This window comes from Dactylosporangium sp. NPDC000244, assembly GCF_040300725.1.
Taxonomy (GTDB): Bacteria; Actinomycetota; Actinomycetes; order Mycobacteriales; family Micromonosporaceae; genus Dactylosporangium.
This window is the reverse complement of the sequence record NZ_JBEPEH010000017.1, coordinates 1-57671: the sequence shown is the minus strand read 5'-3', so window position 1 is coordinate 57671 and position 57671 is coordinate 1. Positions and strand designations below refer to the sequence as shown.

Here is a 57671-nt window from a genome sequence, read left to right as displayed (position 1 = left end):
GCCGCCGCCGCGGGCGATCGACTTGGAGATGATGCTCGAGGAGGTGTGCGGGGCGGCGTGCACCATCTTCGCGCCGGCGTCCTGGTGCTGGCCCTCGCCGGCCATCGCGACGCTGAGGACCTCGCCCTTCGCGTGCTCGCCGGTCATGAACACGGCCGGGTACTTCATCGTGACCTTGGAGCCGAGGTTGCCGTCGATCCACTCCATGGTGGCGCCCTCGTGGCAGACCGCCCGCTTGGTGACCAGGTTGTAGACGTTGGTCGACCAGTTCTGGATGGTGGTGTACCGGCAGCGCGCGTTCTTCTTCACGACGATCTCGACGACCGCGGAGTGCAGCGAGTCCGACGAGTAGATCGGCGCGGTGCAGCCCTCGACGTAGTGCACGTAGGCACCCTCGTCGACGATGATCAGGGTCCGCTCGAACTGGCCCATGTTCTCGGTGTTGATCCGGAAGTACGCCTGCAGCGGGATCTCCACGTGCACGCCCTTCGGCACGTAGATGAAGCTGCCGCCGGACCAGACCGACGTGTTGAGCGCGGCGAACTTGTTGTCCCCGACGGGGATGACGGTGCCGAAGTACTCCTTGAAGAGATCCTCGTGCTCGCGCAGCGCCGTGTCGGTGTCGAGGAAGACGACGCCCTGCTCCTCGAGGTCCTCGCGGATCTTGTGGTAAACGACCTCGGACTCGTACTGCGCCGCGACGCCCGCGATCAGCCGCTGCTTCTCGGCCTCGGGGATGCCCAGCTTGTCGTACGTGTTCTTGATGTCCTCGGGCAGCTCGTCCCAGCTCGCCGCCTGCTTCTCGGTCGAGCGGACGAAGTACTTGATGTTGTCGAAGTCGATGTGCGACAGGTCCGCGCCCCACGCCGGCATCGGCTTGCGGTCGAACAGGCGCAGGCCCTTGAGGCGAAGGTCGAGCATCCACTGGGGCTCGTGCTTCTTCGCCGAGATGTCGCGCACGACGTCCTCGTTGAGACCGCGGCGCGCCGAGGCACCCGCGGTGTCGGAGTCGGCCCAGCCGTACTCGTACCGGCCGAGACCGGCCAGCTGATCGGCAGTCGTCATCTCACGATCCTTTGCCTATCGGGACGGGCTCCGGGTTGGACCGGGGCCGGTATGTGGGTGGTGCAGACGCCGTCGCCGTTGGCGATGGTGGCGAGCCGCTGGACGTGCGTGCCGACGAGACGCGAGATCACCTGGGTCTCGGCCTCGCACAGCTGGGAGAATTCCGCGGCGACATGGGCCACCGGGCAGTGGTGCTGACACAGCTGCCCGCCGGTGGCGATGGTCGTCGCGCCCGCAGCGTAACCCTCCGCGGTCAGGGCGCGCGCGAGGGCCTCGGCCCGTGCGAGCGGGTCCTCGCCGGCCTCGGCCATGGCCGCCCGGCAGCGCTCCTCGAGCCCCTCGACCTGGGCGGCGGCGAACGCGGAGACCTCGCCCGGCCCGCCGTGATCGGCGATCCAGCGCAGCGCGGCGGCGGCGAGCCCGTCGTAGGTGTGCGGCAGCGTCTCCCGCGCGGCCGCGGTCAGCGTGAACACGCGCGCCGGCCGGCCCCGCCCGCGCGGCCCGCGCTCGGGCCGCTCGCGGCACTCGACGAGCCCCTCGGCGTGCATGGCGTCGAGATGACGGCGCACGCCGGCGGGGCTCAGCCCGAGGGCGAGCCCGAGTTCCGTCGCGGTCGCCGAGCCCTCCTGCAGCAGCAGCTCCGTGACGCGGTCACGGGTGCGCCCGTCGAGCGCAGCGACCACTTCCGCGTTTTTCACAACACCAACGTTACGTAAATCGTGGGAGCCGGGCAAACCACCGCCCGGGTGATCCACCGCACGGAAGGTAACCCTAACCAAACCTGGCCGCTCCCCACGCGCAACCTGCCAGCGGGTGCGATATGTAGCCTGGCGTAGTATCGCCGCGTGAGTTGGCTCGGAGAGTGGCTGGACCGGCCCGAGACGCTGCGCCGGGCGGCGCTGGCGCTGCTCGCGGCCAACATCGGCATCGTGTGCACGGGCGGGCTCGTGCGCCTCACCGGCTCCGGGCTCGGGTGCCCCACGTGGCCCCGGTGCACCGACGACTCCTACGTGACGACCGCCGAGATGGGGTACCACGGGGTCATCGAGTTCGGGAACCGGACGCTCACGGGCGTACTCAGCGTGTTCGCGCTCGTCGCCATCGCGGCCGCCTGGCGGCAGCGGCGTCACTCGAAAGCGGCCCTGCGCGCCACCGTCTGGGTGCTCGCGGGCATCGCGTTCCAGGGCGTCCTCGGCGGCATCACGGTGCGCCTGGCGCTCAACCCGTGGTCGGTGGCGGTGCACTTCCTGGCCTCGATCGCGCTCATCGCGCTCGTCTTCGTGCTGTGGGACCGCACCCGCGGGGAGCCGCCGCGCTGGACGGCGCCGCGGGCCATGCGCACCGCCGGCATCTTCGTGACGGTCGTCTCCGCGGTCGTCCTCGTCCTGGGCACGATCGTCACCGGCAGCGGCCCGCACTCGGGCGACACCAAGGCCACCCGCACCGGCTTCGACCCCGAGGCCATGTCCCAGCTGCACACCGACGCCGTGATGGTGCTCGTGGGGCTCTCCGTGGCCATGTGGTTCGGCCTGCGCGCGCTCGGGGCGCCGCTGCGGGTCACCCGGGCCGCGGCGATCCTGGTCGCCGTCGAGCTGGCGCAGGGCGTGGTCGGCTTCGTGCAGTACTTCACCGGCCTGCCCTGGCCCGTGGTCATCCTGCACATGCTGGGCGCCTGCCTGGTGTGGACGGCGACGCTCAACCTCCTGGCCCGGGTGACGGCGCGACCGGCTCAGGCGGAGCCGGGCGACGCGGACCGCGACCACTCGCCGGCCGGCACGGCCGTAGCGCGGGTGACGGCGCGACCGGCTCAGGCGGAGCCGGGCGACGCGGACCGCGACCACTCGCCGGCCAGCACGGCGTAGCGCAGGTCGTCGGTCCACTCCCCCTTCCACCACTGGCTCTGCACCTCCAGCCCCTCGCGGCGGAACCCGAGCCGCTCCAGCAGCCGCGCGGAGCGCTCGTTGCGCGCGTCGACCGAGGCGTGCACCCGGTGCAGCCCCTCCTCGGCGAGCAGGTGGTGCACGACGCGGCCGGCGGCCTCGGCGGCGTAGCCGTGCCCCTGGTAGGGCGGGGCGAGGGTGAAGCCGATCTCCGCCTGCCGGCCCTCGTCGTGCCGGTTGGCCCCGACGTCGCCGATCAGCGCGCCGGTCTCGCGCAGCTGCACGGCGTACTGAAACCAGCCCTCGGCCCGCGGGTCGCGCCCGTCCAGCCCGGCGACGAACGCGAGCGCGGACTCGATCGGGAAGGGCGCGTCCCAGCCCTGGTACCGCGCCACCCGCGGATCGGAGCGGTAGGCGGACAGCCCGGGGGCGTCAGCGACGCGAAACGGCCGCAGCAAGAGGCGCTCGGTCAGCAGCACGCTCCGACTGTACGGCCCGGGCCCCGGCCAGCAGCGCCAGCGCCCCCGCGACCATCAGCCGCACCAGGAACACGTGCACGTTGCCGGCGTAGTAGTGCGGATCGCCCAGCGCGCACGTGAGCGCCACCCCCGCGGCCAGCACCGCGGCCGTCACGCCCCAGAAGCGGGTCATCCGGACCGGCACGGCGGGCGGCTCCCCGTGCCACTCGCGCAGCTTGCGGCGCATCCCGACGTACACGACGAAGGCCGGCAGCAGGAACACCCCCGCGGCGTCGCTGGCCTCGCGGATCGGCCACCAGGCGGCGACCGGTCCCGGGTGCGTCACCAGGTCCCACAGCAGGTGGCTGATCGCGCCGAGCAGGGCCGAGTACGCGGTGATCCACCATCGGGGCCGGACGGTCCCCAGCACGCCGAAGTCGCGCACGTGGAACCAGGGCGGCAGGTGCGCGGCGACGGCCGGGGCGCCCCAGCGGCACAGCTGGGCGACCGCGACCGCCGTGGGCAGGCTCCACCACAGCAGCGCCGGGATCGTGTGGCTCGGGATGAGGATGCCGGGGCCGTCGAGGGCGTACGCGAAGTCGGGCGCGCACGCGCCGGTCGCGAGCGCCACCCCGTCGAACCAGCGTGGCCGCCACAGCTTCAGCGGCAGGACGGCGAGCGGATGGGTCGGCAGCGTTGAAGGCACGGGCCGATGCTGCCCCGAACCGGCGGCTCCAGTGGCCGCCTCCACGGGATCACCACGAATCCCTCACCTGGTCGCGCGGTTCACGCAGAACTCGTTGCCCTCAGGGTCGCCGAGCACCGCCCAGCCCGCGTCCGGGCCGTCGCGGTGGTCGGCGAGAAAGGATCACCGGCATCGAGACACGTTGCGGATGAACGAGACCATCAGGCCTACCCATCATTGCCAAGTTGTAAATTCATCTGCACTTTCTATGGTGCCGGATGAGGGGTGTGCAACTCTTCTGCAATGGGGCACACGGAACCGCTCATCATGCAGATCTACTGCCGCCTGGAGGTTGCGGTCACCGATCCGGAGGCCGTTGCGAAGCTGGCCGGTCAGCAGCTGCGAGAGGCAGACATCGACTGGTCACGGCGGGAGGAGGACCTCGACGAGGCGGTCCACCAGCTCGAGTCCGATCTCACACAGTCATTGGCGTGTGTGATTGAACACGATCGAATGATCGAACACCTGCCAGGGGTCGAACCGCGGGGCGGTCTGGCGTTCACGGCATTCGGCAAGCCCGATGACCGTTTCCGGCCGGGATTCACCGACTTCCTGTAACCCGGGTCACGGCGCCGGCGGCGACGACGCCCCGGCGCCGTGCCGTCGACCCACTCCGTGCCCCCACCTGCCCCCGCAATGTTCACGCAACGTGGCCGGACGAGCACGTACGGCTCGATACCATGGTGTGCCGTCGTACACACAGCGGGGAACCCATGGGACCGACTTCGAGCCTCTTCGGCGAGGTGCTGGCCCGCGGCGAGGTCGCCGCGGCGGTCGGCGACGACGCCTGGCTGACCGCGATGCTGCAGGTCGAGGCCGCGCTGGCCGAGGTGCAGGCGTTCAGCGGCCTGCTGGAGCAGGCCGCCGCGGACGCGATCGGGGCCGCGTGCGCCCGCCCCGAGGCGTTCGACGCGGCGGCGATCGGCCGGGCCGCGGCCGGGAGCGGCGATCCGGTCGAACCGCTGGTGGAGGCCCTGCGCCGCGCGGTGCCTGAGCACGCCGCGGCCGTGCACCGGGGCGCGACGAGCCAGGACGTCATCGACACCGCGGGCATGCTGGTCGCCGCCCGCGCGCTGCGGCCACTGCTGGCCGACCTCGGCGCCTGCGCCGAGCTCACCGCGCGGCTGGCCCGGGAGCACCGGGACACGGCCATGGCGGGCCGCACGCTCCTGCGCCCGGCCGCCCCGACCACCTTCGGCCTCAAGGCGGCCGGCTGGCTCGGCGGCCTCGACGCCGCCCGCCGCCGCCTGGACCAGGTGCGGGGCGACCGCCTGGCCGTGCAGTTCGGCGGCGCCGCGGGCACCCTGGCGCCCTTCGGCGACGCGGGCCCGGACGTGCTGGAGGGCCTGGCCACGGTGCTGGGCCTGCGCGAGCCCGCCCTGCCCTGGCACACCGAGCGGACCCGCATCGCCGACCTGGCCGGCGCCCTCGGCTCCGCGGCGGGCGCGGTGGCCAAGATCGCCCGTGACCTGACGCTGCTCGCCCAGCACGAGGTCGACGAGGTCTCCGCCTCCCCACCGGGCGGCTCCCCGGCCGGGCCGCACCGGCGCGACCCGATCGCCGCGGTATGCGCCCTGGGCTGCGCCGCGTCCGCGCCGGGCCTGGTCGCGAACCTGCTGGCCGCGATGGCCCACGAGCACGAGGGGGCGGCCGGCGCCTGGCACGCGGAGTGGCGCCCGCTGCGCGAGCTCCTCGTGGCGACCGGCTCGGCCGCGTCGTGGCTGCGGGCGGCCCTGGAGCGGCTGCTGGTCCACCCCGACGTCATGCGCGACAACCTGGCCCGCAGCGGCGTCACCGGGGACCTGCACGCGGTGGGGCCGCTCATCGACCGGGCGCTGGACGCCTTCGGCACGAAGCGGTGACCGGCGCCCGCCGCCGGCCCATCGTCACGACAGCAGCTTGACGAGCAGCGGGGCGAGGGCGGCCGGCTCGACGCCGTGGGTCTGGCCGTCGAGCACCTCGAACCGCGCGCCCGGGATCGCGGCCGCGGTCGAGCGCGCCGCCTCCCGCAGGAACCCGGGGCTGGCGCCGCCCGCGATCAGGGTCACCGGGACCGTGATCGCGGCGGCGACCTCGGGCCGCAGGTGCCCGGGCCGCAGCACGGCGTCGTCGTACGCGAGCGTCGGGGCGATGCCCTCCAGCACGGCGAACCCGGGCGAGGCGCGGAAGGCGGCGATGGCCTCGGGCGGCATCCCGACCCGCGACTGGAACAGCGCGACGGCGTCGCCGCGGCGGCCCTCGGCCAGCAGGCCGGTCAGCGCCTCGGTGTAGGCGGGGTCGGTGCCGGCGAACGGCGGCTCGTACACCGCCAGCGCGGCGATGCCCGAGCCCTGCGCGGCGGCCGCGAGCCCGATCGCCCCGCCCGAGGACATGGTGTAGACGCTCGCCGTGCCGCCCGCGGCCGCCACGACCGCCTGGAGGTCCTCGATCTCGCGCTGCACCGCGTAGGGCTGGGTGTCGCCGCTCTCGCCGCGGCCGCGGCGGTCGTAGCAGTACACCGTGCAATGGTCCTGGAGGGCGGCGGCGAGGGGGCGCATCGGACCGGCGGCGCGGAAGCAGCAGGCGCCGTCGACCAGCACCAGGGCCGGGCCGGAGCCGGTGGACTCGTAGCCGATCGGCGTGCCGTCGGCGGAGGTGACGGTGGGCATCGGGGCTCCTAGAGAGTGGCCAGGTAGGCGTCGAAACGGTCGAGGCTCGTGGCGAAGCCGGCCCGCGCCCGGGCGCTCAAGTAGGCCTCGGGGACGTTGGTCTGCCGCGTCGTCACCTCGGTGCGCCCGTCGCCGAGATCGACGAAGGTGACCTCGGTGCGCATCCCGCCCTCGACCTCCGGCTCGATCCAGACGAGCCGGTGCGGGCGGTCGATCTCGGCGTAGACGGCCCGCATGGTGTACGCCGAGCCGTCCGCGCCCACCATCGTCGTCTCGAACCGGCCGCCGGGCCGCAGCTCGACCACGATCCCGTCGAGCGGGGTCGTGGTGCCGGCCGGGCCCCAGAAGTGCGTGAGGTGCCCGGGCCGGGTCATGCAGTCGAACAGCAGCTCCGGCGAGGCGCGGTGGACGCGGCTGAAGGTCAGCTCGCTCACAGCCGCTCCAGGTATTCGCCGAGCCGGTCGTGGCGGCCCGCCCAGAGGGCCCGGTGCCGCTCGATCCAGCCGCCCGCCTCGGCCAGCCGCTCGCCCTCCAGCGCGCAGTGCCGGGCCTGGGCGCTGCGGGTGCGCGAGATGAGCCGGGCCTTCTCCAGCACCTTGAGATGCTTCGAGACCGCCTGCTGGGTCATCGCGAAGGGCTCGGCGAGCTGCTGGACCGTCGCCTCGCCCTCGGCGAGCCGCTCCAGGATGGCCCGGCGCGTCGGATCGGCCAGGGCCGCGAAGACGAGGCTCAGCTCGTCGGTGACCACCATGCCTCGACGGTACCGACAACTCGGCGGTTTAACAACCGAATGGTTGTCATTGCAGGCTGTGCGTCGTCCGCTCGGACGCGGCCAGGGCGGCGAACGCCTCCGGGCCCGCGTTGGCGGCGATGACCACGGACGCGCCGGCCGACAGCGGGGCGAGCAGCCACTTGAGCGGGTGCTCCTGGGTGGCCGCGTTCACCAGCAGCCGGTCGCCGGCCCGCAGCCCGATCCGCTCGGCCAGCTCGGCGGCGATCGCGCCGAACGAGCCGTAGGTGGTGCCGTCGGGCGTGACGGCGTCGCTCGCCCGCGTGCGCCCGGGCGCGGGCATGTGGGGGGAGAACTCGTCGATGGCGGCCTCGAGGTCGCGGTAGCCCTCGGGCGCCTCCTCGGCGAACAGGGAGAACCGGTGCTTGGCGTCGGGGATGCGCTCCAGCCAGGAGCCGATCCGGTCGGCGGCGACGAAGAGCACGTCGTACGGCAGGTCCGCGCCGGGCTCGAGCACGTCGAGCCCGGCGGTCGCGGTGTCCTGCAGCGACAGCCGCAGCCCGGCCGACCAGGCGCCCATGAGCACCGCGGCGGTGAGCCAGTGCGGCGGGAGCAGCACCGCGGCCCGGCCGCCCTCGTCGATCCCGCAGCCCTCGCGCAGCAGGCCGGCGACCTGGGCCGCGCAGCCGCCGAGCTCGGACGCGCTGAGCTCGACGTGCTCGCCGGTGGCGGCGTCGTGGAAGGTGAGGAGGGTCGGCTCGGTCAGCTCCGGCGCGCGGTGGGTGCCCATGCCCTACAGCATGACGGTCGCGCTGCTGCGGGCCACCTCCGGCTCGACCGGGGGCAGCGTCTCGTACTTCTTGAGCACGGCGTGGATGACGAAGACGTAGGGCACCTTCGAGCTCAACCCGGTGACGGTCGCGCTGACCCGGCTGCAGCCCTTGCCCGCGGGCACCGTCTGCCAGGTCCAGGTCGGCTGCGGCCCCATGTAGAGGTCCTGGGACACGGCGGCGAGGCGGTACTCGACCAGCGCCGGGTCGCCGATGTTCCACCAGCTCACGACGGCCGAGGTGGTGCCGGGGGCCACGTCGGCGCCGTTGACCACGCCCTGGCGGTAGGCGCCGGTGCACTCGGTGGGGCTGTAGCTCGGGGCGGCGGTGAGCGGCGTGCGCGACGGGAACGGGGACATGGACGCGATCGGGCCCCGCACCGGGGCGCCCGTGGTGAGGCCGGCGGACGGGTCGACCGTGTCGCCGCGCAGGTACACCGTCTTCTCCGGCAGGTTCACGACCTTCCCCGAGCCCTTGCTGCCGCCGGTCGAGCCGTCGGTGCCGGCGCCGCCGAGGCCGGGCGGCATGCTGCACCCCGCCACCCCGGTGACCAGGGTCGCGAAGAGGGCCAGGCCCGCGCCGATGCGCCGCTTCACCCCGGTCACATCGGCACGGGCGGCACCTACCTGAGCGCCAACCGGCGCTCGACGGCCGCGGCGAAGCGCTCCGCCGAGCCCTCCGCGTGGCTGAAGAACAGCGACGGCTCCGCCAGCTCGACCTCGATGACCACCGGGCCGTCCGGGGACGGCAGCAGATCCACGCGGGCGTACAGCAGCTCGCCGGCCGGCACCGGCAGCGCGGCGAGCACGCGGGCGGCGAGCGCGCGCTCCTCGTCCGACGGGGTGCGCGGGGAGATGTTCTCGTTCTGGTACAGCAGGTCGCCCTCGACGTACGGGCCGGTGAGGATCGCGCCCTTGCGGATCGCGTGGCTGAACGCACCGTCGAAGTGCAGCAGCGCCGTCTCCCCCGCGGTGTCCACGGCGTCGAGGTACGGCTGGATCATCACGAGCCGCCCGGCCTCCTGCAGCCGGCGCACCTGCTCGGCGGCGAGCGCGGCCTGGGAGCCGAGGTCGTACCGCCCGGTGTCGATGCTCCCGGCGCTCACCGCGGGCTTGATCACGATCTCGCCGGTGCCCTCCGGCACGAAGGCGTCGCCGGGCTCGACCCAGGTGGTCGGGACGATCGGGATGCCGGCCTCGGCGAGCTCGCGCAGGTACCGCTTGTCGGTGTTCCACTCGATCACCGACGCCGGGTTGGCCAGCCGCGGCACCGAGCGGGCCCAGGCGACGAACTCGGCCCGGCGCTTGGCGTAGTCCCACGTGTTGCGCACGACCGCGAGGTCGTAGGCGGCCCAGTCGGCCCCGGCGGCGTCCCACGGCACCGGCTCCGCCGCGATGCCCCGCGCGGCGAGGGCCGGGATCAGCGCCCGGTCGTCCTCGTCGAGGTCCGGCAGGTCGGTGCAGGTAACGAGAGCGACCCGGGCGGCGGCCCGGGTCGCGTTGACAAGGGAACGATCATGATTCACGCAGCGAAGATACCCGCGGCGGGCGGGTTCGGGGTGTCCTAGCGCGACAGCGTGCGACGCCCCATCGAGCGCCAGAGGTCGTTGCTCGGCCGCATGTGCTCGAGGAGCTCGCGCTCCCAGGCGTTCTCGATCGTGACGCCGGCCTGGGCGCAGGCGGAACGCGCGATGTCCGTGCCCTCGGCCATCTGGTCGCCCCAGACGCCGTCCTCCCCGACGAGCACGATGCGGGCACCGCGCCGGCCGACGTACTCGATGACCGCCTTCGCGCCGCCATGGTCGTCCGCGAAGGACTTGAGGCCCGCGATCAGCCCGCCCGGAACCGGACGGTTGAGGGTCATCGTCGTATCGGAACCATCTGCCATGACGGCCACACTAGAGGGACGGCGGGCCACGTGCGGATGAAGTCGGCGCCGGTTGTGATCGTTCTTACCAACAGGTTTAAGCCACACGTCAGGCGTTTAGCGCGGCAATGTCCGTAAATATCGGGATTTTCTTCAAGTGTTTCCGGCGCGTAAAGCGAGACATGTGTCACGTGCGGTGCGCGCCTGAGAGGACGTGCCAAAAAATCGGGCGTTTCCGGCTTAACTTTCGCTTAGGCGCCCAAATGGCCGGGGGTTCCGGCCATTTGTGTTTGCCTTCCTGCTGGCTCGCTCCGCTGCTGGCTCGCGCCGCTACTGGATCAGCGCGTCGACGGCGACGGCGACGAACAGCAGCGTCAGGTAGGTCACGGACCAGTGGAACAGCCGCATCGGCTTCAGCGGCTCCTCGCGCCGGGCGCGGCCGTGCAGGCGGTGCGCCTCGACGAGCAGCAGCGCGCCGGTGACGACCGCGACGACGCCGTAGAGCGGCGTCATCCCCATCGGCCAGAGCGCGACGGAGGCGCCGACGGTCAGCCAGCTGTAGATCACCGTCTCCAGCCCCACGCGGCGCAGGCTGCGCACGACGGGGAGCATCGGGATGCCGGCCCGGGCGTAGTCGTCCTTGAACTTGATCGCCAGCGCGTAGAAGTGCGGCGGCTGCCACAGGAACACGACCGCGAAGAGCACCCACGCCGTCCAGGACAGCCCGCCGGTGACCGCCGCCCAGCCGATGAGCACCGGCGCCGCGCCGCAGGCGCCGCCCCAGACGGTGTTCTGCGGCGTGGTCCGCTTGAGCCACATCGTGTAGACGAGGTCGTAGTAGGCGATCGCGCCGACGGTCAGCAGCGTGGCGAGCAGGTTGGTGAAGGTGGCCATGAGCACCGTCGACACCACGGCGAGCGTGAGTCCGAAGATCAGCGCGCTGCGCGGGGAGACGGTGTGCGTGGCCAGCGGGCGCCGCGACGTGCGCTTCATGAGCTGGTCGATGTCGCGGTCGATGTAGCAGTTCAGCGCGTTGGCGGCGCCGGCCGCGAGCGAGCCGCCGACGAGCACGACGAGGACGAGCCACAGCGAGGGCAGGCCCTTGTCTGCGAGGAACATCACCGGGACGGTCGTGATGAGCAGCAGCTCGATGATGCGCGGCTTGGTCAGCGAGACGTAGGCCTTGACGATCGCACCGAGACCCGCGCGTCGCCGGGTCTCCTCCTGGCGCTGGGCCAGGGCGAGGGCACCCGCCGTGGTCGGACGGACCGGGGCGGACGTGAGCTGGTCAGCGACACCGTGGTCGACGAGTTGCGTCACGTCTGGTTTGCCACCTTCCCGGGGCGAGGCCATGCGGCGGAGCGGGGAATCCCGCCGAGATCAGCGGGCTCCCGCATCGTAGAACAGGATCGTGGCTGCTCGGACGGCGACCCCGGGGGACCGTGACCGGCGCGCGTGAGAGGAGAGTCAGGACGTGTCCGATTTCGCTGAGAGCTGAACCGATCCAGGTTTGGACCATCGCGGCTCATCGGCGCCCTGAACGCTGATGCGGCCATCGACTACCGTTGCCGCAGGCAGTGTCGCCGATGTCCGAAACATGGTCGACTGCGCGTGGGGGTACCCGATCGTGGGTAGGGTCGACTTGATTACCCCTTCAAAGCCTTTCGAGGAAATACGCAAACCTCGCCGTTCGACAGGAGCAGCACCGCCGTGAGCGTTGAAGAGGTCAAGGGTCCCGAGCTGTCCTGGTCCGACGTCGACCGGCGCGCCGTCGACACGGTCCGGGTGCTGGCGATGGACGCCGTCGAGAAGGCCGGCAACGGCCACCCCGGCACCGCGATGAGCCTGGCCCCGGCCGCCTACCTTCTGTTCCAGAAGGTGATGAAGCACGACCCCACCGACCCGAACTGGCTCGGGCGCGACCGTTTCGTGCTCTCCTGCGGCCACTCGAGCCTGACGCTGTACATCCAGCTGTACCTGGCCGGCTACGGGCTGAGCATCGACGACCTGAAGTCGCTGCGCCAGTGGGGCTCGCTGACCCCGGGCCACCCCGAGCACGGCCACACCGCCGGCGTCGAGACCACCACCGGCCCGCTGGGCCAGGGCATCGGCAACGCGGTCGGCTTCGCCATGGCCGCCCGCCGCGAGCGCGGCCTGTTCGACCCGGAGCCGGCCACCGGGGAGAGCCTGTTCGACCACGATGTCTACGTGCTGTGCTCCGACGGCGACATCGAGGAGGGCATCAGCCACGAGGTCAGCGCGCTCGCCGCGCACCAGAAGCTGGGCAACCTGACGGTCATCTACGACGACAACGAGATCTCGATCGAGGACGACACCCGGGTCGCCAAGAGCGAGGACGTGGCCAAGCGCTACGAGGCTTACGGCTTCGACGTGCACGTCGTGGACTGGCGCAAGGGCCACGACGCCGGCGACGGGGTCTACAAGGAGGACGTCCACGCGCTGTGGAACGCGATCCAGGCCGGCAAGGCGGTGACCGACAAGCCGACGTTCATCGCGCTGCGCACCATCATCGGCTGGCCGGCCCCGAAGAAGCAGAACACCGGCAAGATCCACGGCTCGGCCCTGGGCGCCGACGAGGTCAAGGCCACCAAGGAGGTCCTCGGCTTCGACGCGACGCTGTCGTTCGAGGTCGCCGACGAGGTCCTCGCGCACACCCGCGGCGCGATCGAGCGGGGCAAGGCGCTGCACACGAAGTGGGACGACGCCTTCGCCCAGTGGCGCGACGGCGCCGGCGAGCGCGCCGCGCTGCTGGACCGGCTGCTGTCCGGCGCGCTGCCGGTCGGCTGGGAGAAGTCGCTGCCGGAGTTCCCGGCCAGCGAGAAGGGCGTGGCCACGCGCAAGGCGTCCGGCGACACCCTCGGCGCGCTGGCCGCGGTGCTGCCGGAGCTGTGGGGCGGCTCGGCCGACCTGGCGGAGAGCAACAACACGACGATGGAGGGCGAGCCCTCGTTCCTGCCGTCGGAATACGCCACGAAGGCGTTCCCCGGCGACGAGTACGGCCGGACCCTGCACTTCGGCATCCGCGAGCACGGCATGGGCGCGATCCTCAACGGCATCAAGCTGCACGGCCCGACCCGCCCCTACGGCGGCACGTTCCTCGTCTTCTCCGACTACATGCGCCCCGCGGTGCGCTTGGCCGCGCTGATGCACCAGCCGGTCATCTACGTGTGGACGCACGACTCGATCGGCCTCGGCGAGGACGGCCCGACGCACCAGCCGATCGAGCACCTGTCGGCGCTGCGCGCGATCCCCAACCTCGCGGTGGTCCGCCCCGGCGACGCCAACGAGACCGCGCAGGCCTGGAAGGTGGCGCTGGAGCGCAAGGACCAGCCGGTGGCGCTCGCGCTCACCCGGCAGAACCTGCCCACCCTGGACCGCACGGTCTACGCCCCGGCGGAGAACGTGGCCAAGGGCGGCTACATCCTGAAGGACGCCTCCGACGGCCAGCCCCAGGTGATCATCATCGCCACCGGCTCCGAGGTGCAGCTCGCGGTCCAGGCCCAGGAGCGCCTGGAGGCCGAGGGCACCCCGACCCGGGTCGTGTCGATGCCGTGCCAGGAGTGGTTCGAGGAGCAGGACGCGGCCTACCGCCAGCAGGTCATCCCGACCGGCGTGAAGGCCCGCGTGACGGTCGAGGCCGGCATCGCGATGTCGTGGCGGGGAATCCTCGGCGACTGCGGCGTCCCGGTGAGCATCGAGCACTACGGCGCCAGCGCGCCCTACACCGTGCTGTTCGAGCAGTTCGGCTTCACCGCCGACAAGGTCGTGGCGGCCGCGCACGCCTCCCTCGCCAAGGTCGGCGAGATCACCGGCAGCACCACCGGCAACTGAAGCACCTAAGGAGAACGCGATGAGTTCCGATCGGCTGGCCGAGCTCGCCGCCGCTGGTGTGGCGATCTGGCTCGACGACCTCTCCCGTCAGCGGCTGACCAGCGGCGGGCTGGACAAGCTCCGCCGCGAGCAGCACGTCGTCGGCGTGACCACCAACCCGACGATCTTCGCCAAGGCCGTCACCTCCGCCGAGGACTACGCCGAGCAGGTCAAGGACCTGGCCCTGCGCGAGACCTCGGTGCCCGAGGCGATGCGCTCGATCATGGCGCACGACGTGCGCTGGGCCTGTGACGTGCTCAAGCCGGCGGCCGACGCCAGCCGGGGCGTCGACGGCCGCGTCTCGATCGAGGTCGACCCGGCGCTCGCCGCCGAGACCGCCCGCACCCTCGCCGAGGCGAAGGAGCTGTGGTGGCTGGTCGACCGCGGCAACCTGTTCATCAAGATTCCGGCGACCAGGGAGGGCCTGCCGGCGATCACCGCCACGCTGGCCCAGGGCATCAGCGTGAACGTGACGCTGATCTTCTCGCTGGAGCGGTACGAGGCCGTGATCAACGCCTTCTTCGCGGGTCTGGAGCAGGCCAGGGAGAACGGCCACGACCTGTCCAAGATCGGCTCGGTGGCGTCGTTCTTCGTGTCGCGGGTCGACACCGAATACGACAAGCGCCTCGACAAGATCGGCACCGACGAGGCCAAGGCGCTCAAGGGCAAGGCGGCCATCGCCAACGCCAAGCTCGCCTACCAGCTCTACGAGCAGCAGTTCTCCTCGGAGCGCTGGCAGGCCCTGGCCAACGCGGGCGCGCAGCCCCAGCGGCCGCTGTGGGCCTCGACCTCGACCAAGAACCCGGAGTACCGCGACGTCATCTACGTCGAGGAGCTCGTCGCCCCGGGCACGGTCAACACCATGCCGGAGTCGGTGATCCACGCCTTCGCCGACCACGGTGAGGTGCGCCTCGACGCCGTGACCGGTGGCTACGCCGAGGCGCAGCAGGTCATGGACTCGCTGGCCGCGCTGGGCATCGACTACAACGACGTCGTCGACGTCCTCGAGCGCGAGGGCGTCGAGAAGTTCGGCGTCAGCGGCAAGGAAATGATCGAGACGGTGCAGAAGGCGCTGGACTCCGCGTCCTGACGTTCGCGCGTTCTGTCGTTCGCTCATTCGGTACTCGCCCGTCGTGCACGGGCGCCAAGATGAGGGCATGCAGGGGGTGGCGGGTGTCTGATCTGCTCGACGACGTCGTGGCGGCGGCCGGACTCACGGTGTTCGGCGTCGCCGCGACCGCGCGGCCGGTCGGCGCACCCGCCCCCTTCCCTTTTCTCCCCGGTCCCGAGCTGACCGACCGGATCGCCGCCGTCCGCGCGCGGGGGCTGGACCGGGTCGTGCTCTGCGGGCCGGGCGCCGGGGCCGCGGCGATCGCCGCCACCCTCGGCCTGGACCTCACCGTGCTCGACACCGCCGATCCGCACCGGGTGCGAGCGGCCCTGGCCGACCGGCTGGAGCGGACGGTGGTCGTGCTGGCGGTGCCGGAGCCGACCGTCGTCGCGGATGCCCATCGGCGGGCCTTCCTGCAAGCGTTCGAGGACGCCGGCCTGCACGACGTGGGCCGGCGTTTCGTCGTCGTGACCGCGCCCGGCTCCGGGTTCGAGACCGTGGCGCGCGAGATGGGCGCGCCGCTCTTCCTCGCCGCGCCGACCGCCTCCGCGCTGAGCGCCTACACCCTCGTCCCCGCCGGCCTGGCCGGGGCGGACACGGCGGCGCTGCTGGCCGAGGCCGCGGCGTTCCAGACTCCTCCCCCGCCCCGCGCCGCGGCGGGCTTCGCCGCGCCGGCCCCCCGCCAGGCCGAGCCGGCCGCGGAGCCCGTGCTGCCGGGCGTCGCGCTCGGCGAGACGATCGCCGCGGCGGTGCGCGACGGGCGGGACAAGCTCGCCGTCGCCCCCGACGGCACCGGCATCGACGGCCTCGGCCCGTGGATCGAGCGCCTCTTCGGCGACGCCCTGGTCACCGTCGCGCTGGAGAACCCCTCCTCCTGGGGCCACGAGGGCCCCGACGTGCTCGGCGTGACCGTCGGCGGCGTCCTGGGCCGCGCCATCATGCCCGGCGGCGGCATCAACCCCGACCTGTCCGTCAACGGCCCGCTCGGCGCGCACCTGTTCGCCTGGGAGCAGGCCGCGATCGTGGCCGGGGCGGCCCCGCGGCCCACCGGCGACGGCGACGCGCTGCTGCACCGGCTCGACAGCGGCGTGCCCGCCGAGACGCCCGCCCTCGTCGAGGGGGCGATCGAGGTGTACGGCGAGACGACGGCCACGACGCTCATCGCCGCGATCGACGGGCTGACCCACACCGTCCCGCCCGGCGGCCGGGTGGCGATCGAGGCCCACCTCGACCCCGGCGGCGACGCGGCGGCGGCCGGGGTGCGTGACGCCCTCGGCGGGCGGGTGGCACGAGCGGTGACCTTCGGCTGGGGACCGCGCAACGCCTCCGGCACCGGCGCCACGCTGCTCATCACCGGCGCGGTGACCAACGACGTGCGGGTGCCCGGCCGGCCGTACACGTTCGGTGAGCTCCAGGCCGCCTCCGCCGCCGCCCCCGGCGACGGGCCGTGGCTGCGTTTGCATCTGACCGACCGGGCAACCGGTATCGAACAACTGTTGGCCGCCCTCGGAGGGTGAACTGATGACCAATCCGCTGCGGGACCCGCAGGACCGGCGACTGCCTCGCATCCCCGAGCCGTGTGCGCTGGTCATCTTCGGCGTCACCGGTGACCTGGCCCGCAAGAAGCTCATCCCGGCCGTCTACGACCTGGCCAACCGGGGACTGCTGCCGCCCAGCTTCGCCGTGCTGGGCTTCGCCCGGCGCGACTGGGGCGACGGCGACTTCGAGGACCTGGCCCGCAAGGCGGCGCAGAACGGCGCCCGCACCACGTGGCGGGAGGAGGTGTGGTCCCGCCTCGCCGGCAACATCAAGTTCGTGCCCGGCTCGTTCGAGGACGACCAGGCCTTCGACCACCTCGCGCAGACGCTGAGCGACCTGCACGACGAGTCCGGCATCCCCGGCAACGCGGCGTTCTACCTGTCGATCCCGCCCTCGGCGTTCCCGGTCGTGCTCAAGCAGCTCGAGCGCACCGGCATGTCGGACAACGCGAAGTCCGGCGGCTGGCGCCGGGTCGTGGTGGAGAAGCCGTTCGGCTACGACCTCACCTCGGCCAAGCAGCTCAACGACCTCGTCGACGACGCCTTCACCGCCCAGGACGTGTTCCGCATCGACCATTACCTGGGCAAGGAGACCGTCCAGAACATCATGGCGCTGCGGTTCGCCAACAACCTGTTCGAGCCGGTGTGGAACTCCAACTACGTCGACTCGGTGCAGATCACCATGGCCGAGGACGTCGGCATCGGCACCCGGGCCGGCTTCTACGACAAGGTCGGCACCGCCCGCGACGTGCTGCAGAACCACCTGCTGCAGCTGCTGGCCCTGGTGGCGATGGAGGAGCCGACCGCGTTCGACGCCGACGCCATCCGCACCGAGAAGCTCAAGGTGCTCAACGCCATCAAGGTGCCGGCCGACGTGACCACCAACACGGTCCGGGGGCAGTACCTGACCGGCTGGGTCGCCGGGGAGCGGGTGCCGGGGTACCTCGAGGAGAAGGACGTCCCGGCGGACTCCAAGACGGAGACGTACGTGGCGACCCGCCTGGGCATCCAGAACCGCCGCTGGGCCGGGGTGCCCTTCTACATCCGGGCCGGCAAGCGCCTGCCGCGGCGGGTCACCGAGCTCGCGATCCTGTTCAAGAAGGCCCCGCACCTGCCGTTCAGCGACGCGGACGTGGAGATGCTCGGCAACAACCAGCTCGTCATCCGGGTCCAGCCGGACGAGGGCGTGATGCTGAAGTTCGGCTCGAAGGTGCCCGGCACGACCATGGAGGTCCGCGACATCGCGATGGACTTCCAGTACGGCGAGGCCTTCACCGACGCGAGCCCCGAGGCCTACGAGCGGCTCATCCTCGACGTGCTCGTGGGCGACAAGACGCTGTTCCCGGACTCGGCCGAGGTCGAGGCGAGCTGGAACGTGGTCGACCCGCTCGAGGAGGCCTGGGCGGGTTCGACGCCCGAGCCGTACCGCGCGGGCGAGTGGGGCCCGCGGGCCGCCGACGAGATGCTGGCCCGCGAGGGCCGCGCCTGGCGCCGGGCCTGACCGGGGCCGAAGAGGGAGACATGGACATGATCGGTTTGTGGGACACCACCGGCATCGAGGTGGTCAAGGCCCTGGCCAACGAGCGGCGCAGCGCCGGCGGCCTGACCAGTGGCCTGGCCCTGACCCTGATCGCCGTGGTCGACGAGCGGCAGGTCCGCGAGGCCGAGGCGGCGGCCACCATCGCCGCCTCCGCGCACCCGTGCCGGCTGCTCATCATCGTGCGCGCCGACGTCACCCAGCAGCGGTCGCGCCTCGACGCCGAGATCGTCGTCGGCGGGCGGCTGGGCCCGTGCGAGGCGGTCGTGATGCGCATGCAGGGCCGGCTGGCGCTGCACGCCGAGTCGGTCGTCATGCCGCTGCTCGCCCCGGACGTGCCGGTGGTGACGTGGTGGCAGTGCACGCCGCCGGAGCGGATCGCGTACGACCCGCTGGGCGTCGTCGCCGACCGCCGCATCACCGACAGCGCCCAGGCCGAGGACCCGGTCGCCGCGCTGCGGGTGCGCTCCGACGACTACGTGGCCGGCGACACCGACCTGGCCTGGTCGCGCATCACCCCGTGGCGCACCCTGCTGGCCGGGGCGTTCGACGCCAACCGGATCGGCGTGCGCTCGGCCGAGATCGTGGCGCCCGAGCACGACCCGACCGCGCTGCTGCTCGGCGGCTGGCTGGAGGCGCGCCTCGGCGTGCACCCGGCCCGCAGGACCGGCGACGGCAAGATCATGCAGGCGGTGAACATGGTGCTCGACAACGGCGACTCGATGAACCTGATCCGCGACCTCAACGCGGGCGTCGCCACGCTGCAGCGCACCGGCCAGCCGGACCGCATCCTGCCGCTGAGCCGCCGCCCGCTCGGCGACGAGCTCGCCGAGGAGCTGCGCCGGCTCGACCCCGACCAGCCCTACGCGGCCGCGCTGGCGGCCGGCACCGGCAAGCGCCGGCTCGACGAGCGCGGCGCGCCCCGCGTGCACATCTGGAAGGACCCCGCCCTGGCCGAGAAGCCGGAAGCCGGCACGGTGCCCACGCCGGAGCCCGTGGCTTCATGAGTCATTCGAAGATCGTCGTGCACACGGAGCCGCGGCTGCTCGCCGAGGCGGCCGCCGCCCGGCTCATCGTCCGGCTCACCGACGCCCAGGCGGAGCGGGGCGAGGCCACGGTCGCGCTGACCGGCGGCCGCATCGCCGCCCAGATCTACCAGGCGATCCGCGAGAGCCCGGCCCGCGACGCGGTGGACTGGTCGCGGGTGAACGTCTGGTGGGGCGACGAGCGGTTCCTGCCGTCCGGCGACGGCGAGCGCAACGAGACCCAGGCCCGCGCGGCGCTGCTCGACGCGCTGAAGCTCGACCCGGCCCGGGTGCACCCGATGCCGGCCTCCGACGGCCCGGACGGCGAGGACGCCGAGGCGGCCGCCGCCCGCTACGCCGCGGCGCTGGCCGAGGCGGCCCGGCCCGGCCACGCCGAGCTGCCGCACTTCGACGTGATCCTGCTCGGCGTGGGCGAGGACGGCCACGTGGCCTCGGTGTTCCCGGAGCACCCGGTGACGCTGGAGTCGCGGCCGGTCTCGGCGGTGCGGGGCAGCCCGAAGCCGCCGCCGGTGCGCACCACGCTGACCCTGCCGGCGATCAACACGGCGGCCGAGGTGTGGCTGATCGCCTCGGGCGACGGCAAGGCGAAGGCGGTGGGCCTGGCCCTCGCCGACGCGGGCCCGCGCCAGATCCCGGCGGCGGGCGTGCACGGGCGGGAGCTCACGCTGTGGCTGCTCGACACCGCCGCGGCCCACGAACTGCCGCCCCGCTTCCGCAGCCTCGTCTGACGGCGGCCGTCAGGAGAAGGGTGACCACCCGCGGACCTGGCAGCGACGGCGCGCCAGCGCCGAGCGGTGTCTCGCGGGAGGAACGGTCCGCACCACGGCGGACCCGAGTCATGGCCTTGGTTCGTGAACAGGGGCGCCGGATCTCGCATCCGGCGCCCCTGCCGCTATCGGCCTGTGCGCTGGCGCAGACGCGCCAGCGCCTCCTGGAGGATGGCCTCGCCGTCGGCGTCGGTGCGCCGCTCCTTCACGTAGGCCAGGTGGGACTTGTAGGGCTCGGCCCGCGGACGCTCCGGCGGGGCCTGCTCGTTCCGGCCGGCCGGGAGGCCGCACCGGGAGCAGTCCCAGGTGTCCGGGGGCTCGATCTCGGCGGCGAACGCCGGCTCGGTCACGTGCCCGTTGGCGCACCAGTAGGTCACGGCGCGCCGGGGGGCCTGTTCACCACGCTCGGCCCAGCGCACCGGGCCGGAGCCGACTCGTGTTCCGCGGATGGCATTGCCAGCTGCCACGGCTGCTCGCTCCTGTTCGTCGGGGGGTACGACGTCTTACGGAGTGCAGGAGTGTGGGCGTAAACACCTGCGCGCGGCCCGTAAGTTGCACGGACCGCGCGCTGAGTCTAACGCTGGTGGACGGCGAGGTGCTCAGGCGCCACCGTTCTGGACGATTTTGAGCCAGAGGCCGAGGCCCACGATGCAGGCGAACCAGATGATGCCGACCAGCAGGGTGTAGCGGTCGAGGTTCTTCTCCGCCACCGAGGAACCGGCCAGGCTGGAGGACACGCCGCCGCCGAACATGCTGGACATGCCGCCGCCCTTGCCACGGTGCAGGAGCACGAGCAGGGTCAGCAGCACGCTGGTGATGACCAGCAGCACGATCAGGGTGTAGGCGAACGCCGTCATGGCGCGGTCGTCCTCTCGGCAAGGCGGTCAGGGCACGGTCGTATGTAGAGCGGGTGCCAGCTTACTAGGCGAGTCCGATCGCGCACAGGTCGGGCTGCCCGAACTGCGGGTGGATGAAGCCGCCGCGGATGTTGGTGCCCGCCATGCGCAGCGCCTTCATGTAGACGATCGGGATCGCCACCGCCTGCTCGGCGATCTTCTGGTCGAGCTCGCCCCAGAGCCGGTACTGCCGCTCCGGCACCGACTCGGCCAGCGCCGCGGAGATCCGGTCGTTGATGTCGGTGTCGTTGAGCAGCCCGTAGTTCTGGTTGTTGGTGGCGCCGGCCCCGGCCGGGATGAGCCGGCCGTCGAAGAGCGGCGGGATGACCGCCGAGCCGTTGGCCCAGTCCGGGATCCAGCCGGCCCACAGCAGGTCGTTGGTGTTCCCGGGGTTGCCGATGACGTCGAAGTACGTCTCCGGGTCGATCCCGTTGACCTTGATCTGGATGCCGATCTGCTGATACGTCTCCACCACCGTGGCCGCGAGGCGCCGGATGTCCTTCTGGTCCGGGATGGACAGCGTCAGGGCGCCGGCGCACGGCCTGCCCTTCTTCTGCTGCTCGTCCATCAGCTTCAGGGCCACGTCGGGCTTGCCCTCGACGTTGCCGGCGCTGTCGTACACGTCGAAGTCCTTGTGGGCCTTCAGCTGCGGCGCGATCATCGTCGTCGCGTAGTCCCCGTAGACCGATCCGCCGGCCGCGGCGCGGAACTTGCGCTTGTCGAACGCGTACACCAGCGCCTGCCGGCAGGCCAGGTCCGGGATGCGCCGGCTGTTGATCGCGAGGTACCGGATGCCGCCGTAGCCGCCCTGGACCGCCCGCGCCGACAGGTCCGGGTCGTTGATGACCTGCTGCACGAAGTTCGGCGCGACGTTCTTGTCCAGGTCGATGGCGTCGGCGTTGTCCCCGTCGCTGGTGATCAGGTTCGAGGTGACGGTCGGCAGGTCGCCGTCGGCCTCGATCACGATCTTGTCCGGGTAGGCCTTGCGCACGCCGTCGGTCTTGCGGTCCCAGTACGGGTTGCGGACGTACACGAGCCGCTGGTCGGTGTTCTCCTGCAGCTTGTAGGGGCCCGACGAGACCGGGTGCTTGTCGTAGTCGCCCCGGGTGTCCGACTTGGCCGGCACCGGCGCGAAGACCGACATGGCCACCGTGTACCCGAAGTCGCCGATCGGCTGGTTGAGCGTGAAGCGGATGTTGCGGGGGTCGACGCACTGCACGGACGTGAGGCCCTTGCCGCCGTTGTCACCGCCGGTGAACGGGCCCGCGTAGCCGTCCGCGTCGGCGAGGTAGGTCTTGGCGTAGGGCTGGGCGACGGAGAACAGCCCGGAGAAGCTGCGCTCGACGCCGTGCTTGACGTCAGGGCACGTGATCGGGGTGCCGTCCTCCCAGCGCACGTCGTCCTTGAGCTGGAAGTCCCAGACGCGGTTGCCCTCGCTCGGGCGGCCGGCGTCGGTGGCGAGGTCGCCCACGATCTCGCTGGAGGCCGCGCCCGGCTCCGACCGGAACGTGGTGAGCGTCCGGGAGACGAGGCGGCTGACGTTGGCCTCGGTGGCCGTGGCGACCCGCTGCGGGTCGAGGTGGGACGGTTTGGCGCTCACCACCACGTGCACGGTCCCGCCGGTCCGCGGCGGCTTCGGCCCGTTCTTCGCGTCGGCGTCGCCGCATCCGGCGGTCGCCAGCAGCGCCAGTCCGGCGATGGTCGCAATGGTCTTCCGACGACTGGGCATGCTGGTCCTTCACGGCGCGCCCGACGGGGTCCCGGCTCATCCGTTCGTGGCGGTGAGCCCTGGCCCGGTGGCTTGACGCCAGGTCAAGGGGTGGTGGACGCAGCCACTGTAGGCGTCATGGGGGCGACAGCAAAACGTCGCGCGGCCCGCATCCGGACCGCGCGACGCACTGTGCTGCTGCTGTTACTTGCCGAGCCGGACAATCCTCGCGAAGCCCTCGGCGTCGATGCTCGCGCCGCCCACCAGGGCGCCGTCGATGTCGGGCTGCTCGATGATCGCCGCGACGTTGTCGTGCTTGACCGAGCCGCCGTAGAGGATGCGCACGCGGTCGGCGGTGCCGCCGGTGTACTTCTCGGCCAGCCGGGTGCGGATCGCCCCGATGACCTCCTGCGCGTCCTCGGGCGTCGCCACCTTGCCGGTGCCGATCGCCCAGACCGGCTCGTACGCGATGACGATCTTCTCGACCTCGTCGGTCTTGATCTTCTCGAGGCCGGCGTCGAGCTGCGCGAGGGTGTACCCCACGTGCTCGCCCGACTCGCGGACCTCCAGGCCCTCGCCCACGCACAGGATCGGCGCGATGCCGTTGGCCAGCGCCGCCTTCACCTTGGCGTTGACCAGGGCGTCGTCCTCGCGGTGGTACTGCCGCCGCTCCGAGTGCCCGACCACCACGTACTGGCAGCCGAGCTTGGCCAGCATCGCCCCGGAGATCTCGCCCGTGTAGGCGCCCGACACGTGCGCGGAGATGTCCTGCGCGCCGTAGCCGATGAGCAGCTTGTCGCCGTCCACCAGTGTCTGGACGCTGCGGATGTCCACGAACGGCGGCAGGACGACCGCCTCCACGTCGTTGAGCTGCTGCTCGTTGAGCGTGAAGGCCAGCTTCTGCACCAGCGCGATGGCCTCGAGGTGGTTCAGGTTCATCTTCCAGTTGCCCGCCATGAGCGGGCGGCGTCCGGTGACCTCAGCCATGACTCAGGCCTCCAGCGCCGTGATGCCGGGCAGGGCCTTGCCCTCGAGGAACTCGAGGGAGGCGCCGCCGCCGGTGGAGATGTGGCTGAAGCCGTCCTCCGGGATGCCCAGCGCGCGCACGGCCGCGGCCGAGTCACCGCCGCCGACGACGCTGAAGCCGTCGATCTTGGTGATCGCCTCGGCGACGCCACGCGTACCGGCGGCGAAGGGCGCCAGCTCGAACACGCCCATCGGGCCGTTCCAGAAGACGGTCTTCGCCCCGTCGAGGGCCGCCGCGAAGGCCGCCACCGACTCGGGGCCGATGTCCAGGCCGAGCTCCTCGGCCGGGATGGCGTCCACGCCGACCGTCCGCACCTCCGCGTCGGCCGCGAACTTGTCCGCGGTCACCACGTCGGCCGGCAGCACGATCTTGTCGCCGCCCCGCTGGAGCAGGTCCTTGCAGGTGTCGACCATCTCGTCCTGCAGCAGGCTCTTGCCGACCTCGTGGCCCTGGGCCTTGAGGAAGGTGAAGCACATGCCGCCGCCGATGAGCAGCTTGTCGACCTTGGGCAGCAGCGCCTCGATGACGGCGAGCTTGTCCGAGACCTTCGAGCCGCCGAGGATCACGACGTAGGGCCGCTCGGCCTCGCCCGTGAGCTTCGAGAGGACCTCGAGCTCCTTGGCGACCAGGTAGCCGCTGTAGTGCGGCAGCAGGCCGGCCACGTCGAAGACGCTGGCGTGCTTGCGGTGCACGGCGCCGAACGCGTCGTCGACGTAGACGTCGCCGTGCGCGGCCAGCTCGTGCGCGAACGCCAGGCGCTCGGACTCGACCTTGCTGGTCTCCCCCGCGTTGAAGCGGAGGTTCTCCAGCAGCACCAGGTCGCCGTCCGCCCCGCCGAAGGCCACCGGGGCGCCCAGCAGCTCGCTCAGGCGGGCGGCGACGGGCGCGAGGGTGTACTTCGGGTCGGGCGCGCCCTTCGGGCGGCCCAGGTGCGACATGACGGTGATCTTCGCGGCGCCGGCCTCACGCAGGGCGTTGATGGTCGGCAGGACCGCGCGGATGCGCCCGTCGTCGGTGATCTTGTCTCCGTCGAGCGGGACGTTCAGGTCGGCGCGCAGCAGCACGCGCCGACCGGCGACGCCCTCGCTCAGGAGGTCGTCGAGCGTCTTCACAGGCCGGTGCCGACCAGGGTGACGGCGTCGACGAGACGGTTGCTGTAGCCCCACTCGTTGTCGTACCAGCCGACGACCTTGACCTGGTTGCCGATGACCTTGGTCAGGCCCGCGTCGAAGATGCACGACGCCGGGTCGGTCACGATGTCGCTGGAGACGATCGGGTCCTCGGTGTAGACCAGGATGCCGGCGAGCGGGCCGTCGGCGGCGGCCTTGATCGCCGCGTTGACCTCTTCGACGGAGGTGTCGCGGCCGACGGTGACCGTGAGGTCGGTCGCCGAGCCGGTCGGGACCGGCACGCGCAGCGCGTAGCCGTCGAGCTTGCCCTTGAGCGCGGGGATGACCAGGCTGATCGCCTTGGCCGCACCGGTCGAGGTCGGCACGATGTTCAGGGCCGCGGCGCGGGCGCGACGCAGGTCCTTGTGCGGCGCGTCCTGCAGGTTCTGGTCCTGCGTGTAGGCGTGGATCGTGGTCATGAGGCCACGCTCGATGCCGAACGTGTCGTTGATGACCTTCGCCATCGGCGCGAGGCAGTTCGTGGTGCACGACGCGTTGGAGATGATCGTGTGCTTCGCCGGGTCGTACTCGTGCTCGTTCACGCCGAAGACGATCGTGAGGTCCTCGTTCTTGGCCGGGGCCGAGATGATGACCTTCTTGGCGCCGCCGGCCACGTGGACCTTGGCCTTCTCGGCGTCGGTGAAGATGCCGGTCGACTCGATGACGACGTCCGCGCCCAGGTCGCCCCAGGGCAGCTTCGAGGGGTCGCGCTCGGCGAGGGCCTTGAAGGTCTTGCCCGCGACGGTGATCTCGTCCGCGGTCGCCTTCACCTCCTCGCCCAGCCGGCCGAGGATGCTGTCGTACTTCAGCAGGTGCGCCAGCGTCTGGTTGTCGGTCAGGTCGTTGACGCCGACAACCTCGATGTCGGCGCCCTTCGCAAGGGCCGCACGGAAGAAGTTGCGCCCGATACGGCCGAAGCCGTTGATGCCAACCCGGATGGTCACTTCGACACATCTCCTCGTCTCTTCGCGCCACGGCCGCGCTGGTATGCCGTTGCCGTGCGCCAGATGAGTGTTATTGGCTCGCCCACCCTGGTCCCGCCGGTCCGGACCCACCCGTTGGTGCGGGGTCCGGCCGCGTGTCGCGGCGGCGATCGAACAGCGAGGAGCGACCCGAGTCGGCCTCATCGCCGAACACGGCAAACCCTATCGTCTCGAACCGGTCACGATCCCATGGGGGTGTCGGAGCCCACGTTTGATCGTACGGCGGCGCAGGCTCGCGGGCGGCTGGACCCGGGTGCCGATCGCCTCACGGCCGCAGGTCACATCGCGGCGCCCGCCGGGGGCGTTCTGCCCGATAAGTCGGGCGCTCCGCGCCACGACTTATCGGATTTATACCCTGACGGCGCTTATGTCGGATTCGGCGTCAGCCGACCAGCATCTCCGGGGTCACGGCCGACTCGGTGTCGGGAATGCCCAGGTCACGGGCGCGCTTGTCGGCCAGCGCCAGCAGACGCCTTATACGGCCGGCGATCGCGTCCTTGGTCAGCGGCGGGTCGGCGAGCGCGCCGAGCTCCTCCAGCGACGCCTGGCGGTGCTCGAGCCGCAGCGTGCCCGCGCTGAACAGGTGGTCGGGCGCGGTGTCGGCGAGGATCTCCATGGCCCGCGCGACCCGGGCGGCGGCGGCGACCGCGGCGCGCGCCGAGCGGCGCAGGTTGGCGTCGTCGAAGTTGGCCAGCCGGTTGGCGGTGGCCCGCACCTCGCGCCGCACCCGGCGCTCCTCCCAGGTCAGCACGCTCTGGTGGGCGCCGATGCGGGTGAGCAGCGCGGCGATCGCGTCGCCGTCCTTGACCACGACCCGGTCGACCCCGCGCACCTCGCGCGCCTTCGCGGTGATCCCGATCCGCCGCGCCGCCCCGACGAGCGCGAGCGCCGCCTCGGGACCCGGGCACGTGATCTCCAGCGCACAGCTACGCCCGGGCTCGGTCAGCGAGCCGTGCGCGAGGAAGGCACCCCGCCACGCGGCGACCGCGCAGCACATGTTCGCCGACACGACGTGCGGCGGGAGCCCGCGCACGGGACGTCCGCGCACGTCGAGCAGGCCGGTCTGGCGGGCGAGGGCCTCGCCGTCCTTGACCACGCGCACGATGAAGTGGCTGGCCTTGCGCAGGCCGCCCGACGCGAGGACGTGGATTTCGCTGCCGTACCCGTACACCTCCGACACCTCGCGACGCAGCCGGCGCGCGGCGGCGTTGGTGTCGAGCTCGGCCTCGACGACCACCCGGCCCGAGACGATGTGCAGCCCTCCCGCGAAGCGCAACAGCGCGGCCATCTCGGCTCGCCGGCAGCAGGGCTTGGCCACGTCCACCCGGCTGAGCTCGTCCTTGACCGCAGCGGTCATCGCCATTCTGTCGTCACCTCGCGGATTTCGTGTTCACAGTGATGTCCCCGTCCGTACCGGCACGCGCCCGACCCCCGTTGGTCCGCGAGCCGTTCTCACTTCTCATCCCGGCACCGCGCGCGATCCTGGCGGTCGTCCGGGCGGTCTTGCCTGCGTCGACCTGCAGCAATGGGTCGAGCGCCGCCGCCAGCGCCTGCGGGTCGTGCCGGGGCCCCCCGTCATCGACGGCGACCGGGGCCAGCACCAGCCGCGCACCAAGCGATTCTGCCGCACGATGGACCGGTTCGGGGTCGCCTACGGCTTTCCCGTCGGCAAGAACTACATCGACGTGCAATCCAGGTAGGTAACGGGGCAGGGCGGCCAGGTGCTCCGGCAGCGTCAGCCCCGCGGTCTCGCTGTCGGCCGCGAGGTTGAGCGTGACCAGCCGCCGGCCCGCGCTGTCCCGGATGGCGTCGGCCAGCCCGGGCACGAGCAGGTGCGGAATCACGCTGGTGAACCACGAGCCGGGCCCGAACAGCAGCCAGTCCGCCTCGCGCACGGCCCGCACCGCCTCGGCGCACGCCTCGGGCGCGTCCGGCGTCAGCCGCACGCGGTCGATGGTCTTGGTGGTGACCGCGACCTCGTGCTGCCCGCGCACGGTGACGACCTCCCCGTCCTCGGACAGGTCCGCCTCGATGTGCAGCGGGTCCCGCGACATGGGCAGCACCCGCCCGCCGCAGCGCAGCAGCGCCGCCGCCCGATCGAGCGCGGCCACCGGGTCGCCGGCCTGCTCCATCAACGCGACGAGCACCAGATTCCCGACCGGGTGCCCGGCGATGTCGTCCTCGCCGGTGAACCGGTGCTGGAACAGCTCGGCGGTGGCCGTCTCGTCGGCGAGCGCGGCGAGGGCCTGGCGCAGGTCGCCCGGCGGCAGGATGTCGCGCGTCTGGCGCAGCCGGCCGCTGGAGCCGCCGTCGTCGGCGACGGTCACGACGGCGGTGATGTCGAGCGGTCGGCCACGCTGCACGATCCGCAGCGCACGCAGCGTCGCGGACAGCCCGTGCCCGCCCCCGAACGCGACGACCCTGACCGCCTCGCGCGGGGTGTCCCGCTCCGCGCCGGCCGGTTGCACGCGCGCGTGCATCTGGCCGCGGCCGTTGTCGGCGGCGGCGACGGACTTGGACCGGCTCTGCGGCCGTCCTTCCCCGTCCGGCGCCTCGGCGGCAGCGGGCGGCTCGGCGCGGCCGTCGCCGGCCGGTGCGGATCTGGACGCCTTGGAGCGTCGGCGGCCGGGCGCGGGTGCGGGGTCCTTCGCGGCCGGGGTCCGTGCGGCGTCGTTGCCGCCCGTGGGCCGGCTCGTCATTCGCGTCCCAGGTCGCGGTGCTGCGGCGAGGCCGCGAGCCGCATCTCGCGCAGCCGCCGGGCGAGCTCCTCGGCGATGGCGACGCTGCGGTGCTTGCCGCCCGTGCAGCCGACGGCGATCGTGAGGTAGCGCTTCCCCTCGCGCTCGAAGCCCGGCGCCGTCGCGTTGATGAGGCGGGCGTACGTCTCCACGAACGTGATCGCCCCGCGCTGCCCCAGCACGTACCGGCTGACGTCCGTCTCCCGCCCGGTGTGCTCGCGCAGCTCCGGCACCCAGTACGGGTTGGGCAGGAAGCGCGCGTCGAGCACGAAGTCGGCGTCGGGCGGCAGGCCGTACTTGAACCCGAAGGACAGCACCGTGACCCTGATCTGGGTCGTGTCTTCCTCGCCGAACATCTCCTCGATGCGCCCGCGCAGCTGGTTGACGTTGAGGTGGCTCGTGTCGATCAGGACGTCGGCCTGCTCGCGCGCCTCCAGCAGCAGCTTCCGCTCGGCCGCGATGCCGTCGGAGAGCCGCCCGGCGCCCTGCAGCGGGTGCGAGCGCCGCACGCTCTCGAAGCGCCGGATCAGCACCTCGTCGTCGGCGTCGACGAACACCATCCGCGGGTTGAAGCCCCGCTCCCGCAGCGACTTCACCGCGCCCGGCAGGTCGGTCGAGAAGGCGTGGCTGCGCACGTCCAGCACCATCGCGGTGCGCCGGACCGCGCCCTGCGCCGCGTGCGCGAGCTCGGCCATGTCGAGCAGCAGCGCCTGGGGCAGGTTGTCCACGACGTAGTACCCGACGTTCTCGAGCGCCCGCGCCACGGTGCTGCGGCCGCCACCGGACACGCCGGTCACGATCACGAGGTCGGTGGTGTTGCGCCCGGACAGGTTCCCCTCGGCGGGGTCCACCTCCCCGGCGCCGAAGCCCTCCCCCGCGTCCGCGCGCCCTGCGATCTCGGCACGCTCCGCATCGAAGAACGCACCCTCCGCGAACTCGCCGGTGCTGCTGACAGTCGGTTGGGCCCCGCCGTCGTCCGCGGTGGCGCCTCTCGGCACGTCGCCATCTCTCGACACGACGACGAGTTTATGTCGTGCGGCGCGCGGCATCGGACGGTCGGTCGGTTTGCACTAGTTCGCGGTATCTCCAGCCCCGGCCTCCTCCACGGCCTCGTCGACCGCTCCGCCCCTGCTGGCCCCGTCTCCTGACCCGCGTTCGGGCGTGTCGCCGGCCTCGACGATCACCTCCGGCGTGTCCCCCATCCGTGTCACCTCGACCCGGGGACGAACGGCCTCAGAGCCCCCCGCGTCGATCTCCACGGCCACGTCCGGATCACCGCCGGCGTGCGACACCTCGCCCCGCGGCCACCCCGCCCCGCGCACGTCTCCGGCCGACCGGCCCGACGCGACCGGCCCGCCTTCGGAACCCGCCTCCGCCGCGCCTGCTTCAGCACCCTCAGCCCCCGCCACAACCGCCTCCGAACCGTCCGACGCGAGCCAACCGCGCTCCGACCCCGAGACCGCCGAATCCGTCAGCGAACCAGCGACCGTTCTAGGCGACGCCGCCTCCATGAACGGCCCGGCGTCCGCACGCGCATCAGCACCCGAGTCCGGAGCAGGGTCCGAGGGCGAGACGGGCGGGGCCGGATCGGGCACGGCGTCCGCGGGGCGGCGGGCCGAGGCGAGCGGATCCGGGTTCAGCGCCGCCTGAATCGCCTCCGCCGTGCGGCGCCCGATGCCGGGCACCTCCGCGATCTCCTCCAGGGTCGCGGCCTTCAGCCGTTTCAGCGACCCGAAATGCCGCAGCAGCGCCTTGCGGCGGATCTCGCCGAGGCCGGGCACCGAGTCGAGCGACGAGGCCGTCATGCGCTTCGAGCGCTTCTGCCGGTGGTACGTGATGGCGAAGCGGTGCGCCTCGTCGCGGACGCGCTGCAGGAGGTACAAACCCTCGGAGCTCCGGGGCAGGATCACCGGGAACTCGTCCTCCGGCAGCCACACCTCCTCGAGGCGCTTGGCGAGGCCGCAGACGGTGATGTCGTCGATGCCCAGGTCCAGCAGCACCTGCGCGGCCGCGTTGACCTGGGGCTGGCCGCCGTCGACGACGACGAGCTGGGGCGGGTAGGCGAACTTGCGCGGCCGCCCGGTCGTCGGGTCGATACCGGGGCGGGACGGGTCGGTCTCGGCGGCCTCGTCGATCTCGACCTTGGCGTCGAGGTAGCGGGCGAACCGCCGCCGCAGCACCTCGGAGATCGCGGAGACGTCGTCGGTGTCGCCGTTGATCGCGAACCGCCGGTATTCGCTCTTGCGCGACAGCCCGTCCTCGAACACGACCATGCTCGCGACCACGTCGGTGCCCTGGATCTGCGAAATGTCGTAGCACTCGATGCGCAGCGGCGCGGTCGGCATCGCGAGCGCCTCGGCGATCTCCTCGAGGGCCTTGCTGCGCGTGCTCAGGTCGCCGGCCCGGCGCAGCTTGTGCTGCTGCAGCGCCTGCTCGGCGTTGCGCGCCACGGTCTCGGCGAGCGTCTTCTTGTCCCCGCGCTGCGGCACCCGGATCGACACGCGGCTGCCCCGCAGCCGGGTGAGCCAGTCGGCGAGCGCGTCGACGTCGGCCGGCAGCTCCGGCACGAGCAGCTCGCGGGGCAGGTCGGCGGCCTCGGCCCCGGCCTCGCTGCCGTAGATCTGCGTGCAGAAGTGGTGCACGAGATCGCCCGGGGTCAGGTCCTCGGTCTTCTCCACGATCCAGCCGCGCTGGCCGCGCACCCGCCCGCCGCGCACGTGGAAGACCTGCACCGCGGCCTCGAGCGGGTCGTCGGCGAACGCAACCACGTCGGCGTCGGTGCCGTCGCCGAGCACGACGGCCTGCTTCTCCATGGCCCGCCGCAGCGCCCCGAGGTCGTCGCGCAGCCGCGCGGCGCGCTCGAAGTCCAGCTCGTCCGAGGCCTGGTACATCTCCCGCTCGAGCTGCTTGACCATGGTGTCGGTCTTGCCGGCCATGAAGTCGCAGAAGGCCTCGACGATGGCGCGGTGCTCGTCCTCGCTCACCCGGTCCACGCACGGGGCCGAGCACTTGCCGATGTAGCCCAGCAGGCACGGCCGGCCGATCTGCCCCGCGCGCTTGAAGACGCCGGACGAGCACGTGCGGGCCGGGAACACCCGCAGCAGCAGGTCGAGCACCTCGCGGATGGCCCAGGCGTGGGCATACGGCCCGAAATAGCGCACGCCCTTGCGCTTGGCCCCGCGCATCACCTGCAGCCGCGGATACGCCTCGTCGAGCGTGACGGCGAGATAGGGATAGCTCTTGTCATCGCGATACCGGACGTTGAACCGCGGATCGTAGGCCTTGATCCAGTTGTACTCCAGCTGGAGCGCCTCGACCTCGGTGCCGACGGTCACCCAGTCGACCCGCGCCGCCGTGGTGACCATCTGCTGGGTGCGCGAGTGCAGCGTCCACAGGTCGGCGAAGTAGCTGCTGAGCCGTTGCCGGAGGCTCTTGGCCTTGCCCACGTAGATGACCCGGCCGGACGGGTCGTAGAAGCGGTAGACACCCGGGGTGTCCGGAATGGTCCCCGGTGCTGGTCGATACGTGGACGGGTCAGGCACGCTTCGAGACTATCCGGGGGGTACGACAGAAAATCGGGGGCCGGTCGCGCGGACCGGCCCCCGATCGGGTCACGCCGTGATGTAGATGTCGTCGCCCTCGAAGCGGAGCTTCTTCTCCTGCAGCGGGGCGGTCGCCGGCGGGTTGGTCGCGGATCCGTCCGCGGCCGAGAACGTGCTGCCGTGGCACTTGCAGTTGATGTTGTTGTTCGCCACGTCCGTGACCACGCACTGCTGGTGGGTGCAGATCGCCGTGAAGGCCTTGTACGTCCCGGACTCCGGCTGCGTGATGACCGTCCCGCCGTCGTCGGAGACGATCTTGCCCCCGCCCACCGGGATGTCGGCCTTCTTCGCGATCGGGCCACCGGGGCTGGCGCCCGAGCCGGAGCCGGCAGTGCTGTCCGATCCACCCTTGTCGTCTCCGCAGGCGGCCAGGACGGACACGGCCGTCACACCGGCCGCCCCGGCGAGTACCGCGCGGCGGGTCGTCTCACTCATCAAGCTCCTCCAATGGTCGTGTGCCCGCGGGCTGCGGCCAGAGATACACAGAGGATGGAGGATACGGTTCAATGCTCAACAAAAACTGTGAATCCAGCGCCCAAACCGCAATCGGGACATCACGCGGAGCGACGATCAGGCCCGGACGACGTACCCGCTCTTGACGCCCACCTTGACGGTCTTGAGCCCGCCCGGCGTGGGCCCGTCGACCTTGGAGCCGTCGGAGACCTTGAACTTCGAGTTGTGCCGCGGGCACATGATGATCGGGTTGCCGTCGAACGGCGGGTCGACGATCGCGCCCTGGTGCGGGCAGGCCGCGTCGTACGCCTTGAACGACCCCTTCGCCGGCTGCACCACCAGCACCGTGTCCTTGACGATCACGCCGCCGCCGACCGGCACCTCGCCCACGGCGACCAGCGCGTTGGCCGGCACCTGGACCCCGGCATCGCCGCCCGGGCTGCTGTCGTCGAACGGGTTCCCGCCGGTCGTGGCGGGCGCGGCGGGCGCGCTCGAACCGGCCGGGTTGCCGCCGGCGCCCGGCGCGGGCTCGTCCCCGCCGCCGCAGCCGGCCAGCACGGCGATGCCCATCGCGCCCGCACCCAGCAGCAGCGTGCGCCGGGCGGCGCAGAGGTTGAAGACGTCCTCGTCTGGCACGTGGTTCCTCCTGAGGTCAGCCTCGCCAGCGGCCACCGTAGCAGCGCCGCCTGGGTGCCTCCGCCCGCCCTCGAAACCCGCTGATCCGACATATCTCCCGGCGAGGTATAAATCCGATATGTCGCGGCGCGGAGCGCCCGACATATCGCAAAGGCCCCGGAGCGGCGAACACCGCCCCGGGGCCTTTCACAGCAAACACTCAGCGCTTGGCCGCAGCCTTCTTCGCCGCCGTCTTGCGCGGCGCCGCCTTCTTCGCAGCAGCGGCCGCCTTGACCGGCGCGGCCTTGGCCGGAGCAGCAGCCTTCGCCGGGGCCGCCGCCTTGGCCGTCTTCCGTGGCGCGGCGACCGGCTTGGTCCCGTTGGCCTGCGCCGCCCGGTCCCGAGCCGCTGAGTCGCCGCCGGCCTCGCCCGACAGCCCCAGCGTGTGCCGCAGGAACTGCCCCGTGTAGCTCTCCGGCAGCTCCGCGATCTCCTCCGGCGTCCCGGTGCCGACGACCGTCCCGCCCTTGTGGCCGCCCTCCGGCCCCATGTCGATGATCCAGTCCGCGGCCTTGATGACGTCGAGGTTGTGCTCGATGACGATCACCGTGTTGCCCTTGTCCACGAGGCCCTGCAGCACGAGCAGCAGCTTGCGGATGTCCTCGAAGTGCAGGCCGGTGGTGGGCTCGTCGAGCACGTACACCGTCCGCCCGGTCGAGCGCTTCTGCAGCTCCGAGGCCAGCTTCACCCGCTGGGCCTCGCCGCCGGAGAGGGTCGGCGCGGGCTGGCCGAGCCGCACGTAGCCGAGGCCGACGTCGACCAGGGTCTTCAGGTGGCGGTGGATCGCCGGGATGGCCTCGAAGAAGCCCTCGGCCTCGTCGATCGGCATGTCCAGCACCTCGGCGATGGTGCGGCCCTTGTAGTGCACCTCGAGGGTCTCGCGGTTGTACCGCGCGCCCTTGCACACCTCGCAGGGGACGTACACGTCGGGGAGGAAGTTCATCTCGATCTTGATCGTGCCGTCGCCCGCGCACGCCTCGCAGCGCCCGCCCTTGACGTTGAAGGAGAAGCGGCCCGGGCCGTAGCCGCGCACCTTCGCCTCCGTCGTCTCCGCGAAGAGCTTGCGGATGTTGTCGAAGACGCCGGTGTACGTCGCCGGGTTGGACCGCGGCGTGCGCCCGATCGGCGACTGGTCCACCCCGACGACCTTGTCGACGAGGTCGAGCCCGGAGATGCGGGTGTGCCGCCCCGGCACCAGCCGCGCGCCGTTGACCGTGTTGGCCAGCACCGCGTGCAGGATGTCGTTGACCAGCGTGGACTTGCCGGAGCCGGAGACGCCGGTGACCGCGGTGAGCTGGCCCAGCGGGAACGGCACCGTCAGGTTGTGCAGGTTGTGCTCGCGCGCGCCGACCACCACGAGCTCGCGGCCGGGCGTGCGGGGCCGGCGGATCTCCGGCGTCGGGATGCTGCGGCGGCCGGAGAGATACGCCCCCGTCACCGACTCCTCGGTCGACACCAGCCCCTCGTAGGGCCCGCTGTGCACGACCTTCCCGCCGTGCTCGCCGGCGCCGGGCCCGATGTCCACGATCCAGTCGGCGGTGCGGATGGTGTCCTCGTCGTGCTCGACCACGATGAGCGTGTTGCCGAGCTTCTTGAGCCGCACCAGGGTCTCGATGAGCCGGTGGTTGTCCCGCTGGTGCAGGCCGATGCTGGGCTCGTCGAGCACGTAGAGCACACCCACCAGGCCGGAACCGATCTGGGTGGCGAGCCGGATGCGCTGGGCCTCGCCGCCGGACAGCGTGCCGGCGCCCCGGTCGAGCGAGAGGTAGTCCAGGCCGACGTCGACCAGGAAGCGCAGCCGGGCGTTGATCTCCTTGAGCACCCGCTCGGCGATCATCTTCTGCCGGTCGGTGAGCTCCATCGCGCCGAGCAGCTCCGCGCACTCGCCGACGGACAGGTTGCACACGTCGGCGATGCTGCGCCCGGCGATCGTCACCGCGAGGATCTCGGGCTTGAGCCGGGTGCCGCCGCAGGTGCCGCAGGGGACATCGCGCATGTACCCCTCGTATTTGTCCCGCGACCAGTCGCTCTCGGTGTCGGCGTGGCGCCGCTCGATCCACTGCACCACGCCCTCGAAGCCGGTGTAGTAGGAGCGCTCGCGGCCGTACTTGTTGCGATACCGCACGTGGACCTGGTCCTCGGAGCCGTGCAGGATCGCCTTCTGGCCCCGCGACGACAGCGCCCGCCACGGGGTGTCGAGCGTGAAGCCCTCCTCGTCGCCGAGCGCCTCGAGCAGCCGCAGGAAGTAGTCGAGCGTGTGCCCGGTGGCCCAGGGCGCGATGGCGCCCTCGCGCAGCGTGCGCTCCGGGTCCGGGATGATCAGCTCCGGGTCGACCTCTTTCTTGGTGCCGATGCCGGTGCAGTCGGGGCAGGCCCCGTAGGGCGCGTTGAACGAGAACGACCGGGGCTCGAGGTCCTCGATCGACAGCGGATGCTCGTTGGGGCACGCGAGATGCTCGGAGAACAGCCGCTCGCGGTGCTCGTCGTCCTCGGGCACGTCGACGAACTCGAGGATGACGATGCCGGCGGCGAGCTTGAGCGCGGTCTCCACCGAGTCGGTGAGCCGCTGCTTGGCCGTCTTCTTCACCGCGAGCCGGTCGACGACCACCTCGATGGTGTGCTTCTCCTGCTTCTTGAGCTTCGGCGGCTCGGTCAGCGGGTGCACGACGCCGTCGATGCGCGCCCGGGCGTAGCCCTTGGACTGCAGCTCGGCGAAGAGGTCGACGTATTCGCCCTTGCGCCCCCGCACCACCGGCGCGAGCACCTGGAACCGGGTGCCCTCCTCCATGGCCAGGACGCGGTCGACGATCTGCTGCGGCGTCTGCTTGGTGATCAGCTCGCCGCAGACGGGGCAGTGCGGCTCGCCGACGCGCGCGTAGAGCAGCCGCAGGTAGTCGTAGACCTCGGTGATGGTGCCGACCGTCGAGCGCGGGTTGCGCGAGGTCGACTTCTGGTCGATGGAGACCGCCGGGGACAGGCCCTCGATGAAGTCCACGTCGGGCTTGTCCATCTGGCCGAGGAACTGCCGCGCATAGGACGACAGCGACTCCACGTAACGCCGCTGACCCTCGGCGAAGATCGTGTCGAACGCCAGGCTCGACTTGCCGGAGCCGGAGAGCCCGGTGAACACGATCATCGCGTCGCGCGGCAGGTCAAGACTGACGTCGCGGAGGTTGTGCTCCCGTGCGCCACGGATGATCAAGCGGTCGGACATGCTTCCCCTTGGCAGTATTCGTCCGGTTGGAACACCGTCCCGGTGCCAGCCGACAACTCTAGCCAGGGGGTATGACATTTTTCGGCCGCCGCCCGCGCGAGGGGACCTCGAACGGGGGAAGCGGCCCAGCTAGCCCCGGGCCGGACGGCGGCGCTCGCGGCTTTCGCGACGCACCCGGCGTACCGCTGCCAGCTTCTGCTCTTTTTGCAGTTTCTGCCAGCTCGCGTATCGGCGCGGGCTCAGCTCGCCGTCCTCGACGGCCGCCCGCACGGCGCATCCGGGCTCGTCAGCGTGGCGGCAGTCCTGGAACCGGCAGTCCTGGGCGAGCAGCGTCACATCCGTGAACGCCCGGTCGAGGCCGGCCACCGTGTCGAACATGCCGACCAGCCGGACACCGGGCGTGTCCAGCACCGCGCCGCCCTCCGGCATCGGGATCAACGCCCGATATGTGGTCGTGTGCCGCCCGCGTCCGTCTGTGCGCAGGGCGCGCGTCTGCATCACCGGCGCCCCGGCGAGCGCGTTGACCAGGCTCGACTTGCCCGCGCCGGACTGCCCGAGCAGCCCGAGCGTGCGGCCGTGCGCGACGAGCGGGCGCAGCGCGGCGAGGCCGAGCCCGGTCCGCGCGCTGACCGCGTGCACCGCGACGCCCGAGGCCCGGCCCGGCATCTGCGCGGCGATCGCCTCGGGATCGGCGGCCAGATCGGATTTCGTCAGTACCAGATGCGGCTGTGCCCCTGACTCCCACGCGAGCGCCAGCAGGCGTTCGATGCGCCCGAGGTCGGGCGACGGGTCGACGGGCTCGACGACGGCGACGGCGTCCACGTTGGCCGCGAGCACCTGCCCGAACGACTCCTCGCCGGCCGTCGCGCGGACGATGGCGGTGCGTCTGGGCAGTATCGCCTCCGCCGTCAGCCGCCCGTCCGGCCAGTCGCGCACGACCAGCCAGTCCCCCGCACACGGCAGCGCGCCGGGGTCGCGCACGGCCCGGGCGAGCAGTCCACCGGCCGCGCTGGCGCGCACGGGTCCGCCCGCCGTGAGCGCGGTGCAGACACCACGGTCCACGCGGCTCACCCGCGCGGGCCGCTGCCCGGGCACGGCGAAGGGCCCGAAGGCCTCGGCGAAGCCGTCGTCCCAGCCGAGGGCCGACAGATCGATACTCACGGTAGTCCTTCCAATCCGAACGGACGTTCGGAAACCCACGGTAGGTAGCGCGTCCGCAACGCGAAACCGAATATCGGGGCTATGGTCGGGGACGTGCTCCCCTCGCATGTCTTGGCCGGTGCCGTCGGACTCCGCCTCGAGCGGGCCGATGTGCAGTGGCACGTCTCCCCAGGGCAGGACGACTCGCTGATGCGGTTCTGGCTCACCTTCGGCGGCGCGTGCTACGGCTTCCACGTCGGCGCCGAGGACGAGATCCTGGACGTGATCGTCGAGGAGCGCGGGACCGACGCCGACATGGGCATCTACGGCCGCCTGGAGGTGCGCTCGGCGGCGGGCGCGGACCCCGCGGGGTTCGCGGTCGGGCAGCGGCTGGTCGTGGTGCATGATCTTTTCGCGGGGTACCTCGGCAAGCCCATCGGCGCCCGCCTGTCCTTCGAGTCCGTGGACCTCAGCGTCGCCGACTGGGAGGACGAGCTGCACTGGGCCGTCGGCGACCTGCCGCCCGCGGTCGGGGTGCGGCAGCGATAGTGTGGAGCGCGTGACCGCCGATCCGCTGGTCCTCACCCCCGAGCTCGAGCGCGCCACCGAGCGCCTCCTCACCACCGTCGAGTCCCTGTCGCTGAACGAACCCTCCCTGTGCGCCGGCTGGACGAGGGGCCACGTGGTCACCCACCTCGCCCGCAACGCCGACGCCTACGTCAACCTCCTGACGTGGGCCCGCACCGGGACGCGCACCCCGGCGTACTCGAGCCGCGAGGCCCGCGAGGCCGACATCGAGGCGGGCGCCCCCCGCCCGCCGTCGGTCCAGCTGGCCGACCTGGCCGCGTCCGCCACCCGCCTGTCGACGGCGATCGACGCGATGCCGGCCGAGGCCTGGTCCACGGTCGTGACCATGCCCTCCGGCACCGAGATCCCCGCCGCCCGCCTGGTCTGGTCCCGCCTCTGCGAGGTTGAGCTGCACCACGTCGACCTGGACGCCGGCTACGGCCCGGCCGACTGGCCCGAGGCCTTCCCCCGGCGCCTCCTGCACGACCCGGCCACCCCGCGCGCGGCCACCCTGGAAGCCCCCGACGGCACCGTCCTGCTCGCCGTCCCCGGCGCCGCGACCGTGCGCGGCCCGGTCCACGCGCTCGCCGCCTGGCTCACCGGCCGCGGCGACGGCGCCGAACTGACCGGAGCACTGCCCGACCTGGAGGCCTGGAAATGAGCACCGGACTCGAGATCTCGTCCATCTCCGTGGGGCCGATGGACAACAACGCATACCTCCTGCGCTGCCGGGCCGACGGCGACGCGGTGCTGATCGACGCCGCCAACGACGCCGAACGCCTGCTGCGGTTCATCGAACCGGGCGGCATCCGCGCGGTGGTCACCACGCACCGCCACCAGGACCACTGGTTCGCGCTGCAGGACGTGCTCGACGCGACCGGCGCCCAGTCCCTGGCCCACCCCGCGGACGCCCCCGAGATCCCGGTCGTGACCGGCCACCTGAACGAGGGCGACACCCTCCACGTCGGCGACTGCGCCCTCTCCGTCATCCACCTCGTGGGGCACACGCCGGGGTCGATCGCCCTGTACTACGCGGGCGAGGGCGGCCACCTCTTCACCGGCGACAGCCTCTTCCCGGGCGGCGTGGGCAACACGCACGGCAACAAGGCCGACTTCGACTCCCTCATCCACGACGTGACCACGAAGCTCTTCGACCGCCTCGACGACGGCGTGACCTTCTATCCCGGCCACGGCAAGAAGTCCACGATCGGCGCCGAGCGCCCCTCCCTGGAGGAATGGCGCGCCCGCGGCTGGTAGCCGGCCGTCTCCAGTCATCTCCACAGCGCGTCGAGGGGCACGACCAGCGCACCCTCTTCATGCGTGAATGCATGATCCCCCGTGTACAGCACGACGGCAGCGGCAAGCCGGGCACCGAGCCTGCTGCGGAGTGCCCGAATCCCGCGCAGGTCCTCGCCGTGGACACGAGTTCCGGCCTTGATCTCGAAAGCGATGACGTCGCCGTCGTCGCTCTCGACGACAAGGTCGACCTCGTCGCCAGCCGCAGTCCGGAAATGACCTGCGACGACCGGCGCGTCCCACCAACTGAGCTGCTTCAGAACCTCGCCCACGGCGAACGTCTCGATCAAGTGGCCATAGTCGGTCAGGACGGCCGGATCCGACCGCGAGATCTTCTCCGGACTCAGTCCGAGCAGCCAGGCCATCACCCCGGCGTCAACCACATGCACCTTGGGCTGGCGCGCCACCCGGGAACCCAGAGTCGTCCCCCAGGCGGGCAGACGCTGGATCAGAAACACCGCTTCGAGGAGCCGCACGTAGTTCTCGGCGCTACTCTTCTCCATTCCGAGCGCCTGCGCGGTCGCCGCGATATTCAGTACCTGTCCCGAACGCGCGGCGAGCTGATTCAGCAGGCGAGGCAGCATCCCGCGCTGCCGGACGCGACTGAGCTCGATAACGTCACGCTCGATCACGAGATCGAGATAGTTGCTGTACCACCGCGAGCGCGATCTCCCAGGCGGACGCCGCAACGCGACAGGCATGCCGCCGGACGTCACGCGCCGGGCGTACTCCTCTCGGCTCGTCGTCGAGCGGTCTGCCAAGACCTCGGACGCGCGGCCGGCGAGTAACTGATGGACGAATGGCTCCGCGCCATTGCCATCGATCTCCATCTGAGCAAGCGGCAGAACATCGATGATGTCGACGCGCCCCGTCAACGACTGACCAGCCTGCGGCAGGGTCGAATAGCGCGTCGATCCGGCGAGCACGAAACGGCCTGGACTCAGATCACGGTTGAGCTCGGCCTTGATCGCATCGAGGAGCTCCGGGACGTGCTGAAACTCGTCGATGAAGACCGGGCCAGATCCTTCCACGAATCGACCCGGGTCGCTTCGGACCGCGGCCCGAGTGGCCGGATCGTCGCAGTCGATCACGGTTTTGTTGAGCCGCCGCGCGGTCCCATTGAGCAGCGTGCTCTTACCGACCGTTCGCGGCCCGTTCAGCACGACCGTCGGCTCCTCGCCCAACCTGTCGACGAGTACGGCCGCCAAGCGTCTCTCAGCCAGGCCCGAAAGCGCACCATCCACGTCGCGACCATGCCATAAATCCGCATCTCAGCCAAGTTTCTTCCGCACCTGCACGGTCAAACTTCCGCGTTCACACGCCGCCGACTCTCGCCCCTCAACTCCGTTTGACTCCTTGTTCTACGTTTTACTACTCTCTCTCCTGCAAGCAGACACCTCGGGGGAGGCAGCATGACGACGATCACCGACGTGCCCACCGATGCCTACAACAAGGTGCATCTCCTCGCGATCGCCTGGGGTGTCACCGACGGCGTAGCCGTCGCCCGTCTCGTGGAGCACTTCGCCAAGACACCCGGCTCCGCTAAAGCCGATGCCGAACTGCAGGTCGACGAGGTGGCGATCTACGCGATCTACGAAGGCACCAAGGTCGAAGCGGTCTACAACCGCAAGACGAAGTCCGTGGCGATCATCAGCGGCAAGCTCAAGAACAAGACGTACTCAACCCCGAGCGGCGCAGCAGTTGCGGTGGTCGCGGCCCACAACCCGACGGTAAACCCGAACCGCAATGGATGGTCGTTCTGGGTACTTGCCGACAACGGCGAGATCCTGCAGACCATCCGGTGATCGCGCAGCGAAGTGGTCGTGCGTGTTGCCCCCCAAACGCCTCCGCGATTCCCGGGCGGCGTGGGTAACACGCACGACAACAAGGCCGACTTCGACGAGCTGCACCGAGCGCCCGCCCTTGAAGGAGCAGCGGGGCCGAGGCTGGTAGGTCGCCGGCCTTCCGGCCCCTGACGAGGCACACGTCAACCCGCCGACGCCGACGCCGGCGCGGTTCACGTTGCCGACGCCGCCTCGGCTCGGTTGCTGAGCACGACCGCAACGCTCGACAGACGATTGCCGAGGTCCGCAGCCCGGCAAAGGTCTGCCCCGCAGCTCCCGTAACGCATCGCCTGAGGTCGGCGTCGCCGACTCCCCGAGTCGCCCCGTGCCGACTGATTGCCGCCCATTGCGACTCGTCGTTCGAGAGCCCCCGCACTCGGCGTGCGCCCGCACCGCGACGTTCGCTGCCTCGCACGCGAGTCTCACAGCCCTGTCCGACGTGCCTCGACAAATCGGACTGAACGGCTATTGCGCGAGTACGGCGTTCCTTAGCGCGCAATCTGCGTATATCGCACCACCCGAGGGGTGGTGTTTCCGCCGATCCGTGCCCGGGAAGGCCACGTCGCGAGCGCCCCGTTCCGCCGCGTACACGGTGACGGCCGCGCACTTCGGGCAGCCGTGGAATCCATTCGAGTCCGGCCGTCCGAATCAGGCGATCCATTTACAGGAAGGCACGTACAGTCGTGAGGTTCGCAGTCAAGGCGGGCGTCTGCGTGGCAGTGGCCGCAATGGCCGTCGGAGCGTTCGCTCCGGGCGCCAACGCCCATTCGACGGACGATTGGTTCTCCGGCCTGGCGTTCATCAACAGGTTCAAGAAGACCGAGGTCATCGCATCGACCGTGCCGTCAAACGGTGACGTCAACCCGTACGGCGTGGCGGTGGTACCCGTCAACAAGGACAAGTTGCGCACGGGCGAGGTACTGGTCAGCAACTTCAACAACTCCGACAACAAGCAGGGCCTCGGGACGACGATCGTGCAGATCAGCCGCGAGGGCCGCGTCAGTCTCTTCGCACAGATCGACGCCAGCACGTTGCCCGGCGACTGCCCGGGCGGGGTCGGACTGACCACGGCGCTCGTCGTGCTCCGCACCGGCTGGGTCATCGTGGGCAGCCTGCCCACCACGGACGGCAGCTCGGCGACCGCTCAGGCCGGCTGCCTGATCGTGCTCGACAGCAAGGGCACGGTCCGCGAGACGTTCGCCGGACGCGGTATCAACGGCCCGTGGGACATGACCGCACGCGACAACGGCGCGTCGGTCGACCTCTTCGTCACCAACGTCCTCAACGGGATCGTCGGCGGCCAGCCACCCACCACGAACCAGGGAACCGTGCTGCGCCTGTCGCTGAAGGTCGAACGGAACAATCCCCCGGAGCTGCGCGACGTCACCACCATCGGCTCCGGATTCACGGAGCAGACCGACCCGGACGCGCTGATCATCGGTCCGACCGGGGTCGGCCTCGGCTGGGACGGCACCCTGTACGTCGCCGACACCGTCAACAGCCGCATCGCGGCCATCCCGAACGCGGTCCTGCGCAAGAACAGCGCGGGCACCGGCAAGACCGTCACGGAGGGCAACCACCTGTCGGGTCCGCTCGGGCTGGCGATCGCCCCGAACGGCAACATCCTCACGGTGAACGGCGGCGACGGGAACATCGTCGAGACCAGCCCGCTGCTCAGGCGGCAGGTTGCGTTCCGCACCCTCGACGATCTCGGCGCCGGCGCCCTGTTCGGTCTCGCCGTCGCACCGCTCGGCCTCGGCGTCTACTTCGTCGACGACACCAACAACCAGCTTCAACTGCTGCACTGATCCAGCGAACCGCGCGCCCCGCACCGGCGAGGCGCGCGGTTTCGCCTTGAGCCAACATGAGTCACGGTGCGTGATACATGGCTCGACTATTCGTGAACGCGGTGGCTAGTCTTCCGCACCGTGCCATCCCACTTGCACGAGATCCTGATCGAGATGTTCCGCGACCGGCCCGCGCTGGCGGCCGAGATTCTCGGCGGCCCGCTCCACGTCGCCCTGCCGGAGTTCCACGAGGCCCGGCTGTCCTCCGCCGATCTCACCGACGTCGCCCCGACCGAGTACCGAGCCGATGCGGTCGTCACCCTGCACGGCAGCGCATCGCCGGTGATGGCGGTCGTGATCGAGGTGCAACTGCGCCTGGACCCGCGCAAACGACGCAGCTGGCCCGCGTACGTGGGCACGCTCCACGCCCGGCTGGGCTGCCCGGTCGCGCTCCTGGTGATGTGCCCCGACCAAGCGGTCGCGGACTGGTGCGCCACCCCGGTCGCGATCGGCCCGCCGGGCTCGGTACTGACCCCGGTAGCCCTCGGCCCCCGTCAGGTGCCCGTCGTCACCGACCCCGGGGCGGCCCGTCGCATGCCCGAGCTGGCGGTCCTGTCGGCCCTCGCCCATGGGGCCGGACCAGAGCCCACCGCGGTGTTCAAAGCCCTGTGCACCGCCCTCGACGTCGTCGGTCAGGAACACGCCCACATGTACACTGACCTTGTCCTCTCCAGGCTGCCAGCGGCGGCCCGGGAGTGTCTGGAGGAGCTTATGACCACCGCCGGCTATCGATTCCAGAGCGACTTCGCCCGCCGCAACTTCGCCGCGGGCAAAGCCGAGGGCAAAGCCGAGGGCAAAGCCGAGGGCGTGGCCGAGGGCAAAGCCGAAGGCGAAGCCCGCGCCGTGCTGGCCGTGCTCGATGCCCGCGGCGTGCAGGTTCCGGAGAACGTCCGCGCCGACATCACCAGCTGCACGAACCTCGACCAGCTCGGGACGTGGATTCACCTCGCCGCGACCGCCGACAAGATCGAGGACCTGGGCATCAACGCCGCCGAATGATCGCGAGGGCCCGCGCCGCTTCCGGGCGGCGTGGGCATCTTCCGTGCCGTGCAGCGGCGGACCGGGAGTGCCTGGAGGAACTCATGACCACCGCCGGCTATCGATTCCAGAGCGATTTCGCCCGCCGCAACTTCGCCGCGGGCAAAGCCGAGGGCATGGCCGAGGGCATGGCCGAGGGCATGGCCGAGGGCGAAGCCCGCGCTGTGCTGGCCGTGCTCGATGCCCGCGGTGTGGAGATCCCCGACGAGACCCGCACCGACATCGCCGCGTGCACCGATCTCGACCAGCTCGGTGTCTGGATCCGCCGGGCCGCCACCGCGGACAGGATTCAAGACCTGGACGACCCCGCTCGCGGGTAGGCGACGGCTGGTAGCTTGTGCGCCCATGACCGCGACCGCGAAGCCCGTGTATCTGCTGGACTTCATGCCCGACGACTGGCGCGAGGCGGTCGCGCCGCACGTCGACGCCGGTGTCGTCGCCGCGCTGTCGTCGTTCGTCGTCGAGGAGTACCGCTCCGCCGTGGTCTACCCGCGCAAGCAGGACATCTTCGCCGCGTACCGGCTGTGCTCGCTCGCCGACACCCGGGTCCTCATTCTCGGCCAGGACCCGTACATCCGGCCGGGGCAGGCCCACGGGCTCAGCTTCAGCGTTCCGCCCGGCGTCCCGGTCCCGCCGTCGCTGCGCAACGTGTACCAGGAGATGCGCGACGACCTCGCGGTGGAGCCGCCGCCGTCCGGCGATCTGACCGCGTGGTGCCGGCAGGGCGTGATGCTGCTCAACGCGGTGCTGACCGTCCGCGCCGGCACCTCCAACTCGCACAAGGGGCGCGGCTGGGAGAGCATCACCGACGCGACGATCCGGGCCCTGAACGAGAAGGCGGACCGGGTCGTGTTCGTGCTGTGGGGCGCGGCCGCGAAGGCGAAGGCGTCGCTGGTGACGAACGCCCGGCACGTCGTGCTGCGAGCCGGGCACCCCAGCCCGATGAACCCGGCCGGCTTCCTCGGCAGCCGCCCGTTCAGCCGGATCAACGCGGCGCTCGCGGCGGCCGGGACGACGCCGGTGCGCTGGTCCCCCGCGATGCCACGGCAGTGAGCGACCGCCGGGACGACGCAGCCACGGCAGTGAGCGACCGCCGGGAAGATTGACCCGCCCGGATGCGTTGCACCGCGTGTCCATCATGAGCTCGGCTTGCGGGGCGGCCATGGTCATCACGCTCGTCATCGACACGTTCGGCGTCGCGAACAACGGCACCACGATCTCGGCCATGCGCTTCGCCGAGACGCTCGTGGCCCGGGGGCACACCGTGCGCGTGGTCGCGTGCGGCGAGGCGGCGGCCGGGTCGCCGGTGCAGCTGTACCGGGTGCCGGAGCTCGTGGTGCCGATCGCGAGCCGGTTCGCGCACCGCCAGCACACGCTCTTCGCCAAGCCCGTCCGCGCGACGCTCGTCGCCGCGATCGCCGGGGCCGACGTCGTGCACATCTACCAGCCGTGGCCGCTCGGGCGGGCGGCCGAGCGCGTCGCCCGGCGGCTCGGGGTGCCGGCGATCGCGGCGTTCCACATCCAGCCCGAGAACATCACGTACAACATCGGGCTGGGCCGGTTCCCGCCCGCCGCCCATATCGTGTACCTCCTGCTGCGCCTGCTGTTCTATCGGCGCTTCACGGACATCCACTGCCCGTCGACGTTCATCGCGGCGCAGTTGCGCCAGCACGGGTACCGGGCCCGCTTGCACGTCATCTCCAACGGCGTCGGCGGTGCATTCCGGCCCGGTCCGGCCCGCGAGCGCGCGCCCGGCGAGCCGTTCCGCATTCTCATGGTCGGGCGCCTCTCCCCCGAGAAGCGCCAGGACGTGCTCATCCGGGCCGTCCGCCGATCGCGCCACGCCGGGTGCGTCGAGGTCACCTTCGCCGGGCACGGGCCCCGCGAGGCGCGGCTGCGGCGGATGGCGGCGCGGCTCCCGGTCCCGGCGCGGTTCGGCTACTACGGCCAGGCGGAGCTCGTCGACCTCATGCAACATGCGCAGTTGTACGTGCACGCCTCCGACGTCGAGATCGAGGGCCTGTCCTGCATGGAGGCGTTCTCGTGCGGGCTCGTCCCGGTGATCTCGGACAGCCGGCGCAGCGCCACCGGGCAGTTCGCGCTGGAGCCGGCCAACCTGTTCCGGGCCGGCGACCCGGCCTCGCTGGCCGAGCGGATCGACGCCTGGATCGAGGACCCCGAAGCCCTCGCGGCCGCGTCGCGCACGTATGCGCGCTACGCCGAGCTGTACACGGTCGAGCGCAGCGTCAAGGCGATCGAGCGCGTCTACGACCGGGCGGGCCGCGCGTGGGAGGCGCCCTCGGGGTACAGCGGCCGGGTCTTCCGCCTGGTGTCGAACGCCTTCTACTACGCGGTCGCCATCCCGCTGCTGTTCCTGTGGACCCGCGTCATCCTGGGCGTGCGCACGGAGGGCGAGAAGCGGCTCCCCCGCACCGGCGGCGCGCTGACCATCTGCAACCACGTGCACCTGCTGGACAGCGTGCTCGTCGGCCTGGCGGTCTTCCCGCGCCGCCCCGTCTTCACCGCCGCCCCGATCAACCTGGAGAACCGCTGGTACGGCGGGCTCGTGCGGCTCCTGGGCGGGATCGCGGTGCCGCGCACCCCGGCGGGCCTGCCGGCGTTCTTCTCCGAGCTGCAGTTGTTCCTGGCGCAGGGACGGATCGTGCACTTCTTCCCGGAGGGTGAGCTGCGGCCGTACGACACCGGTCTTCGCGATTTCAAACAGGGCGCCTTCCACCTGGCGGCGCAGGCCCGCGTGCCGGTCGTGCCGCTGTCGATCCGCTTCCGGCCGCCGGCGGGCCCGGCCCGGCTGCTGCGCCGCAAGCCCACGATGGTGATCGTGATCGGCGAGCCCATCGTGCCGACGCTGACCGACCCGCGCGCCGACCGCCGCGTCCGCATGGAGCAGGCGCGCCGGACCATGCACGATCAGATCACCCGCGCGGCCTGACCCCCGAGCCCGTCCGGGACGGGCCAGCCCAGCCGCTCGAGGAGCACCGCGAGCTTGCGATCGAGCTCGACCCCGACCGCCGCGATCTCCGGTATCCCGAACGACGCGAACTGCCGGCTGGGCTGCTCGATCGCGAACCGCACCGCCTCCCCCTCCGCCTGCGAGATGACCGTCCGCAGCGGCGCGTGGAGCATCGCGGCCGGGTCGTGCCGATACATGCGCTCGGCGAGCAGGTGATTGCCCATGAGGTACACGCGGCAGCGCGCCGGGTCCCCCGCGATCTCCATGAGCCGGTCGGCCGCGAACCGCCAGTAGATCAGAAACCCGTTCACGGCGACCCGGTCCGTGAGCGCCCTGACCTGCTCCCAGTCGGTGAGCCCCTCGATCTCGCCGGCCGGATATCCCGGAACGGCCGCCTCGTACCGCGCGACGGCCTCGTCAAACGATGCGCCGACCTCGATCACGAGCCGGCGAGCCTCCCACGTCACCGCCGTGCGCTACCCCGGCTCGGCGAGCGAAACCCCGAAGCGCTCGTGGAAGACGGCATACGCCGGCGCGCCGGGCACCCATGCGTCGTCGGGGTCGCGGGCGAGGTACCGCCGGATCGCCCCCTCGAAGTCGGCGCGCGCGGCGTCCCAGGACTCGCGGCCCTCCCCGACGATCCAGAGGCACAGGTCCTCGGTGTCGTCCTCGGAGTACTGCACGCCGTCGACCACGGGCCCGTCCCAGTAGTCGGCGAGCTCCTCGGCCGCCTCCTCGAACGCGCGCTGGTACGCCACGATCTCGTCCCGCGACGCCGACCACAGCCACGCGACGAGACTCGCCTGGCTGCGTTCGTGCGACTCGAGCACGTCCCAGAACCGGTCGGACACTTCCACGCGGCCTTCATACCACCCGGAACGACCCGGCCGGACGACCGAGGCGCCGTGCGCCGGCCTCGCAGTACCGTGTCGCAGTCGCACGACGCGGCGAGCGTCGGAGGTTCCGAGTCGATGGGATGCCCGGAGCTGCTCGGGGCCGTGTGAACGCGACGGCGCCGGGCACCCCCTCCGCGAGGAAGGCGATGCCCGGCGCCGGTGCGTGTCAGTCGGTGCCGAACTCCATGGCCGCGTTGTCCAGGGCCTCGGCCTCCTCGGCGGCCGGGCCGCCCGAGGCGATCGCGGCCGCGCCGCCGGCCGGCATGGCGCCCAGCAGGTCCGCGGACGGGGTCTGGTTGGCGCCGATGAGCATCGGGTGCGGGCTGCCGATCACGTTCAGCGTGACGTACTGCTCCAGCTTCGCCCGCGAGTCGGCGATGTCGAGGTTGCGCATGGTCAGCTGGCCGATGCGGTCCACCGGGCCGAACGCCGCGTCCTCGGTGCGCTCCATCGACAGCTTGTCCGGGTGGTACGACAGCGCGGGGCCCGTCGTCTCCAGGATCGAGTAGTCCTCGCCCCGGCGCAGGCGCAGCGTCACCTCGCCGGTCACGGCCGAGCCGACCCAGCGCTGCAGGGCCTCGCGCAGCATGAGCGCCTGGGGGTCGAGCCAGCGGCCCTCGTACAGCAGGCGCCCGAGCTTGCGGCCCTCGTTGTGGTACGCGGCGACGGTGTCCTCGTTGTGGATGGCGTTGATCAGCCGCTCGTACGCGGCGTGCAGCAGGGCCATGCCCGGCGCCTCGTAGATGCCGCGGCTCTTGGCCTCGATGATGCGGTTCTCGATCTGGTCGGACATGCCGAGGCCGTGCCGGCCGCCGATCGCGTTCGCCTCCAGCACCAGGTCGACGGTGCTGGCGAACTCCTTGCCGTTGATGGTGACCGGGCGCCCCTGGGCGAAGCCGATGGTCACGTCCTCGGACGGGATCTCGATGGACGGGTCCCAGAAGCGCACGCCCATGATGGGGTCGACGATCTCGATGCCCGCGTTGAGGTGCTCCAGCGACTTGGCCTCGTGGGTGGCGCCCCAGATGTTGGCGTCGGTCGAGTAGGCCTTCTCGGTGCTGTCGCGGTACGGCAGGTCGTGGGCCAGCAGCCACTCCGACATCTCCTTGCGCCCGCCGAGCTCACCGACGAAGTCGGCGTCGAGCCACGGCTTGTAGATGCGCAGGGCCGGGTTGGCCAGCAGGCCGTACCGATAGAAGCGCTCGATGTCGTTGCCCTTGAAGGTCGAACCGTCGCCCCAGATCTGCACGTTGTCCTCGAGCATCGCGCGCACGAGCAGCGTGCCGGCCACGGCCCGGCCCAGCGGGGTCGTGTTGAAGTAGGCCCGGCCACCGGAGCGGATGTGGAACGCGCCGCACGCGAGCGCGGCGAGGCCCTCCTCGACGAGGCTGGCCCGGCAGTCGACGAGGCGGGCGACCTCCGCGCCGTACGCGGTGGCGCGGCCGGGCACCGAGGCGATGTCGGGCTCGTCGTACTGGCCGAGGTCGGCCGTGTACGTGCACGGGATGGCGCCCTTGTCGCGCATCCACGCGACGGCTACCGAGGTGTCGAGACCACCGGAGAAGGCGATGCCGACACGCTCACCGGCAGGCAGGGAGTTGAGGACCTTGGACACGACTCAAGCATATACGACTGAGTGCATAACCATGCAACCCCTTCCGCACATTCGGACACTTCTCGTCACCTTGACGAGAAGATGGCCGCGAATCCATCGCAGCCTGCCGGCCACCGAGCCCGCCGCGCGCAGCCGGCTCGTCACACTGCTGTCGAGCATCCCGGCAGCGCTCGGGCGGGCCGGGAACACCTAGGACCGGCGTTGGCGGGTCCCGGTGCGCTCAGCACACCGGCCGACCGCAGATTCAACACTTCTCAACAAGTTCTACCAAAGACGATCGCGAATACGCATACTAAGACACCGATGCTTCGCCGGGTCCGCCGCCAATCGGACCCTTCCCCCGAAAGAAAGAGGTCCAACCGTGGTCAGTCGATCACGACCGGGCCGGCGGCGGAGGATGGTCCTCTCCGCTGCCGCGAGCCTGGCCCTCACCGCCGCCGCCATCGTCGGGCTGACCGGCACGGCCCAGGCCGCCGGCACCCTGCCCTGCGACATCTACGCGGCCAACGGCACGGCGTGCGTGGCCGCCCACAGCACGACCCGCGCGCTGTTCTCGGCGTACAACGGGCCGCTCTACCAGGTGCAGCGCGCCTCCGACGGCGGCCTGCACAACATCGGCCTGCTCGCCGCGGGCGGATACGCCAACGCCGGCGACCAGGACGCCTACTGCAACGGCACCACGTGCCGCATCACGCGCATCTACGACCAGACCGCCAACCACAGCGACCTGACGATCGCCCCCGACGGCGGGGCCGGCTCCGGCGACCGCGGCGCGGACGCGAGCGAGATCGCGGTGACCGCGGGCGGCCACAAGGTGTACGGCGTGTGGGTCTCCCCCGGCGTCGGCTACCGGTTCAACGGCCGGGCGCCCGGCGTGGCGGTCAACGGCCAGGCCGAGGGCGTCTACATGGTCGCCAGCGGCACGCACGTCGGCTCGGACTGCTGCTTCGACTACGGCAACGCCGAGTCGACGCCGTACGACACCGGCAACGGCCACATGGACGCGATCAGCATCGCGACGACGTGCTTCTTCCCGCCGTGCCAGGGCTCCGGCCCGTGGATCGAGGCGGACATGGAGAACGGCATGTTCCAGGGCGGCAACGGCTCGAACCCGAACCCGGGCAACAACTCGGCCTACGTCACCGCCGTGCTGAAGAACAACGGCCAGACCACCTACGCGCTCAAGGGCGGCAACTCGCAGTCCGGCGGGCTCACCACCTGGTGGAACGGCGCGCTGCCGACCGACAAGCAGGGCTACCGGCCCATGCACCAGGAGGGCGGCATCATCCTGGGCATCGGCGGCGACAACAGCAACCGCAACCGGGGCACCTGGTTCGAGGGCGCGATGGTGGCCGGCTACCCGACCGACGCCGCCGAGAACGCGATCCAGGCCAACGTGGTCAGCGTCGGCTACAGCGGCCAGACCAACGTCCCGAACGGCCCGCAGGGCACCGTCACCGGACCCGGCGGCAAGTGCGTGGACGTGGCCGCGGACGACACCGGTTCCAACGGCACCGGCGTGCAGCTGTGGGACTGCCAGACCTACGCCGAGGACCAGCACTGGACGCACTTCGCGGACAACTCGCTGCGCACCCTGAACCGCTGCCTGGACATCAACGGCAACGGTACGGCCAACGGCACCCAGGTCGAGCTGTGGGACTGCAACGGCGTCGGCGGCCAGAAGTGGATCCAGCAGGCCGACGGCTCGCTGAAGAACCCGCAGTCGGGCCGCTGCCTCGACTCCCCCAACGGCGCGACCGGCAACGGCACCCGCCTGCAGATCTGGGACTGCAACGGCGCCGCGGCGCAGAAGTTCGCCGTGAACGGCGGCGGCACCGACGTCGGCCCCGGCGGCAAGTGCGTCGACGTGGCCGCGGACGACTCGGGCACGAACGGCACCGCCGTGCAGTTGTGGGACTGCCAGTCCTACGCCGTGGACCAGCACTGGTTCCACCAGTCCAACGGCTCGCTGCGCACCCTGGGCCGCTGCCTGGACATCGTGGGCAACGGTACGGCCAACGGCGCCCAGGTCGAGCTGTGGGACTGCAACGGCGTCGGCGGCCAGACCTTCCAGCAGCAGGCCGACGGCTCGCTGAAGAACCCGCAGTCGGGCCGCTGCCTCGACTCCCCCAACGGCGCGACGGCCAACGGCACGCGCCTGCAGATCTGGGACTGCAACGGCTCGGCGGCGCAGAAGTTCGCGCTGAACTAGCACGTCCCACCTGAGCGGAAACGGGCGCGGGGCCAACCCCGCGCCCGTTTCCGCGTGGCCTCAGAGGTACGCCGGCAGCCCCGCGCGCAGGCAGGCCAGCATCGCCGCGCCCTCGGCCGGGGGCATGGGGGCCGCGGCTCGGCCGATCGCGGCCAGCACGTCCTCCAGCGACACGTCCGCGTCGGCGCCCGGAGCGTGGTAGCGCACCTGGGCGGTCAGATCGGCGACGTACGGTACGACGTCATCGCTCTCGGTCTCCCACAGCCAGGCCAGCACCCGGCCGATCCCCTCGCCGGCGTGCAGGGTCGCGCCCCGGGACCGCTGGGCCAGCAGGGCGGTCGCGGACTCGCAGATCAGCGCGCCGATCAGCTTCTCGAAGATGGGGTCGGGCACCTCGCGGGTTCGCACCATCGCCCTCCTGCCGATCGATGTAACGACCGGTGATCCTACCGCTTCATTGTGTCATCGGCGAGCGTCCATAAACTGTTTACCGGACACCGATCCGACTATGCGCCCTATTCGTAGATGACGATCCCCGCCGGGGGCAGGGTGAGCTGGACGGCCTTGCCGTTGCGGGCCGAGACCGAGACCTGGCCGCCCGCGAAGGCCGGCTCGCTGGAGTAGCGGCAGGTGAGCCGGTCGCCCTCGGCGTGCAGGTCGTCGTCGACGGTCACCCAGGCCGTGCGCACGCGGTCCGGGTCGGTGTTGACCGCGACCAGCACCTCGTGGTCGGCGAAGATGCGCGACCACGGCAGCAGGCCGCGGGCGCCCGGCGGGGCGAAGACCACACCGTCGGCCGAGGTCGGGCGCAGGTACTGCCGCCCCCGCCGCAGCGCCGGGAGCCGCCGCCGGACCGCCAGGATCTGCTGGAGCTGCCGGTAGGTCTCGTGCTCCTCGTCGAACGCGTGCCCGCCGCGGCTGCGGAACGGGCCGAACGCGCCGCCGAACATGGCCTCGCGGATGTACCGGTCGTGCCCGCCCTCGCCGTCGAACTCCTGCTCGGAGCCGTAGTAGACGAACGGGATGCCGAGCGTGGCGACGTTGAGCGCGAGCGCCACGAGGGCCAGCCGGCGGCCCGGCTCGCCCGCCGCGAAGCGCGCCTTCCAGGGGCCCTTGCGCACCTGGTCGTGGTCGTCGTAGCTGGTCACGACCTTGTCCCGGAACCAGGTGTGCGACTCGCGGCCGACCTGCAGCGAGTTGCGGAACAGCGCGAAGTACTCGGCCGGGTCGGCGGTCCCCTTGGCCACCCGCTCGAGGCGGTCCTGCACGTCGGCCAGGCCGAGCGCGGCGTCCATGCCGACCGCGTCGAGGGTCTGGTAGGCGAACGCGCGGTCGCCGGTGATCTCGGCGACGAGGGTGAAGCGCTCCTTGCCGATCGACTGCGCGAACTCGTGGACGGCGGCCGCGAAGAAGCGCGCCGCGCCCGGGTCCATGTGCTTGACCGTGTCCACGCGGAAGCCGTCGAGGTCGGCGTAGGCGATCCAGTACTGGTACGCGCGCACGAGGGCCACCAGCGCCGCCGAGGGCCGGTAGTCGTCCAGCGGTCCCTCGCCGAGCGCGATGTCCTTGAGGCCCTCGAAGTCGCCCTCCAGGTACTCCGGGAACCGGTCCCAGTCGGCGATGCGCCCCTTGCCGGTGAACGTCGCGGTGCTCTGCAGCTCGGCGGGCCAGACGCCGCCGTGCGGCTGCGACTCCGCAACGGGGCCGACCGGGAGCACGGCGGCCCCGTTCTCGTCGCGGAAGCCCTTGACCGGGTAGCGCTGCCCGGTCCAGACGGGCCGGCTGTCGCCCTCGTAGCCGAAGACGTCCCCGGCGTGGTTGAGCACCACGTCGAGGATCACCCGCAGCCCCTGCGCGTGGGCGTCCGCGACCAGCGCCCGCAGGTCCTCCGGCCGCCCGAAGTGCGGATCGACGTCGAGAAAGTCCTGGATGGCGTACCCGTGATACGACGGCTGGCCCGCGACCTGCCTGAGCACGGGACTCACCCAGATCGCGGTGACCCCGAGCCGGCGCAGATAGCCGAGCTTGCCGCGCAGCCCGGCCAGGGTGCCGCCGGCCCAGTCCACGCCGGCGTCGCGCCACCGGGCCGCGTCCTGCGGCGTCGTGACCGCATTACCGCGGTCGGACTCGCGCAGCGGCGGCGTGGAACCGGTCGCGACGGTCGCGCCGTCGTTGTCCCGGTAGCCGCGCTCGGCGCCGTCGGAGAAGCGGTCGACCAGCAGGAAGTACAGGACCTCGTCGGCCCAGTCGTCCGGGGACGGGTGGAACGGACCCCGGGTGAGCGCGGCGAAGTCGATGTCGGCGATCCGGCGGTACGACACCCCCCGATGGTGCCACGAATCGTACCTAAGCGGTCGCCGGGCGTCGCCGGCCCAGCACCCGGCGGGCGATCCCCGGCCGCAGCAGCGCGGCCGGCGGGTCCAGCAGGTTCGTGACCCGGCTGAACGCGAGCGAGACGACCTCGTCGTGGGCCGCGGTGGCGTACAGCCGATCCAGGTATCTGTTCACCAGCCGCGTCCGCGCGTCCTTCGGCCCCTCCACGCCCGGCAGGGCCGCGTCGCCGCCGGTGGCGATCTGCCACGGGATGTCGACGATCGGCCGGACCGCGCGGAAGAACCGCAGGGCGTCGAGCTCCCCGCCGCGGCCGAGCGCCTCGCCCAGCTTCAGCGCCTCCACGCCCGCGACCGACATGCCCTGGCCGTACATCGGGTTGAAGGAGCACATCGCGTCCCCCACGACCACGAAGCCCTTCGGGAAGCGGCGCAGGCGGTCGTACCGGTGCCGCGTGCTCGCCGGGTAGCGGAACCGGACCGCCTCGTCGTCCAGCGCCTGCGACGCCTCGATGATGTCGGAGACGTACGGCAGCGGCAGCCGCTTCGCGTAGGCCCGGAAGCCGGCGTCGTCCAGCGGCGCGTGGTCGCCGAGGATGCCGAAGAGGGTGATGACCGCCCGGCCCCCCTCCTGGAGCATGACCGCGCCCCCGCGCGGGGCCGCGGCCGAGGGCCCGATGATGATCGCGATGTCGCCGTCGAGCAGCGCCGGGTCGACCGCGTAGTGCCGGGAGACGTAGGCCAGGTCGACGTGCAGCCGCTCCTCGGCCGGCGGCTCGTAGCCCAGCTCCCCGAGCCAGCGCGGGGCCCGCGAGCCGCGCCCGGTCGCGTCGACGACCAGATCCGCCCCGAGCGTCTCCGGGCCGCCGGTCCGCGGGTGGATCCGCGCGCCGGTGACGCGCGCCCGCGCGGCGTCCGCCTCGATCCCGGCGATGTCCGCCCCGCCCCGCACGGTCACGCCGGGCAGCGCGAACACCCGGGACCGCACGTACGACTCCAGGTACGGCCGGCTGAACGACAGCGCCCCCAGGCCGATCGGCACCTGCTTGAGCCGGAACCCGTTCGCGCAGAAGCGCACGTTGCCCAGCACGTCCCCGGCCGGCACCCCGGCCGCGGCCAGCTCCTTCGCCGCACCCGGGAACAGCTCCTCGATCACGTTGAGCCCGGCCGCGAGCAGCCCGTGCGCGTGCCGGCCCTGCGGCACGCCGCGGCGCACCTCCCGCTCCCGCGGATCGGCGGCCGGATCCCCGGCCCAGGTGCCCTCGAGCTCGTCGCGCTCGACGATGGTCACCCGCGCGAAGTGCCCGGTCAGGACCCGCGCCGTGAGCAGGCCCGCCATGCTGCCGCCGAGTACGACGGCGTGTCCTTGCGTCATACCCCTCCCCGCGTTCCATCCCGTGCCATGGACCGGGAACGGCAAGGTAGCCGACAGTCGGTGGGAGACTGACCTTCATGACGACGCTCGGTGCTGTTTTTCTGCCGCAGCTGCCGCCCGAGCGGCTGCGGTCCGTCGTGACCGCCGCCGATGAGGCCGGGCTCGAGGAGCTGTGGCTGTGGGAGGACTGTTTCCTGGAGGGCGGCCTGACCACCGCCGCCGCGGCCCTGGCCTGGTCGGACCGGCTGCGGGTCGGGGTCGGGCTGCTGCCGGTGCCGCTGCGCAACGTGGCGGTCGCCGCGATGGAGACCGCCACGCTGCTGCGGATGTTCCCGGGGCGGGCGAGCATCGCCGTGGGGCACGGGGTGCAGGACTGGATGGGGCAGGTCGGCGTCCGGGCGGAGTCGCCGATGACGCTGCTGCGGGAGTACACGCTGGCCCTGCGCGCCCTGCTGGCCGGCGAGCGGCTGTCCACGCAGGGCCGCTACGTGCGCCTCGACGCCGTCGCCCTGGACTGGCCGCCGCCCGGGCCCGCGCCGATCCTGGTGGGTGCGACGGGTCCCAGGACGCTCCGGCTGTCCGGGGAGGTCGCCGACGGCACGGTGCTCACGGCGGGCACCGACCTCGACGGGGTACGCCGCGCCCGCGCCCTGGTCGAGGAGGGCCGCACGGCCGCGGGGCGCACCGGCGGCCACGAGATCGTAATGTACCTGCACGCCGCGACCGGGCCCGGCGCCGAGGCGCGGCTGGCGGCCGAGCGCGTGCGCTGGAACTACACCGACGACGCCGACGTGCTGGTCGCCGGGGACGAGCACGCGATCGCCGCGGCCGTGCGCCGCTGGGCGGAGGCGGGCGCCGACCGGGTGATCCTGCAGCCGACGTCCGACGATCCGGATCCGGAGGGTTTCGTACGGTTCGTGGCCGAACGCGTCCGGCCGCTGGTCCCGTGAGCGGCAATCCGGCCGTCGCGGCGGTGGCCGCCAGCGGCATCGGCTACCGGGTCGTCGAGCACGGGCCCGTGCGCAGCCTGGCCGAGGCCGCCGCGGCCCGCGGGGTCGCGGTCGCCGATGTGGTGAAGACCATCGTGGTCCGGCTCGCCGACGACGACTACCGCTTCGTGCTCGTCCCCGGCGACCGGGTCATCTCCTGGCCGAAGCTGCGGGCCCTGCTCGGCGTGGCCCGCATGTCGATGCCGGACGCGGCCACGGCCAAGGCCGCGACCGGGTTCGAGCGCGGCACGATCACCCCGTTCGGCTCCACGACGGCGTGGCCGGTCATTGCCGACGAGCGCATCCGGGGCCGCGCGATCAGCCTCGGCGGCGGCCGCCACGGGGTCGCCCTCGCGGTGGCCGCCGACGCCGCGATCGAGGCCCTGGGCGCCACGGTGGCGGACATCTCCGAGGCGGAACCACCGGCATCGAAAGCTTGATCGACGGGTCTGTTTTCCGCCGGTACATCCGGAATGAACCCACGCCGATGTGGGAATTTTTCGGCAAATGACCGGCAAATCGGATGCGTCGGTTCTACTTTGGCTCTCGGCAGAGATCATTGCCCGGGTCTTCCGATCCGGCGCGGCGGGCACCTTTCGCCGCCGCGCCGGCCGCGGTTTGGTCAGCGGATCGGAGGAGCGCACGAGTGCCCCGGGCCGAACGGGGAGCCACAGCTGTCCAGACATGACGTACGCCGCAACCTGGCGGCGGCCACGACCGCCTGCACCATCGTCGGCACCGTGCTCGGCGGCGCGCTGATGAGCGGGAACTCGATCCACGCGGCCCAGCCGGCCCCGGCTCAGGCCGCGCCCGGACCCCGCACCGCCGCGACCACCGCCGAGTTCCCGGACCGCCTGGCCGAGCTGCGCGGCGTCTCCCGGGGCATCCGTCCCGCGCAGCCGCCCGCGCCCGCCGCACCCGCCCCGGCGGCCGCACCGGTCACCGAGTCCGCCCGGGCCACCGGCGCCCGGGCC

At 71.8% G+C, this 57671-nt stretch carries 51 protein-coding genes and 4 pseudogenes (1 of these 55 running past the window's edge); 22 read left to right on the top strand and 33 right to left on the bottom strand.

Going from position 1 to position 57671, the window contains the following annotated elements:
* On the bottom strand, positions 1 to 1065 hold the 5' portion of the coding sequence (sufB, locus tag ABT369_RS24565; protein ID WP_350615227.1) for a Fe-S cluster assembly protein SufB. It extends 342 nt beyond the left edge of the window; 1065 of the gene's 1407 nt are visible here — the first part of the coding sequence; the start codon lies at positions 1063 to 1065; its stop codon lies off the left edge, out of view.
* Positions 1062 to 1763 (bottom strand): helix-turn-helix transcriptional regulator, encoded by a 702-nt coding sequence (locus ABT369_RS24560; protein ID WP_350615225.1) that lies wholly within the window; start codon positions 1761 to 1763, stop codon positions 1062 to 1064. Before ABT369_RS24560 ends, sufB begins: the two co-directional genes overlap by 4 nt.
* 147 nt (positions 1764 to 1910) lie before the next feature.
* Between ABT369_RS24560 and ABT369_RS24555 the strand changes: the two genes are divergently transcribed.
* Positions 1911 to 2927 carry a COX15/CtaA family protein gene (locus ABT369_RS24555; protein WP_350615223.1) on the top strand — a complete coding sequence of 339 codons (1017 nt, stop codon included), beginning with the start codon at positions 1911 to 1913 and terminating at the stop codon, positions 2925 to 2927.
* On the opposite strand, the gene ABT369_RS24550 is transcribed toward ABT369_RS24555, so the two are convergent.
* Positions 2873 to 3424 carry a GNAT family N-acetyltransferase gene (locus ABT369_RS24550; protein WP_350615221.1) on the bottom strand — a complete coding sequence of 184 codons (552 nt, stop codon included), beginning with the start codon at positions 3422 to 3424 and terminating at the stop codon, positions 2873 to 2875. The two genes, ABT369_RS24555 and ABT369_RS24550, sit on opposite strands and share 55 nt — an antisense overlap.
* The gene (locus ABT369_RS24545) at positions 3378 to 4109 is read right to left on the bottom strand and encodes a DUF4184 family protein (RefSeq protein ID WP_350615219.1); all 732 of its coding nucleotides are present in this window, start codon (positions 4107 to 4109) and stop codon (positions 3378 to 3380) included. Before ABT369_RS24545 ends, ABT369_RS24550 begins: the two co-directional genes overlap by 47 nt.
* A gap of 306 nt (positions 4110 to 4415) precedes the next feature.
* Between ABT369_RS24545 and ABT369_RS24540 the strand changes: the two genes are divergently transcribed.
* Positions 4416 to 4706: a hypothetical protein gene (locus tag ABT369_RS24540; protein WP_350615218.1), complete on the top strand. Its 291-nt coding sequence runs from the start codon at positions 4416 to 4418 to the stop codon at positions 4704 to 4706.
* 155 nt (positions 4707 to 4861) lie between these two features.
* Positions 4862 to 6010: a lyase family protein gene (locus ABT369_RS24535; RefSeq protein WP_350615216.1), complete on the top strand. Its 1149-nt coding sequence runs from the start codon at positions 4862 to 4864 to the stop codon at positions 6008 to 6010.
* 24 nt (positions 6011 to 6034) lie between these two features.
* On the opposite strand, the gene ABT369_RS24530 is transcribed toward ABT369_RS24535, so the two are convergent.
* From ABT369_RS24530 to ABT369_RS24495, 8 genes are all read right to left on the bottom strand, one after another.
* Positions 6035 to 6796 (bottom strand): alpha/beta fold hydrolase, encoded by a 762-nt coding sequence (locus ABT369_RS24530; protein ID WP_350615215.1) that lies wholly within the window; start codon positions 6794 to 6796, stop codon positions 6035 to 6037.
* Between the two features lie 8 nt (positions 6797 to 6804).
* Complete coding sequence (locus ABT369_RS24525) at positions 6805 to 7230, bottom strand: SRPBCC family protein (protein ID WP_350615214.1); 426 nt, start codon at positions 7228 to 7230, stop codon at positions 6805 to 6807.
* Positions 7227 to 7547: an ArsR/SmtB family transcription factor gene (locus ABT369_RS24520; RefSeq protein ID WP_350615213.1), complete on the bottom strand. Its 321-nt coding sequence runs from the start codon at positions 7545 to 7547 to the stop codon at positions 7227 to 7229. Before ABT369_RS24520 ends, ABT369_RS24525 begins: the two co-directional genes overlap by 4 nt.
* A 46-nt stretch (positions 7548 to 7593) precedes the next feature.
* Complete coding sequence (locus ABT369_RS24515; RefSeq protein WP_350615212.1) at positions 7594 to 8316, bottom strand: TIGR03089 family protein; 723 nt, start codon at positions 8314 to 8316, stop codon at positions 7594 to 7596.
* A 3-nt stretch (positions 8317 to 8319) separates the two neighbouring features.
* Positions 8320 to 8952 carry a hypothetical protein gene (locus tag ABT369_RS24510; RefSeq protein ID WP_350615211.1) on the bottom strand — a complete coding sequence of 211 codons (633 nt, stop codon included), beginning with the start codon at positions 8950 to 8952 and terminating at the stop codon, positions 8320 to 8322.
* Between the two features lie 26 nt (positions 8953 to 8978).
* The gene (locus ABT369_RS24505; RefSeq protein WP_350615210.1) at positions 8979 to 9881 is read right to left on the bottom strand and encodes an ATP-grasp domain-containing protein; all 903 of its coding nucleotides are present in this window, start codon (positions 9879 to 9881) and stop codon (positions 8979 to 8981) included.
* A 38-nt stretch (positions 9882 to 9919) separates the two neighbouring features.
* Complete coding sequence (locus ABT369_RS24500) at positions 9920 to 10243, bottom strand: hypothetical protein (RefSeq protein WP_350615209.1); 324 nt, start codon at positions 10241 to 10243, stop codon at positions 9920 to 9922.
* Positions 10244 to 10552: 309 nt separating this feature from the next.
* A complete protein-coding gene (locus ABT369_RS24495; protein WP_502891817.1) occupies positions 10553 to 11542 on the bottom strand; it encodes a heme o synthase in 990 nt (329 codons plus the stop codon).
* A 390-nt stretch (positions 11543 to 11932) separates the two neighbouring features.
* On the opposite strand from ABT369_RS24495, the gene tkt reads away from it, so the two are divergent.
* From tkt to pgl, 6 genes are all read left to right on the top strand, one after another.
* Entirely contained in the window at positions 11933 to 14074 is a 2142-nt protein-coding gene (gene tkt, locus ABT369_RS24490; RefSeq protein WP_350615207.1) for a transketolase, read from the top strand.
* Positions 14075 to 14093: 19 nt separating this feature from the next.
* Positions 14094 to 15203, top strand: coding sequence for a transaldolase (gene tal, locus ABT369_RS24485; protein WP_350615205.1), 1110 nt, complete (start codon positions 14094 to 14096; stop codon positions 15201 to 15203).
* An 83-nt stretch (positions 15204 to 15286) separates the two neighbouring features.
* The gene (locus ABT369_RS24480; protein WP_350615203.1) at positions 15287 to 16741 is read left to right on the top strand and encodes a glucose-6-phosphate isomerase; all 1455 of its coding nucleotides are present in this window, start codon (positions 15287 to 15289) and stop codon (positions 16739 to 16741) included.
* Positions 16742 to 16745: 4 nt separating this feature from the next.
* Positions 16746 to 18263 (top strand): glucose-6-phosphate dehydrogenase, encoded by a 1518-nt coding sequence (gene zwf, locus ABT369_RS24475; RefSeq protein WP_350615201.1) that lies wholly within the window; start codon positions 16746 to 16748, stop codon positions 18261 to 18263.
* Positions 18264 to 18289: 26 nt separating this feature from the next.
* A complete protein-coding gene (locus ABT369_RS24470) occupies positions 18290 to 19306 on the top strand; it encodes a glucose-6-phosphate dehydrogenase assembly protein OpcA (protein ID WP_350615200.1) in 1017 nt (338 codons plus the stop codon).
* A complete protein-coding gene (gene pgl / locus ABT369_RS24465) occupies positions 19303 to 20073 on the top strand; it encodes a 6-phosphogluconolactonase (RefSeq protein WP_350615199.1) in 771 nt (256 codons plus the stop codon). Before ABT369_RS24470 ends, pgl begins: the two co-directional genes overlap by 4 nt.
* A 164-nt stretch (positions 20074 to 20237) precedes the next feature.
* On the opposite strand, the gene ABT369_RS24460 is transcribed toward pgl, so the two are convergent.
* The 14 genes and pseudogenes from ABT369_RS24460 to rsgA all read right to left on the bottom strand — a co-directional run bounded on the left by ABT369_RS24460 (position 20238) and on the right by rsgA (position 37738).
* Positions 20238 to 20579 (bottom strand): RNA polymerase-binding protein RbpA, encoded by a 342-nt coding sequence (locus tag ABT369_RS24460; RefSeq protein ID WP_350615198.1) that lies wholly within the window; start codon positions 20577 to 20579, stop codon positions 20238 to 20240.
* A 132-nt stretch (positions 20580 to 20711) separates the two neighbouring features.
* Positions 20712 to 20969, bottom strand: coding sequence for a preprotein translocase subunit SecG (secG, locus tag ABT369_RS24455; protein WP_344614412.1), 258 nt, complete (start codon positions 20967 to 20969; stop codon positions 20712 to 20714).
* A gap of 64 nt (positions 20970 to 21033) precedes the next feature.
* The gene (locus ABT369_RS24450) at positions 21034 to 22737 is read right to left on the bottom strand and encodes an ABC transporter substrate-binding protein (protein WP_350615197.1); all 1704 of its coding nucleotides are present in this window, start codon (positions 22735 to 22737) and stop codon (positions 21034 to 21036) included.
* A 183-nt stretch (positions 22738 to 22920) separates the two neighbouring features.
* A complete protein-coding gene (gene tpiA, locus ABT369_RS24445) occupies positions 22921 to 23703 on the bottom strand; it encodes a triose-phosphate isomerase (RefSeq protein WP_350615196.1) in 783 nt (260 codons plus the stop codon).
* A 3-nt stretch (positions 23704 to 23706) separates the two neighbouring features.
* Positions 23707 to 24855, bottom strand: a complete 1149-nt coding sequence (locus ABT369_RS24440; RefSeq protein WP_350615194.1) for a phosphoglycerate kinase — start codon at positions 24853 to 24855, stop codon at positions 23707 to 23709.
* A complete protein-coding gene (gap, locus tag ABT369_RS24435) occupies positions 24852 to 25856 on the bottom strand; it encodes a type I glyceraldehyde-3-phosphate dehydrogenase (protein ID WP_350615193.1) in 1005 nt (334 codons plus the stop codon). The genes ABT369_RS24440 and gap overlap by 4 nt, the downstream gene beginning before the upstream one ends.
* Before the next feature lie 421 nt (positions 25857 to 26277).
* Entirely contained in the window at positions 26278 to 27258 is a 981-nt protein-coding gene (gene whiA / locus ABT369_RS24430; protein WP_350615192.1) for a DNA-binding protein WhiA, read from the bottom strand.
* A 157-nt stretch (positions 27259 to 27415) separates the two neighbouring features.
* Positions 27416 to 28375, bottom strand: a pseudogene (locus ABT369_RS24425) (gluconeogenesis factor YvcK family protein); the annotation flags it as partial.
* Positions 28376 to 28590: 215 nt separating this feature from the next.
* Positions 28591 to 29484 (bottom strand): RNase adapter RapZ, encoded by an 894-nt coding sequence (gene rapZ / locus ABT369_RS24420; RefSeq protein WP_350615462.1) that lies wholly within the window; start codon positions 29482 to 29484, stop codon positions 28591 to 28593.
* 756 nt (positions 29485 to 30240) lie between these two features.
* Positions 30241 to 32175: pseudogene (uvrC, locus tag ABT369_RS24415) on the bottom strand (excinuclease ABC subunit UvrC); the annotation flags it as partial.
* Positions 32176 to 32244: 69 nt separating this feature from the next.
* A complete protein-coding gene (locus ABT369_RS24410; protein ID WP_350615190.1) occupies positions 32245 to 32670 on the bottom strand; it encodes a QcrA and Rieske domain-containing protein in 426 nt (141 codons plus the stop codon).
* A 135-nt stretch (positions 32671 to 32805) separates the two neighbouring features.
* Positions 32806 to 33324: a Rieske (2Fe-2S) protein gene (locus ABT369_RS24405; protein WP_350615188.1), complete on the bottom strand. Its 519-nt coding sequence runs from the start codon at positions 33322 to 33324 to the stop codon at positions 32806 to 32808.
* A gap of 313 nt (positions 33325 to 33637) precedes the next feature.
* Positions 33638 to 36577 (bottom strand): annotated as a pseudogene (uvrA, locus tag ABT369_RS24400) (excinuclease ABC subunit UvrA); the annotation flags it as partial.
* Positions 36578 to 36706: 129 nt separating this feature from the next.
* Positions 36707 to 37738, bottom strand: a complete 1032-nt coding sequence (gene rsgA, locus ABT369_RS24395; protein ID WP_350615187.1) for a ribosome small subunit-dependent GTPase A — start codon at positions 37736 to 37738, stop codon at positions 36707 to 36709.
* Positions 37739 to 37831: 93 nt separating this feature from the next.
* Here rsgA and ABT369_RS24390 point away from each other — a divergent pair, with 93 nt between their 5' ends.
* The 3 genes from ABT369_RS24390 to ABT369_RS24380 are packed head-to-tail and all read left to right on the top strand — an operon-like array spanning position 37832 to position 39541.
* Positions 37832 to 38266 carry a hypothetical protein gene (locus ABT369_RS24390; RefSeq protein ID WP_350615186.1) on the top strand — a complete coding sequence of 145 codons (435 nt, stop codon included), beginning with the start codon at positions 37832 to 37834 and terminating at the stop codon, positions 38264 to 38266.
* Positions 38267 to 38276: 10 nt separating this feature from the next.
* Complete coding sequence (locus ABT369_RS24385; RefSeq protein ID WP_350615185.1) at positions 38277 to 38945, top strand: maleylpyruvate isomerase family mycothiol-dependent enzyme; 669 nt, start codon at positions 38277 to 38279, stop codon at positions 38943 to 38945.
* A complete protein-coding gene (locus ABT369_RS24380) occupies positions 38942 to 39541 on the top strand; it encodes an MBL fold metallo-hydrolase (RefSeq protein WP_350615183.1) in 600 nt (199 codons plus the stop codon). Before ABT369_RS24385 ends, ABT369_RS24380 begins: the two co-directional genes overlap by 4 nt.
* A 14-nt stretch (positions 39542 to 39555) precedes the next feature.
* Here ABT369_RS24380 and ABT369_RS24375 read toward each other — a convergent pair whose 3' ends face one another.
* Complete coding sequence (locus tag ABT369_RS24375; RefSeq protein WP_350615182.1) at positions 39556 to 40824, bottom strand: ATP-binding protein; 1269 nt, start codon at positions 40822 to 40824, stop codon at positions 39556 to 39558.
* Between the two features lie 168 nt (positions 40825 to 40992).
* On the opposite strand from ABT369_RS24375, the gene ABT369_RS24370 reads away from it, so the two are divergent.
* The 6 genes from ABT369_RS24370 to ABT369_RS24345 all read left to right on the top strand — a co-directional run bounded on the left by ABT369_RS24370 (position 40993) and on the right by ABT369_RS24345 (position 47259).
* Entirely contained in the window at positions 40993 to 41385 is a 393-nt protein-coding gene (locus tag ABT369_RS24370; protein ID WP_350615181.1) for a hypothetical protein, read from the top strand.
* Positions 41386 to 42107: 722 nt separating this feature from the next.
* Entirely contained in the window at positions 42108 to 43232 is a 1125-nt protein-coding gene (locus ABT369_RS24365; RefSeq protein ID WP_350615180.1) for an NHL repeat-containing protein, read from the top strand.
* Between the two features lie 120 nt (positions 43233 to 43352).
* Complete coding sequence (locus tag ABT369_RS24360; protein WP_350615178.1) at positions 43353 to 44270, top strand: RpnC/YadD family protein; 918 nt, start codon at positions 43353 to 43355, stop codon at positions 44268 to 44270.
* 83 nt (positions 44271 to 44353) lie between these two features.
* Complete coding sequence (locus ABT369_RS24355; RefSeq protein WP_350615177.1) at positions 44354 to 44629, top strand: hypothetical protein; 276 nt, start codon at positions 44354 to 44356, stop codon at positions 44627 to 44629.
* A gap of 25 nt (positions 44630 to 44654) precedes the next feature.
* Positions 44655 to 45362: a uracil-DNA glycosylase gene (locus ABT369_RS24350; protein ID WP_350615175.1), complete on the top strand. Its 708-nt coding sequence runs from the start codon at positions 44655 to 44657 to the stop codon at positions 45360 to 45362.
* A gap of 85 nt (positions 45363 to 45447) precedes the next feature.
* Complete coding sequence (locus tag ABT369_RS24345; RefSeq protein ID WP_350615173.1) at positions 45448 to 47259, top strand: glycosyltransferase; 1812 nt, start codon at positions 45448 to 45450, stop codon at positions 47257 to 47259.
* Here the strand turns inward: ABT369_RS24345 and ABT369_RS24340 are convergent.
* From ABT369_RS24340 to argG, 3 genes are all read right to left on the bottom strand, one after another.
* Entirely contained in the window at positions 47238 to 47747 is a 510-nt protein-coding gene (locus tag ABT369_RS24340) for a DUF302 domain-containing protein (protein ID WP_350615171.1), read from the bottom strand. The two genes, ABT369_RS24345 and ABT369_RS24340, sit on opposite strands and share 22 nt — an antisense overlap.
* Before the next feature lie 9 nt (positions 47748 to 47756).
* The gene (locus ABT369_RS24335) at positions 47757 to 48137 is read right to left on the bottom strand and encodes a hypothetical protein (protein ID WP_350615170.1); all 381 of its coding nucleotides are present in this window, start codon (positions 48135 to 48137) and stop codon (positions 47757 to 47759) included.
* Positions 48138 to 48342: 205 nt separating this feature from the next.
* Positions 48343 to 49791 (bottom strand): argininosuccinate synthase, encoded by a 1449-nt coding sequence (gene argG, locus ABT369_RS24330; protein ID WP_350615168.1) that lies wholly within the window; start codon positions 49789 to 49791, stop codon positions 48343 to 48345.
* A 397-nt stretch (positions 49792 to 50188) separates the two neighbouring features.
* Between argG and ABT369_RS24325 the strand changes: the two genes are divergently transcribed.
* Positions 50189 to 52003 (top strand): arabinofuranosidase catalytic domain-containing protein, encoded by a 1815-nt coding sequence (locus ABT369_RS24325; protein ID WP_350615166.1) that lies wholly within the window; start codon positions 50189 to 50191, stop codon positions 52001 to 52003.
* A gap of 60 nt (positions 52004 to 52063) precedes the next feature.
* Here the strand turns inward: ABT369_RS24325 and ABT369_RS24320 are convergent, their stop codons facing one another.
* The 3 genes from ABT369_RS24320 to ABT369_RS24310 all read right to left on the bottom strand — a co-directional run bounded on the left by ABT369_RS24320 (position 52064) and on the right by ABT369_RS24310 (position 55708).
* Positions 52064 to 52414 carry a hypothetical protein gene (locus ABT369_RS24320; RefSeq protein ID WP_350615165.1) on the bottom strand — a complete coding sequence of 117 codons (351 nt, stop codon included), beginning with the start codon at positions 52412 to 52414 and terminating at the stop codon, positions 52064 to 52066.
* A 104-nt stretch (positions 52415 to 52518) separates the two neighbouring features.
* The gene (locus ABT369_RS24315) at positions 52519 to 54324 is read right to left on the bottom strand and encodes an alpha-amylase family glycosyl hydrolase (protein WP_350615163.1); all 1806 of its coding nucleotides are present in this window, start codon (positions 54322 to 54324) and stop codon (positions 52519 to 52521) included.
* 25 nt (positions 54325 to 54349) lie between these two features.
* Complete coding sequence (locus tag ABT369_RS24310; RefSeq protein WP_350615162.1) at positions 54350 to 55708, bottom strand: FAD-dependent oxidoreductase; 1359 nt, start codon at positions 55706 to 55708, stop codon at positions 54350 to 54352.
* Positions 55709 to 55785: 77 nt separating this feature from the next.
* Between ABT369_RS24310 and ABT369_RS24305 the strand changes: the two genes are divergently transcribed.
* From ABT369_RS24305 to ABT369_RS24295, 3 genes and pseudogenes are all read left to right on the top strand, one after another.
* Positions 55786 to 56658: an LLM class flavin-dependent oxidoreductase gene (locus ABT369_RS24305; RefSeq protein ID WP_350615161.1), complete on the top strand. Its 873-nt coding sequence runs from the start codon at positions 55786 to 55788 to the stop codon at positions 56656 to 56658.
* The gene (locus ABT369_RS24300; protein WP_350615160.1) at positions 56655 to 57137 is read left to right on the top strand and encodes an aminoacyl-tRNA deacylase; all 483 of its coding nucleotides are present in this window, start codon (positions 56655 to 56657) and stop codon (positions 57135 to 57137) included. Before ABT369_RS24305 ends, ABT369_RS24300 begins: the two co-directional genes overlap by 4 nt.
* Positions 57138 to 57437: 300 nt before the next feature.
* Positions 57438 to 57671, top strand: a pseudogene (locus ABT369_RS24295) (hypothetical protein); the annotation flags it as partial.

Coding starts and splice junctions, on each gene's coding strand:
- ABT369_RS24540 (WP_350615218.1), top strand. CDS start 4,416: ATGCAGATCTACTGCCGCCTGGAGGTTGCGGTCACCGATCCGGAGGCC.
- ABT369_RS24535 (WP_350615216.1), top strand. CDS start 4,862: ATGGGACCGACTTCGAGCCTCTTCGGCGAGGTGCTGGCCCGCGGCGAG.
- ABT369_RS24530 (WP_350615215.1), bottom strand. CDS start 6,796: ATGCCCACCGTCACCTCCGCCGACGGCACGCCGATCGGCTACGAGTCC.
- ABT369_RS24520 (WP_350615213.1), bottom strand. CDS start 7,547: ATGGTGGTCACCGACGAGCTGAGCCTCGTCTTCGCGGCCCTGGCCGAT.
- ABT369_RS24515 (WP_350615212.1), bottom strand. CDS start 8,316: ATGGGCACCCACCGCGCGCCGGAGCTGACCGAGCCGACCCTCCTCACC.
- ABT369_RS24500 (WP_350615209.1), bottom strand. CDS start 10,243: ATGGCAGATGGTTCCGATACGACGATGACCCTCAACCGTCCGGTTCCG.
- tal (WP_350615205.1), top strand. CDS start 14,094: ATGAGTTCCGATCGGCTGGCCGAGCTCGCCGCCGCTGGTGTGGCGATC.
- zwf (WP_350615201.1), top strand. CDS start 16,746: ATGACCAATCCGCTGCGGGACCCGCAGGACCGGCGACTGCCTCGCATC.
- ABT369_RS24470 (WP_350615200.1), top strand. CDS start 18,290: ATGATCGGTTTGTGGGACACCACCGGCATCGAGGTGGTCAAGGCCCTG.
- pgl (WP_350615199.1), top strand. CDS start 19,303: ATGAGTCATTCGAAGATCGTCGTGCACACGGAGCCGCGGCTGCTCGCC.
- secG (WP_344614412.1), bottom strand. CDS start 20,969: ATGACGGCGTTCGCCTACACCCTGATCGTGCTGCTGGTCATCACCAGC.
- ABT369_RS24450 (WP_350615197.1), bottom strand. CDS start 22,737: ATGCCCAGTCGTCGGAAGACCATTGCGACCATCGCCGGACTGGCGCTG.
- tpiA (WP_350615196.1), bottom strand. CDS start 23,703: ATGGCTGAGGTCACCGGACGCCGCCCGCTCATGGCGGGCAACTGGAAG.
- whiA (WP_350615192.1), bottom strand. CDS start 27,258: ATGGCGATGACCGCTGCGGTCAAGGACGAGCTCAGCCGGGTGGACGTG.
- ABT369_RS24410 (WP_350615190.1), bottom strand. CDS start 32,670: ATGAGTGAGACGACCCGCCGCGCGGTACTCGCCGGGGCGGCCGGTGTG.
- ABT369_RS24380 (WP_350615183.1), top strand. CDS start 38,942: ATGAGCACCGGACTCGAGATCTCGTCCATCTCCGTGGGGCCGATGGAC.
- ABT369_RS24370 (WP_350615181.1), top strand. CDS start 40,993: ATGACGACGATCACCGACGTGCCCACCGATGCCTACAACAAGGTGCAT.
- ABT369_RS24355 (WP_350615177.1), top strand. CDS start 44,354: ATGACCACCGCCGGCTATCGATTCCAGAGCGATTTCGCCCGCCGCAAC.
- ABT369_RS24350 (WP_350615175.1), top strand. CDS start 44,655: ATGACCGCGACCGCGAAGCCCGTGTATCTGCTGGACTTCATGCCCGAC.
- ABT369_RS24345 (WP_350615173.1), top strand. CDS start 45,448: ATGAGCTCGGCTTGCGGGGCGGCCATGGTCATCACGCTCGTCATCGAC.
- ABT369_RS24325 (WP_350615166.1), top strand. CDS start 50,189: ATGGTCCTCTCCGCTGCCGCGAGCCTGGCCCTCACCGCCGCCGCCATC.
- ABT369_RS24320 (WP_350615165.1), bottom strand. CDS start 52,414: ATGGTGCGAACCCGCGAGGTGCCCGACCCCATCTTCGAGAAGCTGATC.
- ABT369_RS24310 (WP_350615162.1), bottom strand. CDS start 55,708: ATGACGCAAGGACACGCCGTCGTACTCGGCGGCAGCATGGCGGGCCTG.
- ABT369_RS24305 (WP_350615161.1), top strand. CDS start 55,786: ATGACGACGCTCGGTGCTGTTTTTCTGCCGCAGCTGCCGCCCGAGCGG.